The organism is Variovorax sp. N23 (genome assembly GCF_025486315.1).
Taxonomy (GTDB): Bacteria; Pseudomonadota; Gammaproteobacteria; order Burkholderiales; family Burkholderiaceae_C; genus Variovorax.
Genome location: NZ_JAOOPY010000016.1, coordinates 54,158 through 110,232, shown reverse-complemented (window position 1 = coordinate 110,232; position 56,075 = coordinate 54,158). Strand labels below are relative to the sequence as shown.

The window sequence follows — 56,075 nt, the reverse complement described above, 5'->3', positions numbered from 1 at the left end:
CAGCAGAAGAATAGAAAACACGAATTTAGGGGGTGGTCGGCCGCAGTCTTCACGGATGTACGAGTTCTTTGGCGTGAGAATCGCGGTTTTCGTCCCACTTTTCATGGCGCCGCCGAAGAATGATCGACCTCGACCGAATCGACCGAAAAATCCTGGATTCGCTGCAGCGCAACGGGCGCATCTCCAATGCCGACCTGGCCGAACAGATCGGCCTGTCGGCCTCGGCCTGCTCCGAGCGGGTGCGCCGCCTGGAGCGCGAGCGCGTCATCACCGGCTACCACGCCCGCGTGGCGCCGGCGGCCGTCGGCCGCACGCTGCTGGTCTTCGTGGAGATCAAGCTGTCTGCCAAGTCCGACGACCTGTTCGAGCAGACCCGGCGCGAACTGATCCACATGCCCGAACTGATGGAGTGCCACCTGGTGTCCGGCAGCTTCGACTACCTGCTCAAGTTCCGCATCAAGGGCATGGAGCAGTACCGCCAGTTGCTCGGCGGCATCCTCAAGCGGCTGCCGGTGTCGGCGCAGTCGAACAGCTATGTGGTGATGGAGGAACTGAAGGAGGACACGTACCTGGTGGTCGATCCCTGACGCATCAGGCGTCGGCTTTGCCTGTCCGGCGAGCCACGGCGGTCTTCGAAGGAGTGTGCGTGTTCGACAGATCTTTTCGCTCCGCGAGCCTTCCGGTGGCGTACTTGTGAAGGACGCTTGCGATGAGGGTCTGGTACGGGAGCCCCTCCTCCAAAGCCTTGACCTGAATATCTTGTAGATCGCCTGAGGAAAGACGGATGTTGACGCGGCGATCCTTGATCGCGGTGGCGCGGGCGGCGGCCTTGAATTTGGAGAGCTCGGCCTTCGTCGCGACAGACTTGAGCGCCCCCTTGTCGTAAGCCGTCAGCAGTTCGGTTTCGTAGGAATCGGTCTTAGGCATCGTCTTCACCTTGGTTCATGTAATCGCGCGTTGCCTTCCGGCTCGGGATGACGGTTTTGAGAAAGAAGTGATCTTCTTGCTCGATGAACGGCACCAAGTACGCATATCCATCGCAGGCCACGACCAGCACTTTCTGATTCGGATACTTGCCCGGGTTGGGGTGGGCAAGAACATCCAGTAGCCCACCAGCCTCGATCGCGACAACCATCTGCTCGAATGAGATTCCACGTTCGAGCACCAGACGCTCGTTCTTCTCTGGACCCCATCGAAACGTCTTCATGCGGCCAGTCTAGCTCGGTGTGTGCCGTTTGTCATCAGGTTCGGGGCGTGGGTGTTTCGCTACACCATGATCTGTGCCACAGATGATCATGCGGGCGTGATGCCGCCAGGCCATGAGTTGCGCAGAAGGCTATGCAAGGCCAAAAAAGGAAAAAGCCCGCTATCTTTTGGATAGCGGGCTTTTCTGACTGCGATTGGTGCCGGAGAGATGAATCGAACACCCGACCTTCTCATTACGAATGAGCTGCTCTACCGACTGAGCTACACCGGCGAAGCCTGCGATTATAGCGGGTCGTGGTAGCGCGTCACGCGCTCGACCTCATTTTTTGATCCGAGCATCACACTGACGCGTTCGTGCAACTTGCCCGGCTCGATGTCGAGGATGCGTTCGCGGCCGTTGGTGGCCATGCCGCCGGCCTGTTCGACCAGCCAGCTCATGGGGTTGGCCTCGTACATCAGGCGCAGCTTGCCGGGCTTGCCCGGCTCGCGCTTGTCCCAGGGGTACAGGAAGATGCCGCCGCGCATGAGGATGCGGTGCACGTCGGTCACCATGCTGGCGATCCAGCGCATGTTGAAGTCCTTGCCGCGCGGGCCTTCGCTGCCGGCCAGGCATTCGTCGATGTAGCGCTTCACCGGCGCATCCCAGTGCCGCATGTTGCTCATGTTGATCGCGAATTCCTTGGTGTCGGCCGGGATCTGGATGTTTTCCTTGGTCAGCACGAACGAACCCTGCTCGCGGTCGAGCGTGAACATCGCGACGCCATCGCCCACGGTCAGCACCAGCGTGGTCTGCGGGCCGTAGATGCAGTAGCCGGCGGCCACCTGCTTGGCGCCGGCCTGCAGGAAGTCGGCTTCCTGCACGCCGGGGTGGCCTTCGGGCTTCTTCAGCACGCTGAAGATTGTGCCGATGCTCACGTTGACGTCGATGTTGCTGGAGCCGTCGAGCGGGTCGAACAGCAGCAGGTATTCGCCCTGCGGGTAGCGGTTGGGCACCACGTAGATGCTGTCCATTTCTTCGCTGGCCATGGCGGCGAGGTGGCCGCCCCATTCGTTGGCCTCGATCAGCACTTCGTTGGCGATGATGTCCAGCTTCTTCTGGACTTCGCCCTGGACGTTCTCGCTCTCGGCGGAACCGAGCACGTCGCCGAGGTCGCCCTTGTTCACGGCCTGGCTGATGCGCTTGCAGGCGCGTGCCACCACTTCGAGCAGCAGCCGCAATTGGCCGGGGATGTGGCCATCGGCGCGCTGTTGCTCGACGAGGTAGCGGGTGAGTGAGATCTTCTGTTGTGACATGGGGGTCCTCTCGATCAGTCGGCCAGTGCGCGGTTCACCACTTCCTGGGTGTCCTTGCTGAGGTCGGGTTTGGCGGCCACGCGCGCGATGGCTTCGCGCGCGGCGCTGCGGTAGGGTTCGGCCAGTTTGCTCCAGCGGTCGAGCGAGCGGGCCAGGCGGGCGGCCACCTGCGGGTTGATGGCGTCGAGCTCGCACACGCGCTCGGACCAGAACACGTAGCCGGCCGCATCGGGGCGGTGGAAGGCGCCGGGGTTGGCGCTGCAGTAGCTGAAGATCACGCTGCGCGCGCGGTTCGGGTTCTTGAGCGAGAAGTCCGGGTGCTTCATGAGCTGCCTGACCAGCGGCAACACGTCGCCGCCGCGGTCCGGCGAGCCGGCCTGCAGCGAGAACCACTTGTCGATGACCAGCGCCTCGTCCTTGAAGATCGCGTGGAAGCGCGCCAGCGCCGGTGCCGCCAGCGAATGGCCCGAGGACACCAGGGCCGACAGTGCGTTGAAGCGGTCGGTCATGTTGCCGGCGTCCTTGAAGCGCTGCAGCGTCTTGCCCGGCCACACGGCGTCACCCGATGCGCGGGCCGCCAGGCACAGGTGCGTGAGCGCCATGCCTGCGAGGGCGCGGCGGCCGGCCGAGCGGGCGTCGGGCGTGTAGGCGCCGGTGTCCTGGTGGTCTTCGTACGCGGTTTCCCACTGGGCGAAGAGGGCGGTGGCCAGCTGCGCGCGCATGGCCTCGCGCACCGCATGGATGCGCTGCGGGTCGACCACCGGCAGTTGCTCGGCGATGTAGGTTTCCGACGGCAGCGTGAGCACCAGCTCCTTGAAGGCGGCGTCGAGTTTAGGGTCGCGCAGCACGGCCGCCATGGCATCGATGTAGGCGGCGTCGAGCACGGGGGCCTCCGGCGTGGCACTCTCGTCGATGGCCTTCAGGGCGCTGCGCAGGGCCAGCCGCTGGCCGGCTTCCCAGCGGTTGAAGGGGTCGAGGTCGTTCGCCAGCAGCGTGAGCAGTTGGGCGTCGCTGTAGTCGAAGTCGAGGATCACCGGCGCACTGAAGCCCCGCAGGATCGACGGTACCGGCTCGGCGTCGATGCCGACGAAAGTGAACTGCTGCGCCGATTCGGTCAGCACCAGGGTGCGCGTGCCGCGCGCCACGTCGGCTTCGCCGTCGAGCTGCAGCGCGAGTTCGCGGCCGCTGGCGTCGAGCAGGCCCAGGTTCACCGGAATGACGAAGGGCAGCTTGAGCGGCTGGCCCGGCGTGGGGGCGCAGGTCTGCTCGAAGCGCAGCGTGTAGGTGCGCGTGTCGGCGTCGTACTGGCCGCGCGCCGCCAGGCGCGGCGTGCCGGCCTGGCTGTACCAGCGCTTGAACTGCGGCAGCAGGCGCGACAGGTCGGAGTCGAGGTTGGCATCGGCGATGGCCTGCGCGAAGTCGTCGCAGGTCACGGCCTGGCCATCGTGGCGCTTGAAGTACAGCGAGATGCCGGCCTCGAAGCCCTTGCGGCCGACCAGCGTCTGCATCATGCGCACCACCTCCGCCCCCTTCTCGTAGATGGTGACGGTGTAGAAGTTGCTGATCTCGATGTAGCTGTCGGGCCGCACCGGGTGGGCCATCGGGCCCGCGTCTTCGGGGAACTGGGCGGTGCGCAGCACGCGCACGTCCTCGATGCGCTTGACCGCGCGCGCCGAGGCATCGGCGCACAGGTCCATGCTGAACTCCTGGTCGCGGAAGACGGTGAGGCCTTCCTTGAGCGAGAGCTGGAACCAGTCGCGGCAGGTCACGCGGTCGCCCGACCAGTTGTGGAAGTACTCGTGGCCGACCACGCTCTCGATGTTGCCGTAGTCGGCGTCGGTGGCGGTCGCCTGGTTGGCCAGAACGTACTTCGTGTTGAAGATGTTCAGGCCCTTGTTCTCCATCGCGCCCATGTTGAAGTCGCTGGTGGCGACGATCATGAAGCGGTCCAGGTCCAGCGGCAGGCCGAAGCGCGTCTCGTCCCACAGCACCGAGTTGATCAGCGAGTTCATCGCGTGCTCGGTCTTGTCGAGGTCGCCGGCGCGCACGTACACCTGCAGCAGGTGGTCGCGGCCGGCGCGCGTGCGGATGCGCTGCTCGCGCGCCACCAGCTTGCCCGCGACCAGCGCGAACAGGTAGCTCGGCTTGCGGAAGGGGTCGACCCATTTCGCGAAGTGGCGGCCCTCGGGCAGGTCGCCGCTGTCGACCAGGTTGCCGTTCGACAGCAGCACCGGGTAGGCGGCCTTGTCGGCACGCAGCGTCACGGTGTAGCTCGCCATCACGTCCGGACGGTCGAGGAAATACGTGATGCGGCGGAAGCCTTCGGCCTCGCACTGCGTGAAGAAGGTGTTCTCGCTCACGAACAGGCCCATGAGCTTGGTGTTCTTCGCCGGGCAGCAGGTGGTGAAGATCTCCAGCTCGAAGCTCTCGGGCAGGTTGTCGATCACCAGCTGGTCGGCTTCCATGCGGAACGAGGCGCCCTGGCCGTCGACCAGCACGCGCGCCAGGTTCAGTTCGTCGCCGTCCAGGCGCAGCGGGCCGCCGACGCTGTCCGGGTTGCGGCGCAGCCGCATGCGGTTGAGCACGCGGGTCTTGGCGGGGTCGAGGTCGAAGGTCAGGTCGACGGTGTCGATCCACCAGGCGGGGGCGACATAGTCTTCGCGGCGGATCGCCAGCGGCTGTCCTTGTCCATCACGCAGTTGCAGCATCGAGGGTCTCCAGAAAATTCGATTGGGCGAGTTCGTCGTAGTCGCGCACGGCGGCGATCACGTGCGGGCCGGCCAGTTCGGCGGCGCTGTGGGTGGTGCACACGGCCACGGCGCGCATGCCGCCGCGGCGGGCGGCTTCGATGCCGAAGGGGGCGTCCTCGAACACGATGCAGTGTTCGGGCGCGACGCCGATGCGGCGTGCCGCCTCGAGGAAGATGGCCGGTGTCGGCTTGCCGGCGAAGCCTTCGTCGCCGCCGACGATGGCCAGCGGCAGCGGGTCCATGCGGAGGCGCTCCATCACGAAGGCGATGTTGTGGCGGTCGCCGGCGGTGCCGACGGCAACCTTCAGGCCGCGCGCCGCCGCCGATCGTGCGAAGGCGCCGAAGCCCGCGACCTCGGCGAACACGGCGCCGAACAGCGCGCGGTAGATCGACTCCTTCTCGTGGGTGATCGCCGCGCTCTCGGCCTCGGTCACCTCGCGCGCCATCAGTTCGCAGGCGCACTCGAAGGCATTGCGGCCGGTGGTGCGGCGCATCAGGTCGGCCACGTCCAGCGTCATGCCCCGGCGCCGCGCGAACTCCACCCAGGCCTTGGCGTGCCAGGGCATGGAGTCGACCATGGTGCCGTCCATGTCGAAGATGAGCGCGTCGGTGCGGGCCATCAGACGCCTTGCTTCAAGGACGCTTCGATGAACACATCGAGATCGCCATCCAGCACCTTCTGCGTCGCCGACACTTCGACGTTGGTGCGCAGGTCCTTGATGCGGCTGTTGTCCAGCACGTAGCTGCGGATCTGGTGGCCCCAGCCCACGTCGGTCTTGCTGTCCTCGAGCTTCTGCTGCTCTTCCTGGCGCTTGCGCATCTCGAAGTCGTACAGGCGCGAGCGCAGGCGCTTCCACGCCACGTCGCGGTTGCTGTGCTGGCTGCGGCCGTCCTGGCACTGCACCACGATGCCGGTCGGGATGTGCGTCAGGCGCACGGCCGAGTCGGTCTTGTTGATGTGCTGGCCGCCCGCCCCCGAGGCGCGGAAGGTGTCGGTGCGCACGTCCGCGGGGTTGATGTCGATCTCGATCGAGTCGTCGATTTCCGGGTAGACGAAGATCGACGCGAAGCTGGTGTGGCGCCCGCCCGACGAGTCGAAGGGCGACTTGCGCACCAGGCGGTGCACGCCGGTCTCGGTGCGCAACAGGCCGAAGGCGTAGTCGCCCTCGACCTTGATGGTCGCGCCCTTGATGCCGGCGGTGTCGCCCGGCGTCTCGTCCTCGATCTGGGTCTTGAAGCCCTTGCGTTCGGCGTACTTCAGGTACTGGCGCAGCAGCATGCTGGCCCAGTCGCAGGCCTCGGTGCCGCCGGCGCCGGCCTGGATGTCGACGAAGGCGTTGAGCGGGTCGGCCGGGTTGTTGAACATCCGGCGGAACTCGAGCTGCTTGATGTCGGCTTCGAGCAGGGCGGCGTCATCGGCGATGGCCTGGAGGCCGTCCATGTCGCCGTCGGCCTTCGACATCTCGAAAAGCTCGGTGTTGTCCGACAGGCCGCTGGTAAGCCGGTCGAGCGTGACGACCACGTCGTCGAGCGACTTCTTCTCGCGGCCCAGTTCCTGGGCCTTCTTCGGATCGTTCCAGACGTTGGGGTCTTCGAGCGATGCGTTGACCGTCCTCAGACGTTCGGCTTTGGCATCGTAGTCAAAGATACCCCCGTAACTCGAGGGTGCGGGCGCTCAGGTCTGCCAGCAAAGCGCCGATTTGGTTGATGTGTTCTGCGTCCATGGGGAGATCCTTGAAAAGTACGGTGGCCCGGTGTAGTCCGGGAGGCAACCCGACATTTTCTCATGCCCGTCAAGACCTGCCGGGGCCGGGGCCGGGGCCGAGGGCGGGCGCGGCTCAGGCGTCGTCCGGCGGGGCGTGCAACGGGAGCGTGACGCGGAAGAGGGCGCCTTCGCCCGGCGCGCTCTCCAGCATGATCTCTCCGCCGTGCGCGCGGACGATCTCGCGTGTGATGTAGAGCCCGAGCCCCAGGCCGGCGGCGTGCTTGCGGCTGTCGTCGGTGCGCTCGAACTGCTCGAAGATGCGGCCATGGTCTTCCGGCGCGATGCCGATGCCCTGGTCGCGCACGGTCATCACGGCGTGGTCGCCCGACCGCGTCACTGCCACGGCGACCGGGCTGCCGCGGCCGTAGCGCAGGGCGTTGGTGATCAGGTTGGTCAGCACCTGCTCGATGCGGAATTCGTCCCAGACGCCATCGATGGTCTGCGACGCCTCGACATCGAGGGTCGAGCCCGCGGCCTCGGCCTGGTTGACCAGGCTCTCGACCACGCGCCGTGTCAGCGCCGCCAGGTCGACCGGCTTCGGCCGGATCGACAGCGAGCCGCTGCGCAGGCGCGACACGTCGAGCAGGTCGTCGATCAGCCGGACCATGTTCTGGATCTGGCGCTGGTCGCGTTCGATCATCGCCGGCAGCTTCTCCGCGGCGAAGAGGGCCAGGTTGCCCTTGCCGAGGTGCAGCTTGCGCACCTGCGTCTCCAGGTAGAGCGTGTTGAGCGGCGTGCGCAGCTCGTGCGACACCATCGACATGAAGTCGTCGCGCATGCGCACCGCGCGTTCCAGGTCGGACTGAACCACCTGCAGCTTCTCGACCAGCGCGGCCTGTTCGCGGTGCGCGGCGGCCAGCGCCTCCATCTCGTGCTTGAGCGCCTTGCGGTGGCGGTGCAGGTCGACGAAGACGTTGACCTTGCTGGCAACCACATGCGGGTCCAGCGGCTTCTGCAGGAAGTCGACCGCACCGCTCTCGTAACCCTTGAAGGCGTAGTTCATCTCGCGGCCGGCGGCGCTCACGAAGATGATGGGGATGTGCCGCGTGCGCTCGGTGCCGCGCATCAGTTCGGCCAGCTCGAAGCCGTTCATGCCCGGCATCTGCACGTCGAGAATGGCCAGTGCGAATTCGTGCTCCAGCATCAGCGCCAGGGCCTGCTCGGCGGAGGCGGCCTGGAACACCGGGCGCGCGGGCCCGCGGATGAGCGCCTGCAGGGCCAGCAGGTTCTCGGGAAGGTCATCGACGATCAGCAGTTTGCTTTCGACGTCAATCGGCATGGAGCGCATTCAAATCCATCAAGAGTGTCCGCAGTGCATGCAGCGGCAGCATGCGATCAGGGCGGTGAAGGGCGAGCGCCGCCAGGGGCATGGTATCCACCTCGGCCTCGGCCGGGTCCTGCACGGCGGTCAGGCCGCCGGCACGGTGGATCTGCAGCATGCCCTGCGCGCCGTCGACGTTGGCGCCCGTGAGCAGCAGCCCGGCCACGGCCGACCCGTAGGCGTCGGCCGCCGAGCTCATCAGGACGTCGATCGACGGACGCGACCACAGCACGGGCGGCTCGCAACTGAGCGAGAACTCGCGGCTGCGCTCGATCGACAGGTGGTAGCTCGGCGGCGCGAAATAGAGCGCACCGCCGGCCACCGGCGCCTTGTCCTGGGCCTCGTGCACCGGGATCGCCAGGCGGTGGGCGAAGACCTCGGGCAGCCGGCTCTCGCGCCGTTCGGGCAGGTGGATCACGGCGACCATCGGCAGGTGCCAGGGCGCCGGCAGGTCGGCCAGCAGCGTGGCGAGGGCGTTGACCCCGCCCGCCGAGGTGCCGATGACGGCGGCCTCGACCCGATGCAGCGGGCGCAGCGGGGTCGGCATCGTCGTCGTCACGAGACCTTGCGGTAGATGCGCTCGGCACGCGCGAGCGTGTCGAAGCGGGTGGCGAAGGCGGAGAAGTCGATGCTCTCCTTCGCGCCCAGGCCGAGAAAGCCGCGGTGGCACAGCGACTCGTGGAACAGCCTGAGCGCGCGGTCCTGCAGCGCACGGTTGAAGTAGATGAGCACGTTGCGGCACGACACCAGCTGCGTTTCGGCGAAGACGCTGTCGGTGGCCAGGCTGTGGTCGGCGAAGACCGCGTTGGCGCACAGCGCAGGGTCGAAGCGCGCGGCGTCGTAGGCGGCGGTGTAGTAGTCGGAGAAGGCCCGTCGCCCGCCGGCACGCTGGTAGTTCGCGGTGTAGCTGCGCACCGCGTCCATCGGGAAGATGCCCTGGCGTGCCTTGTCGAGTGATGCCGGGTTGATGTCGGTCGCGTAGATCTGTGTGCGCTCGAGCAGACCCTCCTCGCGCAGCAGGATGGCCAGCGACCAGGCTTCTTCGCCGGTGCTGCAGCCCGCCACCCAGACCTTGACCGACGGGTAGGTCTGCAGCACCGGCACCACCTGCTGGCGCAGTGTCAGGAAGTAGCCCGGGTCGCGGAACATCTCGCTCACCGGGATCGTCAGGAACTGCAGCAGTTGCGCGAACACGGTGGGGTCGTGCAGCACCTGCTCCTGGAGCGCCGAGACGTTCGGCAGCCGCAGTTGTTCCAGCGCATACAGCACGCGGCGCTTCTGCGAGGCGCCGGTGTAGTTGCGGAAGTCGTAGCTGTACTTCAGGAAGATCGCTTCCATCAGCAGCTTGAGCTCGATGTCGATGTCGCTCGGCGGCTCGATCGGGCGCAGCGGGTCGGGTGCGCCGGGGGTCACAGCCGCTCCATCTTGGGCATCCAGACGCGCAGCAGCGAGAACAGGCGGTCCAGGTCGACCGGCTTGGCGAGGTAGTCGCTGGCGCCGGCGGCGAGGCACTGTGCCTGGTCGTCCCGCGTGGCCTTGGCCGTGACGGTGATGACGGGCAGCTTCTCGAAGCGCGGGTCCTGGCGCAGCCGGCGCGTGGCCTCCAGGCCGTCCATCTCCGGCATCATCACGTCCATCAGCACGAGGTCGATGTCGGCCACGCGGTCGAGCTTCTCCAGCGCCTCGCGGCCGTTGCGGCCGATCTCGACGATGGCGCCGCGCTGCTCCAGCGCGCTGGTGAGCGCGAAGATGTTGCGCACGTCGTCGTCCACCAGCAGGATGCGGCGGCCCTCGAAGACGCGGTCGCGTCCGCGTGCGGCCTTGAGCATGTTGCGGCGTTCGGTCGACAGGTCGGCCTCGACCTTGTGCAGGAAGAGCGTCACCTCGTCGAGCAGGCGTTCGGGCGAGCGCGCCCCCTTGATGATGATCGAGCGCGAATAGCGCAGCAGCTCGGCCTCTTCGTCGCGCGTCAGGTTGCGGCCGGTGTAGACGATCACGGGCGGGAAGGAGCAGATCTCCTCGGTCGCCATGTGCTTGAGCAGATCGCTGCCCTGCATGTCGGGCAGGCGCAGGTCGGTCACCATGCAGTCGAAGACGCGGGCGCGCAGCAATTCGAGCGCTTCCTCGCCGGAGCCCACGGCGGTGATCGCCACGTCGTCGTCGCCGATCAGCTTGACCACCGCGTCGCGCTGCACGTCGTCGTCCTCGACCAGCAGCACGGTCTTGAGCTTCTGCGTGAGCTTGTCTTCCAGTTTCTGGAACACCTGCTTGAGCTGCTCGCGCGAGGCCGGCTTGAAGGCATAGCCGATCGCGCCCATGTGCATGGCGGTCTCGGTGTGGTCCATGGCCGAGACGATGTGCACGGGGATGTGCCGCGTCTGCGGCTGGTCCTTGAGCTTTTGCAGCACGTTCAGGCCCGGTGCGTCCGGCAGCCGCATGTCGAGCAGGATCGCGTCGGGCAGCAGCTGCGTGGCCAGGTCGAAGCCGTCGCCGGCGCCGTGCGCCACGATGCACTGGTAGCCCAGTTCATGGGCCAGGTCGTACAGGATGTGGGCGAACTGCGGCTCGTCCTCGATCACCAGCACGCGCCGCGACGCGTTGCGCGGCTGGGCGCGGTCGTCGGCGAACTGCGGGATCACCGGCGCCGGGATGGTCGGCGAGGCGGCCGGCATCGCCGCCACGGGCGGCGTGTAGAGGCGGGCGGGGGCCGGCGGTGCCATCGACGAGGGCGCGTCCATGCCCGACTGCAGCGGCGCCCGGGGGGGCATCGCCAGCGTGAAGGTGCTGCCCAGGCCGGGCGTGCTGTCGATCGTGAGTGTGCCGCCCAGCAGTTGGGTGAGGTCGCGCGAAATCGACAGGCCCAGGCCGGTGCCGCCATAGCGCCGGCTGGTGGTGCCGTCGGCCTGGCGGAAGGCCTCGAAGATCACCTCCTGCTGGTCGGGTGCGATGCCGATGCCCGAATCGCGCACCGCGAAGCGGGCGCCGCCGTCCGTGCCGGCCGAGATGGTGAGGCTGACCTGGCCGCGGTCGGTGAACTTGAGTGCATTCGACAGCAGGTTCTTCAGCACCTGCTCGAGCCTTTGGCGGTCGGTCACCAGCAGGGCCGGGGCATCGGGTTCGACGGACACCCTGAAGTCCAGCTGCTTCTGGCCGGCCAGCGGCGTGAAGGTCATCGCCAGGCTGTCGGCCAGGCGGGCGAGCGGTACTTCTTCGGCCACCAGCTCGAGCTTGCCCGCCTCGACCTTCGCGATGTCGAGGATGTCGTTGATGAGCACCAGCAGGTCGTTGCCCGACGAATAGATCGATTCGGCGAACTTCACCTGTTCGGCCGTGAGGTTGCCCTGCGGGTTGTCGCCCAGCAGCTTGGCCAGGATCAGCGCGCTGTTGAGCGGCGTGCGAAGCTCGTGCGACATGTTCGCCAGGAACTCCGACTTGTAGCGGCTGGCGCGTTGCAGCTCCTGGGCTCGGTCTTCCAGGTCGGCCTGCACGCGGCGCAGCGCCGCGTTGCGCAGGTCGAGCGCCTCGGTGCGCTCCGACAGCTGGCTGTTGGTCTGTTCCAGTTCGGCCTGCTGGTTCTCCAGCGTGGCCTGCGACGCGCGCAGCGCACGCGACTGTTCTTCCAGTTCCTCGTTGGCGGTGCGCAGCTCTTCCTGCTGCACCTGCAGCTCCTCGTTGAGCTGCTGTGTTTCGGCCAGCGCGTCCTGCAGCTGCTCGCGGTAGCGCACCGCGGCCACCGAGCTGCCGATGTTGCCGGCCAGCAGCTCGAACAATTCCCTCGCGCGCGCGTCCGGCGCGTGCAGCAGGCCCAGCTCGATCACGCCGTTGACCCGGCCGTCGTGCATCACCGGCAGCAGGGCGGCCGCGCGCGGCGCCATGTCGCCCAGGCCGGTGTTCACGCGCAGGTAGTCGGCCGTGACGGGTTCGATCACCATCACCCGCTTCTCGATCGCGGCCTGCGCGACCAGGCCCTGCGTCGGGGCGAGCACCTGGGGCGTCGCCTCCGCTTCGGCCGAGAAGCCGTAGCTGGCCACGCGGCGCAGCTGGCCCGAGCGCTCGCGCACGTACATGGCCCCGACGCTGCTGCCGACGTGGCTGGCGAAGAAGTCCAGCACCTTGCGGCCCATCTCCTGCGCGCTGAGTTCGCCCACCAGCTCGCCGGTCAGATCGGTCTGGGCACCGCGCAACCAGGCCTGCCGCTCCAGGATTTCGCCGTGGGTCACCTGCCGCTGCAGCACGGTGTCGTAGCCGGTGGAGAGCGCGACCAGTTGCCGGCGGCCGAAGAAGGCGAGCAGCCCGGTGAGCGCGAGCGTGAAGAAGAGGAACAGGCCGATCACCGTCATGGCGGTGTTGTTGGCCTCGGTGTTGCGTTGGTAGCGCAGGGTCTGCTCGACGTTGATGAAGTTGCCGTAGCCGGTGCGCATGTCGTCGGACAGGCGTTTGCCGCGCCCGGCGCTGATCACTTGCTGGTAGTCGCCGCCTGCGCGGCGCAGCGCGATCATCTCGGCCGCGAACTGGATCCAGGCCGTTTGCAGGGTCGTGATGCGGTCGATCCGGTCGGCCTGGGCCTGGTTGTCGGCCACCAGGGCGCGCAGGCCGGCCAGGCCGGCCATGAGGCGCGGCTGTGCGCTTTCATAGGGCTGCAGGAAGGTCTCGTCGCCGGTGATCAGGAAGCCGCGCATGCCGGTTTCGAGGTCGACGCTCAGACGCTGCAGCTCGCTGGCCTCGCGCGTCACCCGGTCGGTGTGCTCGACCCATGAGATGACCGACAGCAGGTAGAAGATCAGGCCGACGAAGACCACCGCGCCGATGAATCCCCCGATCAGCGGCAGCTTGACGTTGCGGCTCAGCACGCGCTGGAATTCTTTGGGGTCGATGGCGTTGACGGCGGTGTGGGGCATGGCTGCGCGCAGAGTGAGCAAAACCCGCCGAGTCTGCCCGTGATTCGGGTCTGCGTGTGTCGGAGAAGATCGCGAACGCAGCTGTCCGCGTCAGCGGAGAAAGTCTTCGATCTGTGCCGCCACCCGTTCGGGCTGGTCGTGGTGAAGCATGTGGCCGCAGTCGGGCAGTTGCAGCCGGCGCACGTCGCGCACCGCCTTGAGGCGCTCGTGGAACTCCGCCAGCGTGTAGCGCCCGGCCCAGCGCGCCAGGCTGTCGTCGCTCGCCTCGATCGACAGCACGGGCGCGGTGATGGCGGCATACAGGGCCAGCGCCTCGTCCACGCGGTAGATGTTCGCGTTGACCACCTTGTGCGCGGCGTCGCCGAGGATCGCCCAGCGGGTGCCGCCCTCGGCATGCTCGTAGTCGGCGGCCCAGTGTCGCGCCAGCCAGTCGGCCTTGTCCTGCGGCAGGCGCGGGTTGGTCTTCATCAGGCGGCGCGCCACGCCGTTCGGGTCCGGGTAGCCCTGCATCGCCATCTCGCCGCGGTGCAGCTTCTTGAGCTCGTCGATCCACTGCCCGTAGCGCGCGGGCGCCTCTTCGGGCTGGCGCGCAGGCATGCCGAAGCCCTCGAGGTTGATCAGCCGTCGCACGCGCTGCGGCCGCACGCCCGCGTACTGCATGGCGATGTTGCCGCCCATGCTGTGGCCGACCAGGTCGACCGGCGTGTCGAGCGCGACATGGTCGAGCAGCCAGTCGAGGTCGGCCAGGTAGTCGGGCAGCCAGTAGTTGTCGACCGTGCCGCCCTCGGTCAGGCCGAAGCCGCGCCAGTCGGGCGCGACCACGAAGCGCTCCTCGGCCATCGCGTCGACCACGAACTGCCACGAGGCCGACACGTCCATCCAGCCGTGCAGCAGGACGAGGGGCGGGCGCGCCGCCGAAGGCGTGCCCCAGGTGCGCAGGTGGTAGCGCAGGGTGCGCACGGGCACGTGGTCGCTGCGGGAGGGGCGTCGGGGAGCGTACATGGCGATCGATCATACGAAGCCGCGCCGCGGCGGCCGTCACCCATCGGACATGCGACGGGCATGCGACGGGCATGCGACGGGTGCGCTGCAGCATGGCGCGGCGCGCGGTAGAGTTTCGGCCTTCTCCTTCTCCGATCCGCGCGATCCACACCATGCAACGCATCCGACTCGGGCAGAGTGATCTGCACGTCACCCCGATCTGCCTCGGCACCATGACCTTCGGCGAGCAGGTCGATTCGCCCACCGCCCACGCCATCCTCGACCGCTCGCTGGCGCGCGGCGTGGACTTCCTGGATACCGCCGAGATGTACGCCGTGCCGGCACGCCGCGAAACCTACGGCGCCACCGAAACCATCCTCGGCGACTGGTTCGCCAAGCGCCCCGGCGCGCGCCAGAAGGTCACGCTGGCCACCAAGGTGGCCGGCCCGTCGCGCGGCATGGACTGGGTGCGCGAGGGCAAGGGCATGACCGCGGCGGACATCGTGGCGTCGTGTGACGCCAGCCTCAAGCGCCTGCAGACGGACGTGATCGACCTCTACCAGATCCACTGGCCCGAGCGCCATGTGCCGGCCTTCGGCAACCTGTACTACGACCCGGCGAAGGAGACCTCGGAAACCTCGATCCATGCGCAGCTCGAGGCGCTCGGCGGCCTGGTCAAGGCCGGCAAGGTGCGCCACATCGGCCTGTCGAACGAGACGCCCTACGGCGTGCACGAATTCGTCCGCCTCGCCGAGCAGCACGGGCTGCCGCGCGTGGCCTCGGTGCAGAACGTGTACTGCCTCATCAGCCGTGGGCTCGAGAACGGGCTGGACGAGACGATGCACCGGCTCGGCGTGTCCCTGCTGGCCTATTCGCCGCTGGCCTTCGGACTGCTCACCGGCAAGTACGACCAGAGCGGCATCGAGGGCCCCGACGCGCCGAAGGGCGCCCGCATCGCGAGCTACGAATCGGTGCGCAAGCAGCGCTGGGGCCGGCCCGATGCGCTGCGTGCGGCGCGCCGCTACAACCAGCTCGCGCGCGACCACGGCATGACGCCCGCGCGCATGGCGCTGGCCTTCTGCTACACCAAGTGGCAGGTGGCGAGCACCATCATCGGCGTGACCTCGGTGGCGCAGCTCGACGAGGACATCGACGCCTGGGGCACCCGGCTCTCGCCCGAGGTCCTGGCCGAGATCGACAAGATCCGCTGGGACATCCGCGACCCCGCGAACTGAGGGCAGGGCGTCATGGCGCGCAAGCCGCACGTCAGCGAAACGCCGGCGACGCAGTTGCTGCGCGCCCGCGGTATCGCCTTCACCGAGCATCCGTACCAGTACCTCGAGCACGGCGGTGCGCAGCACAGCGCGGCGGTGCTCGGCCTGGACCCGTTCACGGTGGTCAAGACGCTGGTCATGCAGGACCAGGACGCCAGGCCGCTGCTGGTGCTGATGCACGGCAACCGCACGGTGTCGACCAAGAACCTGGCGCGGCAGATCGGCGCCAAGTCGGTCGAGCCCTGCAAGCCCGAGGTGGCGAACCGGCACAGCGGCTACCTGGTCGGCGGCACCTCGCCCTTCGGCACGAAGCGCGACATGCCGGTGTACATCGAGTCGACCATCCTCGACCTGCCGAAGATCGCGATCAACGGCGGGCGCCGCGGCTACCTGGTCGGCATCGACCCGCAGGTGTGCGTGTCGCTGCTCGGCGCGCAGCCGGTGCAGTGCGCGCTGGCAGAATAGCCAGCCCCACGGAGACCCCCTTGAGCTTTCATCTTCCCTCGTTCATCGCGATCGTCCTGTCGTACCTGCTGGGCTCGCTGTCCTTCGCGGTGATCGTGAGCAAGTCGCTCGGCATGGCCGACCCGCGCAGTTACGGCAGCGGCAACCCCGGTGCCACCAACGTGCTGCGTTCGGGCAACAAGGGCGCGGCCCTGGCCACGCTGGTGCTCGATGCGCTCAAGGGCTGGCTGCCGGTCTTCGTCATTCGCCTGATCGGGCCTGACCTCGGCATGGGGATGGGCACCGCGGCCCTGGCCGGCCTGGCGGCGTTCATCGGTCACCTGTACCCGGTCTTCTTCGGCTTCAAGGGCGGCAAGGGCGTGGCCACCGCGGCGGGCGTGCTGGTCGGCATCGACTGGATGCTCGGGCTCGCCACCGGCATGAGCTGGGTGATCATCGCCTTCTTCTTCCGCTACTCGTCGCTGGCGTCGCTCGTCGCGGCGTTCTTCGCGCCGTCTTTCTATCTCATCGGTGGCGGCATCGCCTGGCCGCTGAACCGGACGGTGCTCGTCACCCTCGTCGCCATCAGCCTGCTGCTGATCTGGCGGCATCGCGAAAACATCCGCCGTCTGGCGGCCGGCACCGAGTCGAAGCTCGGGGCCAACAAGAAAAAGGAATGACCATGGCAGAGATTCAACGCTTCCACGTCGGCCCGCGCCTGAGCGAGATGGCCGTGCACAACGGCACCGTCTACCTCGCGGGGCAGGTGCCCGACGACACCACGGCGGACATCCGCGGCCAGACCGCGCAGGTGCTCGCGATGATCGACAAGCTGCTGGCCGAGGCCGGCAGCGACAAGACCTGCATCCTCATGACGCAGATCTTCCTGACCGACATCGCCGAGATCGGCGCGATGAACGAGGTGTGGGACGCCTGGGTGCCGGCCGGCCACACGCCGCCGCGCGCCACCGTGCAGGCGGCACTGGCCAACAAGGGCTACAAGATCGAAGTGGTGGTGACGGCGGCCCAGCGCTGAACGCTGTCCGACGCTGCGCTCAGAAGCGGCGTTCGAGCACCATCTGCTCGGCGTCGCGCCGCATCGAGAAACGGCCGATGAAGCTGTTGCCCAGCAGCACGAAGGGCATCGGCTGCTGCGAGACGATGGCGTCGATGTCGCGCACCTCGACGTCGCCCACGCGCACCGAATCGAGCCGCAACCGGTAGCCCATCGCCACGCCGTTGGCGGTGTTCATGCGCACCGGCGTGCCTTTCTGGTAGTCGAGCCCGATGCGCGTCGCGTCGGCCACCGACATGGCCACCGTGGTGGCGCCGGTGTCGAGCATGAAGCTCACGCCGCTGCGCCCATTGATGGCGCCGCTGGCCATGAAGTGGCCGCGGCTGTCGGCATTGAGCACGATGCGCGAACCGCTCGCGCCGCCGCTGGCACCCCCGCCCACACTCACGGGCGAATCCATCCGCAGCGTGATGCGCTGGCCGGCGGATTCGACCACCGCCTGGCCGTCCTGCAGCGACAGCAGGCGCACGTTCTGCAGCTTCTCGCCGATGGCCACCGTCTTCGGCGCGCCGCCGTTGACCACCAGGATCGCGCGGTTGCCGATCGTGCCGGTGAGCGTCACCGAATCGGCGTGCGCACCGGCAGCGGCGAGGCCCAGCCACAGGGCGAGCAGCGGGGCCTTCATGGCGGGCCGTTCAGTCGCGGAAGTTGTTGAAGGACAGCGGCATGTCCGGCAGGTCTTTCTTGATGAGCGCCATGGCCGCCTGCAGGTCGTCGCGCTTGGCGCCGGTGACCCGCACCGCATCGCCCTGGATGGCGGCCTGCACCTTCATCTTGCTGTCCTTGAGCAGGCGGGTGATCTTCTTGGCGTCCTCGGTCTCGATGCCGCTCTTGACCTTGATGACCTGCTTGACCTTGTCGCCGCCGATCTTCTGGACGGCGCCCTTGTCGAGAAAGCGCACGTCGACGCTGCGCTTGGTCAGCTTGGCGCGCAGGATGTCCTCGACCTGCACCAGCTGGAATTCGGCATCGCCGATCAGGGTGATCTCCTTCTCCTTCAACTCGACGGCGGCGGCCGTCCCCTTGAAGTCGAAGCGGGTCGCGATTTCCTTGGCGGTGTTTTCCACCGCGTTCTTGACCTCGGGAAGGTTGGGTTCGCAGACGGTATCGAAAGACGGCATGCAGGCTCCTCGGATGCGCAAGGTGAATGCGACAATTCTCCCATGATCGTGGAGTCCAACGTCGCGCTGCAGCCCTTCAACAGCTTCGGCATCGTCGCGCGCGCGCAGCACTTGGCGCGCATCGCGAGCGAGGCCGACCTGGCCGCGCTGCGGGCCGACGCGCAGTGGCGCGACGCGCCGAAGTTCGTGCTCGGCGGGGGCAGCAACATCGTGCTCACCGGCGACGTGAAGCCACTGGTGCTCAAGGTCGAGATCCAGGGCCTGCGCCTGGTCGAGGACGGCGCCCGCGCCTGGATCGTGGAAGCCGGTGCCGGCGAGAACTGGCACGACACCGTGCAGTGGACCGTCGAGAACGGATTCCCCGGCCTGGAGAACCTGGCGATGATCCCCGGCACCGTCGGTGGCGCACCGGTGCAGAACATCGGCGCCTACGGCATCGAGCTGCAGGACCGCTTCGAGTCGCTCGACGCGATCGACCTGGTCACCGGCCGCGCCTTCACGCTCGATGCCGCCCAGTGCGCCTTCGGCTACCGCGATTCGGTGTTCAAGCACGTGGCGACCGGCGACAACGATTTCGGCCTGGCCGGCCGGGCGCTGATCACCCGGGTGCGCTTTCGCCTGCCCAAGCCGTGGAAGGCCGTGGTCGGCTACCTCGACCTCGAACGCAGGATGGAAGAGACCGGCAACTTCACGCCGGACGCGAAGGACATCTTCGACTGGATCTGCGCCATCCGCCGCGCCAAGCTGCCCGACTGGCGGGTGCTGGGCAATGCCGGCAGCTTCTTCAAGAACCCGACGGTCACGCCCGAGCAGTGCGCCGACATCATCGCGCGCGACCCCAAGATCGTGCACTACCCGATGGCCGACGGCAGCATCAAGCTGGCGGCCGGCTGGCTGATCGACGCCTGCGGCTGGAAGGGCAAGTCGGTGGGCAACGCCGGTGTGTACGAGAAGCAGGCGCTGGTGCTGGTCAACCGCGGCGGCCGCGAGGACCCGGTCACCGGCGGCGAGGTCATGACGCTGGCCAAGGCGATCCAGACGAGCGTGTACGAGCGCTTCGGCATCCGGCTGGAGCCGGAGCCGGTGGTGGTGTGACGGCACTGTCGTCACTCACTTTCCGCAAGCGCATCACGGCGCTGCAGTGGGCGCGCCGGCTGGTCTGGTATGTGGCCGTTGTGGCCGTTGTGGCCGCGGCGGCAATGCAGAGCATCGGTGTGCTGGTGCTCGGTCTGGTGATCGCCGCGGTGCTGAGCAGCGCGCTCAAGGCCTGGCAGGAAAGTGCGCGTCGACAGTTCATCCGCGAGGCGCGACTGCCGCCCTTTCTGCTCGACAAGCTGCGCGACCTCTACCCGCAACTCCAGCCGCGCGACACGGAGCTGGTCGTGCGCGGCCTGCGGCAGTTCTTCATGGCGCACCTGCGCAGCAAGCGGCAGTTCGTCGGCATGCCGTCCAAGGTCGTCGACGCCGCCTGGCACGAGTTCATCCTGCACACCCAGGCCTACCAGCAGTGGTGCCGCTACGCCTTCGGCGGCATGCTGCACCACACGCCGGCCGAGGTCCTCGGGCACAGCGCCAAGCGCAACGACGGCCTGCGGCGCACCTGGTACTGGGCCTGCAAGGAAGAGAGCGTCGACCCGCGCCAGCCGAGCCGGCTGCCGCTGTTGTTCGCGCTGGACGCCAAGTTCGCCATCGCGGGTGGCTTCAGCTATGTGCCCGACTGCGGCGACATCGACCGCGCCGCGAGTTCGGGGGCGCACTGCGGCACCAGCTTCGGCGACACCGGCTCGGATTCTGGCTCGGGAGATTCAGGCGGCTTCGGTGGGAGCGAACCGAGCAGTGGCGACGGCGGATCGAGTGACAGCAGCAGCGGAAGCGATGGCGGATCGGGCTGCGGTGGTGGGGGCTGTGGCGGCGGCGGTGGTGGCGATTGATCTGGATCACGCTCTGGTCGCCGGTGTGGATGCCCAATGGCACCGAGGCAGATTTCGCCTCGCCAACAGGAGTCCAGGAATGACAAGAAACACGGGAACCGTCGACCGCGCATTGCGCATCGTCGTGGGGCTGGCCCTGATCGCCCTGGCCGTGACAGGCACGGTGGGGTATTGGGGCTACATCGGCGTGGTGCCGCTGTTGACGGGGCTGTTCAGCTTCTGCCCGCTGTACACCCTGCTGGGCATCAACACCTGCGGCGTTCCGCGCTAGACATCGCGAGACGGAAGGACAAAGGCCTGAGCGTCATTGACGCCCAGGCCTCTGTGATGGAGCGAGGGAGCGCGCAGCCGCTCAGTCTTCGCCGTCGTTCGTCAGGCGCGGCACCGATGCGCCGTCGCCCAGCGACAGCAGGCCGGTCTTGGTGTAGATCGCCAGCTTGTCGCGCGTGTCGATGATGTCCAGGTTGCGCATCGTCAGCTGGCCGATGCGGTCCAGTGGCGTGAAGGCGCCTTCGACCTTCTCCATGCTCAGGCGCTCGGGCTTGTAGGTGAGGTTGGCCGACTCGGTGTTGAGCAGCGAGTAGTCGTTGCCGCGGCGCAGCTCGACCGTCACTTCGCCGGTGATGGCGCGCGCCACCCAGCGCTGGGCCGTCTCGCGCAGCATGATGGCCTGCGGGTCGAACCAGCGGCCTTGGTACAGCAGGCGGCCGAGCTTGCGGCCGTTGTCGCGGTACTGCTCGATCGTGTCTTCGTTGTGGATGCCGGTGACCAGGCGTTCGTAGGCGATGAACAGCAGCGCCAGGCCCGGGGCTTCGTAGATGCCGCGGCTCTTGGCCTCGATGATGCGGTTCTCGATCTGGTCGCTCATGCCCAGGCCATGGCGGCCACCGATGCGGTTGGCTTCGAGGATCAGTTCGACCAGGTCGGGGTATTCCTTGCCGTTGAGCGCGACCGGGCGGCCTTCCTCGAAACGAACCCGCACCTCTTCGCGCTTGACTTCGACCTCGTCCTTCCAGAAGGCGACGCCCATGATCGGGTTGACGATCTTGATGCCGCTGTTCAGGTGTTCCAGGTCCTTCGCCTCGTGCGTGGCGCCGAGCATGTTGGAGTCGGTCGAGTAGGCCTTCTCGGCCGACATCTTGTAGCCGAAGCCGGCCGCCGTCATGAAGGCCGACATCTCGGCGCGGCCACCCAGTTCGTCGATGAAGAGCTGGTCGAGCCAGGGCTTGTAGATCTTCAGCGCCGGGTTGGTGAGCAGCCCGTAGCGGTAGAAGCGCTCGATGTCGTTGCCCTTGTAGGTGCTGCCGTCGCCCCAGATGTGGACGTCGTCTTCCTTCATGGCGCTGACCAGCATCGTGCCGGTGACGGCGCGGCCCAGGGGCGTGGTGTTGAAGTAGGTGACGCCCGCGGTGGTGACGTGGAAGGCGCCGGCCTGCAGGGCGGCGAGGCCTTCGGAGGCCAGTTGCGCGCGGCAGTCGATCAGGCGGGCCTTTTCGGCGCCGTACTGCATCGCCTTGCGCGGGATCTCTTCGTAGTCGGGCTCGTCGGGCTGGCCGAGGTTGGCGGTGTAGGCGTAGGGGATCGCGCCCTTCTGCTTCATCCAGTGCAGCGCGGCGCTGGTGTCGAGGCCGCCGGAGAAGGCGATGCCGACCTTCTGGCCGGCGGGAACGTGTTGGAGGATGGTCGACATGGCGTGGGCGTCCGGTTCAGCCGAAGTGGCAGATGTAGCTGTAGGGTTCGCCGCTCACGCGGATCTGGAAGCTCGAGTTGCCCGGCACGCTGAATTTTTCGCCGGCGCCCGAGGCCACCCATTCGGCGCTGCCCGACAGCAGGTACTCGCAACGGCCGGACGTGCCTTCCATGATTTCCGGCGCGCCGGTATTGAAGGTCAGGGTGGACGGCAGGATCACGCCGACCGACTTCTTGGTGCCGTCGGCGAGCGTGAGACCGTGGCTCACGCACTTGCCGTCGAAGTACACATTGGCCTTGGTCGCGACCGAGGCGCAGGGGAGGGATTCGTTGATCGTCATGTGAAGGGCAGGGCGCGGGCGCGCTCGGGCTGGGGAGGATGGAGGCGGGTCGCGCTCGGCAACTCGCTTCACGGGGAAAGCCCGCGATTTTAGGGCTTGCCGGCAGCCCTGCCCAGGGCGGCCGTCAGCGCCAGTGACCGTGTCCACCCCAGCCGCGCGAGTAGCCCAGGTTCAGCGACAGGCCGACGGGCGGGTAGGCATAGGCCGGCGCGTAGCCGTAGCCGTAGCCGTAAGCCGGGGCCACATAGACGGGGGCCGGCGCCACGTAGACCGGTGCCGGGTAGGCCGGCGCGGCATAGTAGGTCGGCGCGACCGGGCGCGCCGAGGACACCACCACGCCCTGCTCGGGCACCACGCCCTCCCACGGGGCGCGGCCATTGCCGTTGTCCGGCACCGGCTGGGCGGCCAGCTGCGACTGCGGCGCCACCGGCGTGGTGGTCACGCCGTAGGCGCCGACGTCGACCGCAATGGTGCGGCCGGGCTGGCTGTCGGTGTAGGTGCTGTACTGCCGGCCCTCGTATTCGTAGGTCACGTTGTAGCCCACGCGGCCGTTCGGCTCGGTCACCTGGGCGGTCGAAACCACCCGAGCCTGAACCTGTTGCTGGGCCATGGCGCTGCCGGTGCCCAGGGCGCCCAGCAGGGCGAGGCCGAGAGTGGCGGTGTACATCTTCTTGCGCATGTCGAACTCCTTGAATGGGGAAGCGGGGCTTCGTTTCAGCCCGGTTGGATGCGATTCGGCGCGCCGGGTTCAACCGGGGCTCAGACGCGGGCGGCCCAGTCCTCGGCGTCGAAGCCCGTCGTCACGTCCGGGCTACCGCTCCAGTCGACCACCGGGCGCTTGATCAGGCTGGGGTTGGCCAGCAGCACGGCGCGGGCGGAACCGGCGTCGACCACCGACGCGCGGGTCGCGTCGTCCAGCTTGCGCCAGGTGGTGCCGCGCCGGTTGACCAGCGCCTCCCAGCCGGGCGCCTTCAGCCAGCGGTCCAGTTCGGCCTCCGGCAGGCCTTGCTTCTTGAAATCATGGAAGCGGTAGGCCACGCCGTGTTCGTCGAGCCAGGCGCGGGCGCGCTTGACGGTGTCGCAGTTCGGGATGCCGTAAAGGGTTGTTGTCATCCCGGAATCATGCCGCCCCGGCCGGTCGGCGACAATGCCGGCCTCCATGAAAACCCTAGCCGACTGGCTCGCGCACGCCGAGCGACAGCATCCCAAGACCATCGAACTCGGCCTGGAGCGCTCGCGCACCGTGGCGCAGCGGCTGGGACTGGCCTTCGACTGCCCGGTGATCACGGTCGCCGGCACCAACGGCAAGGGCTCGACCTGCGCGATGCTGGAGTCGATCCTCGGGCACGCCGGCTACCGCACGGCCGTGTTCACGTCGCCCCACCTCGTGCACTTCGAGGAGCGCCTGCGGCTGAAGGGCGAGGCGATCGACGGTGCGCTGCTGGTGCCGCATTTCGAGGCCGTCGAGGCCGCACGCGCCGAGATTCCGCTGACCTACTTCGAGCTCACCACGCTGGCGATCCTGCGCTGCATGGCCGAGGCCAAGCCCGACGTGGCGATCCTCGAGGTCGGCCTGGGCGGGCGGCTCGACGCGGTCAACATCATCGACGCCGATTGCGCGGTGATCACCAGCATCGACCTCGATCACATGAACTTCCTCGGCCCCGACCGCGAGAGCATCGGCCGCGAGAAGGCCGGCATTTTGCGCACCGGCCGGCCGGCCATCGTGAGCGACCCGATGCCGCCGCAGAGTGTGATCGACCATGCCCGCGAGATCGGCGCCGACCTGTGGCGCTTCGGGCACGACTTCAATGTGTCGGGCGACAAGCAGCAGTGGGGCTGGAGCGGGCGAGGGCGGCGTTTCAGCGGCCTGGCCTACCCGGCGCTGCGCGGGGCGAACCAGTTGCTGAACGCGGCCGGCGTGCTGGCGGCACTCGAAGCCCTGCGGCAAACCCTGCCGATCACCGCCCAGGCGGTGCGCACCGGGCTCGCGATGGTCGAACTGCCGGGCCGCTTCCAGATCCTCCCCGGCCAGCCGACGCTGGTGCTCGACGTGGCGCACAACGGGCATGCCGTGGCGGCGCTGGCCGAGAACCTCGACGCGATGGGTTTCTACCCGACCACGCATGCCGTCTTCGGCGTGATGGCGGACAAGGACCTGGCCCCGATCCTGTCGCGCATTGGGCCGTTGATCGACCGTTGGTACTTCACCGATCTGCCGACGCCGCGCGCGGCGGCTGGCACCGCCGTCCAGGCGCAGTGGGCGGCGCAGAACACCCGCAAGGACGTGGCGTCCAGCGTGCATGCCGACCCGATGTCGGCGCTGCGCGCGGCCATCGAGGCGGCGGACCCCGCTGATAGAATCGTCGTCTTCGGATCGTTCTTCACGGTAGGTGGTGTGCTCGCGCACGGAACCCCCCGTCTGCAGGGCAAACACCTGCTGTCAGGCGCCTGATCGGCGGGTGTCCGGCTCTCGCAAAACACACCGCGCTGCACTCAATCAGGGAAACGAATTCATGGCGTTCTTCAAGTTCCGCTCGCGTGGCCAGCCGACCAATGAAAGCCGCAACACCCCGGTGTCGGCGGCGCCTGCGGAAAGCGTCGAAGCCATGCGTCGGCGTGCACGCCACCGGTTGCTCGGCGCGGCGGTGCTGGTGCTGGTCGGCGTGATCGGCTTCCCGCTGCTCTTCGACACCCAGCCGCGTCCCGTGGCGGTCGATATTCCCATCGAGATTCCCGACCGGAACAAGGTCGCACCGCTGCCGGCCCCGGTGGCCCAGGCGCCTGCCTCGACACCGGCCGCGCCGCCCGCCGAGGAGCGCCCGCGTGCGGCGGCCAACGCGCCGGCGACTGGCGTCATCACCGAGACGGCCGATGGCCGCGAACTGCCGTCTGACCGACCGGTCGCCTCGGCCCCGCCGGCCGAGACGCATCCCGCGCCGAAACCCGAACCCAAGCCGAAGCCGGAAGCCAAACCCGAGCCGAAGCCCGAACCCAAGCCTCAAACGGCCACCGCGGCCAAGCCGGCCGACGATGGTGCCCGTGCCCGCGCGCTGCTCGACGGCAAGAACGCGGCGGCCGCTACCGCAGCGGCCAAACCGGTGGCGGCTTCGGACGATGCTGGTCGCTTCGTCGTGCAGGTCGGCGCCTTCGCCGAAGCCGACAAGGCGCGCGAGGTGCGCCAGAAGCTGGAGAGGGCGGGTCTGAAGACCTACACGAACATCGCGAAGACGGCCGATGGCGACCGCACGCGGGTGCGCGTTGGCCCGTTCGCCTCGCGCGCCGAGGCGGACAAGGCTGCGGCCAAGGTCAAGGGCTTGTCTTTGCCCGCGGCCGTCCTCAGCTTGTAGGCATCGCGCACCAACGTGGCCCTGCTCGACTGGATCGCCGTGGCGCTGCTGGCGGTGTCGCTGGTGCTGGGGCTGGTGCGCGGGCTGGTGTTCGAAGTGATTTCGCTGGCCGGCTGGGTGGTGGCTTTTTTCAGCGCGCAGTGGTTCGCGGGCGATGTGGCGGCGTGGTTGCCCATCAGCGGCGACCCGGAGGCCTCGTGGCGCTATGCGCTGGCCTTCGTGCTGATCTTCGTCGCCGTGGCCTTCGGTGTCGGGCTGATCGCTGCGCTGACGCGCAAGCTGATCGCGGCCGTCGGGCTGCGGCCGGTCGACCGGATGCTCGGTGCGGTGTTCGGCCTGGCGCGTGGCGCGGTCGCGCTGCTGGCCGTGGCGGTGGTTGTGCATTTGCTGTCGTTGAGCGAGAGCGCCTGGTGGCGTGAATCGCACAGCGCGCTTGTTCTGGATGCGGCACTGCAGGGCCTCAAGCCTGCATTGCCAGAGAAGTTGGCCAGTTACCTGCCCTGAGAGGATCGTCCCATGTGTGGAATCGTCGGCGTTGTCAGCAACGCGCCCGTCAATCAACTGCTTTACGACGCCTTGCTGCTGCTGCAGCACCGCGGCCAGGACGCAGCCGGCATCGTCACGCTGCTGGAACGCAAGTTCTTCATGCACAAGGCCAAGGGCATGGTGCGCGACGTGTTCCGCACCCGCAACATGCGCGCGCTGCCGGGCGACGTGGGCCTGGGCCAGGTGCGCTACCCGACCGCCGGCAACGCCTACAGCGAGGAAGAGGCGCAGCCCTTCTACGTGAATGCGCCCTACGGCATCGTGCTGGTGCACAACGGCAACCTGACCAACGCGCATGCGCTGCGTTCGGAACTGTTCTCGACCGATCACCGCCACACCAACACCGAGAGCGACTCGGAAGTGCTGCTGAACGTGCTGGCGCACGAGATCGAGCGTTCGACGCGCGGCGGCATGCTCAACTCCACCACCGTGTTCGAGGCGGTGCGCGCCGTGCATCGCCGCCTGCGCGGCTCCTATGCGGTGGTGGCGCTCATTGCCGGCCACGGCCTGGTCGCCTTCCGCGACCCCTACGGCATCCGTCCGCTGGCCATGGGCCGCGGCGCCGACGGCACCGTGATGGTGGCGAGCGAATCGGTCGCGCTCGAAGGTTCGGGTCATGTGTTCGAGCGCAACATCGCGCCGGGCGAAGCGGTCTTCGTCGATCTGCAGGGCCAGGTGCACGCCGAGCAGTGCGCCGACGCGCCGACGCTCAACCCCTGCATGTTCGAGTTCGTCTACCTGGCGCGGCCCGATTCGGTGATGGACGGCATCTCGGTCTACCAGGCCCGCCTGAACCTGGGGGAGACGCTGGCCAAGCGCGTGGTGTCGACCGTGCCGCCGAGCGAGATCGACGTGATCATCCCGATCCCCGAGTCGAGCCGCCCGAGCGCCACCCAGTTGGCGCACCTGCTGGGCATTCCGTACCGCGAGGGTTTCGTGAAGAACCGCTACGTCGGCCGGACCTTCATCATGCCGGGGCAGGGCGTGCGCAAGAAGTCGGTGCGCCAGAAGCTCAACGTGATCGCCAGCGAGTTCAAGGGCCGCAACGTGCTGCTGGTCGACGACTCGATCGTGCGCGGCACGACGAGCAAGGAGATCGTGCAGATGGCGCGCGACGCCGGCGCGAAGAAGGTCTATCTCGCGAGCGCTGCACCGCCGGTGCGCTACCCGAACGTCTACGGCATCGACATGCCGACCAAGGGCGAACTGGTTGCGCACGACCGCACGGTGGAAGAGATTCGCGAACTGATCGGCTGCGACGCGCTGATCTACCAGGACGTCGAGGGCATGAAGCGCGCGGTGATGAAGGCGTCGCCGAGCACGCCCGGCGCACCGAAGCTCGATGGCTTCGACTCGTCGTGCTTCGACGGCATCTACGTCACCGGGGACATCGACACCGAAGCCATCAGCCGCATGAACGGCAGCCGCCCGCGCGTCGAGGAGACGGAGGAAGACTCGTCCCGTCTCGCGCTGCCCAACCTCGCCGAATGAACCTGGAGAGCCTGTGACCGAACGATCATTGCCGCCCGGCCTGCACCGCGACACGCTGGCCGTGCGCACCGCCAGCGAGCGCAGCCAGTACGGCGAGAACTCCGAAGCGCTCTACCTGACGAGCGGCTTCGTGCAGCCCGATGCCGAGACCTCGGCGCGCCGCTTCGCCGGCACCGAAGAAGGCTTCACCTATTCGCGCACGTCCAATCCGACGGTCGCGAGTTTCGAGCAGCGGCTGGCCGCGCTCGAGGGCACCGAAGCGGCGATCGCCGCGTCGAGCGGGATGGGCGCCATCCTCATGATGTGCATGGGCCTGCTCAAGGCCGGCGACCACGTGATCTGCTCGCGTTCGGTCTTCGGCTCCACGCTCAATCTGTTCGGCAAGGAGTTCGCGAAGTTCGGCATCGAGACGACCTTCGTGTCGCAGACCGACGTGGCCGAGTGGCGCGCCGCGCTGCGCCCGACCACCAAGCTGTTGTTCGCCGAAACGCCGACGAATCCGCTGACCGAGGTCTGCGACATCCGCGCGCTGGCCGACCTAGCGCACGACGCGGGTGCCTTGCTCGCGGTCGACAACTGCTTCTGCTCGCCGGCGCTGCAACGTCCGACGGAGTTGGGTGCCGACCTGGTGATCCATTCGGGCACCAAGTACCTCGACGGGCAGGGCCGCGTGATGGCCGGCGCCATCTGCGGCCCGTCGCGCCTGATCGTCGACGTGTTCGGCCCGGTGGTGCGCACCGCCGGCATGGTGCTCGCACCGTTCAACGCCTGGGTCGTGCTCAAGGGCATGGAAACACTGGGCATCCGCATGCAGGCGCAGTCGGCCAACGCGCTGGCCGTGGCGCAATGGCTCGAAGGCCACCCGAAGGTGTCGCGGGTGCATTACCCCGGCCTCGCGTCGCATCCCCAGCATGAACTGGCGATGCGCCAGCAGTCGGGGCAGGGCGGGGCGGTGGTGTCGTTCGACGTGCGCGGCGACGATCCGGCGACGGCGCGCAAGAACGCCTTCCATGTGATCGACAGCACCCGCGTCGTGAGCATCGCCACCAACCTCGGCGACACCAAGACCATCATTACGCACCCGGGCACCACCTCGCACGGGCGCCTGACCGAAGCGCAGCGCCAGGCGGCGGGTATCGGCCAGGGGCTGATCCGGCTGGCCGTGGGCCTGGACCACATCGACGACATCCAGGCCGACCTGCTGCGCGGCCTCGACACCCTTTCCTCATGACCCAGAAAATCAGAACGCGCATCGCGCCATCGCCCACCGGCTTCCTTCACCTGGGCACCGCCCGCACCGCACTGTATTCGTGGGCCTATGCGAAGCACCATGGCGGCCAGTTCGTGCTGCGCATCGAAGACACCGACGTCGCGCGCTCCACGCAGGACGCGGTCGACCAGATCCTCGCGTCGATGGCGTGGCTGGGCCTGGACTACGACGAAGGCCCGGTCTACCAGATGCAGCGGCTCGACCGCTACCAGGCCGTGGTCGCGCAGATGCTCGAAGCGGGCACGGCGTACCACTGCTACTGCACGCCCGAAGAACTCGAGGCCACGCGCGAGGCGCAGCGCGCCCGCGGCGAGAAGACGCTGTACGACCGCCGCTGGCGCCCGGAGCCCGGCAAGGTGCTGCCGCCGGTGCCCGAGGGCGTGCCGCCGGTGGTGCGCTTCTGCAACCCAGTGGAAGGCGACGTGACCTGGGACGACCTCGTCAAGGGCGAGATCACCATCAACAACCGCGAGATCGACGACCTGATCATCGTGCGCCCCGACGGTGTGCCGACCTACAACTTCGCCGTGGTGGTCGACGACTGGGACATGGCGATCACGCATGTGTTCCGCGGTGATGAACACATCAACAACACCCCGTGGCAGATCAACATCTTCCGCGCACTGGGCGCACCGTTGCCCGCCTTCGGCCACCTGCCGGTGATCCTGGGTGACGACGGCCAGAAGCTGTCGAAGCGCCGCGGTGCGGTGAGCGTCACGGCCTACGAAGAGAACGGCTACCTGCCCGAGGCGATGCTCAACTATCTGGCGCGCCTGGGCTGGAGCCACGGCGACGACGAACTGTTCACGCGCGAGCAGATGGTCGGATGGTTCGACGGTTCCCATCTGTCGAAGAGTCCGGCGCAATGGGATGCGGCGAAGCTGGCGTGGGTCAACGGCCAGTACATCAAGGCCAAGGCCGATGACGAACTCGCACCGCTGGTCGCAGCGCAACTGCAGAAGCGCGGCATCGTGGCCGATGCGCGACTGACCGCCATCTGTGCGCTCTTCAAGGACCGCTGCGAGACCACCGTCGCGCTGGCCAACTGGGCTGCAGCCTTCTACACCGACGTGACGCCGAGCGACGCGGATCGCGCGCAGCATGTGACCGATGCCGTGCGACCGGCCCTGGCCACGTTGGCCGACAAGCTCGCGACCGTGAGCGCCTGGGACAAGGCATCGATCGCCGCTGCCATCAAGGAAGTGCTCGCCGCGCACGGGATGAAGATGCCTGCCTTGGCGATGCCGGTGCGTGTGCTTGTGATGGGGACACCGCAGACGCCATCCCTGGATGCGGTGCTTGCGATCTTTTCTAAAGAAAAAGTGATCGAGCGTTTGAAGGGCTGATTTTTTCAGTCTATAATCTGAGGCTCGACACCCAAGGGGGTATAGCTCAGCTGGGAGAGCGCTTGCATGGCATGCAAGAGGTCATCGGTTCGATCCCGTTTACCTCCACCATTGGTTTGTCGAGTAGAAGAAACAAGTGCTGATCTCAGCACGGTTCCTCAGGTTTTGACCCTATCGTCTAGAGGCCTAGGACACCACCCTTTCACGGTGGCTACCGGGGTTCGAATCCCCGTAGGGTCGCCAGTTTCACGCAAGTGAAGCCGGCACGAGTTGTCAACACTCGGCTCCGCAAGGAGTGAACGTTGTCTACCAGGAGTGGTAGTTCAGTTGGTTAGAATACCGGCCTGTCACGCCGGGGGTCGCGGGTTCGAGTCCCGTCCACTCCGCCAATAAAATCAACGGGTTGCAGCAGAAATGCCGCAACCCGTTTTTCTTTGGGCGAGCCGTGGGAACACTCATTGGAACACTTGAACTTGACTCAAGAGTTTCTGGTGTGGGCTGCTTCTCCGCAGACGTGCGGCTGGGCAGCCGGGTCTTCAATCTGAGGCTCGGGCCGGCGGCGCTGGCGTTCGACGGTGCGTCTTTGCCGGAAGATCAGCATGGGCGAGATCATCGCGTTCATCGAGCGGCGGCGCGACCAGCGCGCCTGAGCGATTCGACCGCGCCGGCGCGGCGTGCCTCAAGTCAAGTCGCGCGATGCAGCGCGCGCACCAGGTCCGACTGGGTGATGATGCCGACGAGCCGTCGCTCCGCGTCGATGATCGGAATGTGGTGGTGCCCGCCTTCCGAGAAAAGCGGCACCAGCTCCGACACCATCCGCCCCTCGCTCGCCACGCGCACCTCGCGCGTCATGATCTGGCCGACGGCATCGGGCTTGTCGTCGTGCGACATACTGCTGCGGCGAACCAGGCTGCGCAGCCGTTCGCCGATGCCGTCATGCCGGCCGATGTCGGCATGCCGCATGAAGTCGGCCACCGTGACGATGCCGACGATCCGCTGCGCGCGGTCCACCACGGGCAGGGCCTTGACCTTGCGTTCCCGCATCATCGACCACGCGTCCTGCAGCGATGTGCCGAACTGCACCGAGAGCGGGGCCGGCGACATGATGTCGCGGCACCGCAGGGCGCCGAAGCGCCGCGCGTAGGCGGCCGCCTCGGCGTGCTGGAGCAAGGCCTCGAGATCGTCCCGGCTCACGTCGAGCACCTGGTTGTAGTGGGCGAGCGCGGCGTCGAGGTCGGCGGCACTGAAGCGTGACCCGTTGGGGGCGGGCGTCACCGCCGGCTGCCTCTGGGCATGCGGGTAGCGCCGGCCGGTGAGGCTGTTGTAGGCCATGCCCGTCATCACGAGCAGCAGCGAGTTCACCAGCATGGGCGACAGGGCGAACTGGAAACCCGTGGCACCCAGGGCCGTCAGCAGCGCCGTCGCACCGCCGGGCGGATGCAGGCAGCGCAACGCGAACATCAGTGCAATGGCTGCCGCCACGGCGGCTGCGCCGGCCCAGGCCGGGTCGCCGATGAGCATCGCGCAGGCGGCGCCCACGAGTGCCGACAAGGTGTTGCCGCCGACCACGGCCCAGGGCTGCGCGAGAGGGCTGGCCGGCACCGTGAACACCAGCACCGCGCTGGCACCCAGAGGCGCGACCAGCCAGGGCTGCGGCGCACCCGTACCGATCCACCAGCGGCTGATCAGCGCCGTGACGAGGATGCCCAGGCCGGCGCCGGCCACGGCGCGCCAGCGTTCCTTTGAATCGGCGAACACGCGCTCCGGCCGCAGTCCGCCCAGGAACTGGCGCAGCCGGGCCTTGGCGCGGTGAGGCGGTGGTGTCATGGGGATGTCGTCTCCTCGGTTCAAGCGCAGGGCGCGTGACCCGCCACGAGGTACGCGCGCCGATCGGTCGCGGCGAGTGAGGATGCCACAGCCCACGTGCCCCCGGATTGCGCTGCCGTCATTACCGATAGGAGCGCGAGACGCCGGCCGCGATGCTCGCGCAGGCCATGAACCTGGAGATTCACCCGAGCGATCGGACGTGCTTGGCGCCCCCTCATTGGCATGCGCATTAAAGTAGCACCTCTCGACTTCTGAAAATGCGAACTTATGTCCCAGACCTACAAGCAAATCCAAAAGCAGATCGAAGCGCTGCAGCGCCAAGCCGAGAAGCTCCGAAATCAAGAGGTAGAAGGTGTTGTGGGGCGCATCAAGGTTGCGATCACACACTACGGACTGACGGCTGAGCAGCTCGGATTCGGTACCGGATCGGCCAAAGGCAAGTTGAAGACGCCCCGCACCAATGTCGCGTCGAAGTCGACCGGATCGGCGAAATATTCCGACGGGCAAGGCAACGAGTGGCTCGGTCGCGGCCCTCGACCCCATTGGCTTCGCGAGGCGCTCGCCGCAGGCAAGAGTCTCGAGGACTTCGCCATCGCGTCCCCGTCATCGACGACCTCAGCGCGTGCGGCAAAGCCTGCAGCGAAACGGAAGGCGAAGACTTCTTACAAGGACCCGAACGGGAACACCTGGAGCGGCATGGGCCCCAAGCCACGCTGGCTCAAAGATGCCCTGTCGGCCGGCGCAACGCTGGATCAGTTCGTCGCCTAGTTCTCGGCGACTCACGGAGGGCCTGCTGGCCGCGAAGGCGCTTGGGCCTATGCGGTGGCGTCGGCGGATTCGAGCTCGGTCCACGCCGCCAATAGATCAACGGGTTGCAGCAGAAATGCCGCAACCCGTTTTTCTTTGTCCGCTCGCAGGTCGAGGGCGTGAAGCACGACCCGCCGCGACAGGATGCTGCGCGCTAAGATGATATTGAATTATCATTAGTGGGTGATTGTTCAACGCGTGTTCGTCGCCGGGTGCCGGCATGTCATAGGCCATGCCAGCTTCCTGCTCATGCAGGCAGGCCAGCGCCTTCTTGCTGCGCTGGCGCTGTGCGCGCTGCTGTGGCTGGCCGCCAGTTGGGCGCTCGGCACATGAGTCCGGCCTCTTCCTGCGCTGCCATCCACCTCCGTGATCTGACGATCGCCTATCGCGGACATCCTGCGGTCCATGCCGTCGAGGGCGCATTTGCACATGGCTCGCTGACCGCCATCGTCGGTCCGAACGGCGCGGGCAAGACGACGCTCCTGTCTGCGATCGCCGGGCGGTTGATACCCGCTTCGGGCAGGGTGGACATCGACGCCGCCTGTGCAGGCCGCATCGCCTGGCTGCCCCAGCAGTCGGAGATCGATCGCAGCTTTCCGATCCATGTGATGGACTTGGCGGGGCTGGGCCTCTGGTCCTGCTGCGGCAGTCTGCGCGGGCTGACTGCGGCGCAGCGCAACGAGATCCACGGCGCGTTGCACACGGTAGGACTGACCGGTTTCGAGCGGCGTGCCATCGGCGCGTTGTCGGTCGGCCAGTTTCAGCGCGTGCTCTTCGCCCGTGTGCTCCTGCAGGACGCGCCCGTGATCCTGCTGGACGAGCCGTTCAGCGGCGTCGACGCGCGAACCACCGCCGATCTGCTGGCCGTGATCCGGCGCTGGCACACCGAAGGGCGCACGGTGATCGCGGTGCTGCACGACATGGCGCAGGTGCGCCAGCACTTCGACCAGGCACTGCTGCTGGCGCGGCGCTGTGTGGCCTGGGGGCCGACAGGAGGCGTGCTGCAGCCCGAGCACCTGCTGCGTGCCCGGCAGCTGAGCGAGTCGTGGGACGAGGTCGCGTCGCCCGAGGTTTCCTCTGCGCAGGAGTCCGTCGCATGAGCCTGAATGATCTGCTCGTGCAGCCTTTCGCCGACTTCGGGTTCATGCGCCGCGCGCTCGTGGCCGCATTGGCCTTGGCGTTGGGCAGCGCGCCGATGGGCACGCTGCTGGTGCTGCGCCGCATGAGCCTGGTCGGCGACGCCACGGGCCATGCGTTGCTGCCCGGCGCCGCGCTGGGTTTTCTGATCGCGGGGCCATCCCTCACCGCCATGAGTCTGGGGAGTTTCAGTGCGGCGGTGCTGGTGGCGCTGGCCGCCGGGTGGGTTTCGCGCGCCACGGCGCAGCGCGAGGATGCGAGCTTTGCCGCCTTCTACCTCATCGCGCTGGCGTTGGGGGTGCTGCTGGTCTCGCTGCGTGGTGGTGCGGTGGATCTGATGCACCTGCTCTTTGGCACCATCCTCGCGGTGGACGATACGGCGCTGATTCTCATGTGTTCGGTGAGCAGCGTGACCCTGCTGGTGCTGGCCGCGATCTACCGGCCATTGGTCGCCGAATGCGTGGACCCCGGCTTCCTGCGCAGCGTCGGCGGGCCGGGGCGTGCCGTCCACGGTGCGATGCTGGTCCTGACGGTCGCTAACCTGGTGGCCGGCTTCCAGGCCATGGGGACGTTGATGTCGGTGGGCCTGATGATGCTGCCGGCCGTGGCGGCCCGCTTCTGGGCCGCCCAGGTATGGAGCCTCGCCGCCGTCGCGGCCGTGATCGCCGCATTCTCCGGGGCGGCCGGGCTGCTGCTGTCCTATCACGCGCAGTGGCCCTCGGGGCCGGCCATCGTGCTCGTGGCCGGTGGCATCTATCTCGTGTCTCTGGTTGCAGGGTCGCGCGAAGGATTGCTGTGGCAAAGGCTGCGGCGTGCGCACCGAACACCCGCCTGAGCGCGCTCCTTCAACTTCCCTCCAACGACACCAATGACCACCATGACCCTCCGACGCCGCTCGATCCTGGCCCTGCTCACCGTCCTGCCTTCGCTGGGCGCCGTATCGCGCGTGCAGGCACAGCCGACCCCGGCAACGCCACCGCTGCGCGTGGTGGCCAGCTTTTCGATCCTCGCCGACATGGCGCGTGAAGTCGGTGGGCCCGATGTCGAGGTACAGGCGCTGGTGGGCCCCAACGCCGATGCGCATGTCTTCCAGCCCACGCCAGCCGATGCCCGGCGCGTGGCGGGCGCCGACCTGGTGGTGGTCAATGGCCTGGGCTTCGAGGGCTGGATCGACCGGCTGGTGAAATCCGCCGGCTATCGCGGCGCCATGGTCGTGGCCAGCGCGGGCGTCACCCCGCGCCGCGGCGAGGCCGGCCATGGCCATGGCGAGGACCCCCACGCATGGCAGGACCTGCGCAATGCCATGCGCTACGTGGCCAACCTGCGCGACGCCTTTGCCCGTGCCCGGCCGGCACAGGCCGCCGATCTCGAGCGGCGTGCCCAGGCGTATACGGATCGGCTGCAGACGCTGGATGCCGAAGTGCGCGGCCGGTTCGATGCCATTGCGAAAGCTCGGCGCCGGATACTGACCTCGCACGACGCCTTTGGCTATTTCGGTGCGGCCTACGGCATCGAGCTGCTGTCACCGCAGGGCATCAACACCGAGGCCGAACCTTCTTCCGCAACGGTCGCCCGTCTGATTCGCCAGATTCGTGCGCGAGAGGTGAGTGCGGTCTTCATGGAAAACATCTCGAACCCGCGCCTGGTCGAGCAGATCGCATCGGAGGCCGGCGTCAAGGTGGGTGGCCACCTCTATTCCGATGCACTCTCGCCACCGGGGACCGAAGCCGACACCTATTTCAAGCTCTTCGCCTTCAATGCCCGGGCCATTGCCGCGGCGTTGGCTTCCGGCCGTTGACGCGCCTGCGACGGGCCGCGATGAATGCGCCGGTCGATGCGGATTCGTCCGTGGCCGTCAGGCCTCGATCACCTCCGCCGTGCGCGACCATTGCGGAAACGGGTCCTGCAGTTCGCGCCAGTGCGCCATCCCCTTGCGGGTTTCGGTGAAGTTCAGTTGGCAGGCATCGAGCATCTTGCGCACCGCTGTCTCGTCCAGGTGCCTGTCGCCGATGAACACGATCTCCTGGTGGCGGTCGCCCCAGGGCTCCTGCCAGCGTGCTTCGATCTCGTGGCGCAGCGCGACGTCTCGCGGCCACTGCGACTTCGGCGAGGCCGCCCACCACATGCCCACCGGCTCCACGTTCATCAGCTTGCCGGCGCCGGACAGGCTTCCCACCCACTCGGGCCGCGACGCCAGCCAGAAGTAGCCCTTGCTGCGGATCAGCCCGGTGACGGGGTTCTGCAGGAAGTCGTGCAGGCGCTGGGGATGGAACGGCGCACGAGCGCGGTAGACGAAGCTGTGCAGCCCGTAGGCCTCGCTCTCGGGCGTGTGCTTGCCTTCGAGTTCCTGAACCCAGCCCGGCATCCCATAGGCCTCCTCCAGATCGAAGAGCCCGGTGTCGAAGATGTTCGACAGCGGCACCTCGCCGCGGATGCTCTCGACCACCCGCGCCTTCGGGTTCAGCGCCTTGATTTTCCTCGGTGCGGGAGAGCTGGCCCTCACGGCCGACGATCGACGCGTCGATGTTGACCTCGCTCATGTCGTTGACGATGACGGCCACGCGCCGGCCCTCGCGGTTGCGCAGCACATGGTTGAGCAGCGTGGTCTTGCCGGCGCCGAGAAAGCCGGAGAGCACGGTGACGGGGAGCAGGGGCTGTTTCATGGGGGGGGGCCGTGGGTTGTCGGGATCGGCGGGGCAGAGCCGCCCCGGTTCTAATGATAATGAATTATCAATATCGTAGCATGTGACAATGGAAGTCTTGCCATTGCCAACCTCGCCGCGCCCCATGGAACGCTCCACGCGACAACGATCAGCCATCCGTGCCGTCATCGAAGCGGCCGGCCGGCCGCTGTCGCCCGCCGAGATCTGCGACGCCGCCCAGGCTGAAGTGCCGGGTCTGGGCATCGCCACGGTGTATCGCAACCTCAAGCAATTGCTGGAAGCAGAGGAGATCGCCTCTGTGGTGCTGCCGGGCGAAAGCGCGCGCTTCGAACCCGTGCACCATGGGCACCACCATCACTTCCAGTGCAATGACTGCAAGAGAGTCTTCGACGTGCACGAGTGCCCGGGAGACCTCGACCGGCTGGCGCCCAAGGGCTTCGAGGTGGCGCACCATGAACTGACGCTCTACGGGCGCTGTGGTGAATGTGCCGGCGCCACACGTCGACGCAGAACGCGGGCCGGATGACGCGCGCAGTTGCGCGGGGATGAAGGTCGCCGTCGTCGGTTCGGCGGCGCCTCGTGTCGCTGTTCTTTGGGGCTGTGTCCACGCGCCTTTACGCCGCCTTTACGGTGCGTGAGGGTTGCCAGCTACGATGCCGGGCTCTACTCGCACCAGACTTGTGCCGCCCCTCGCTCTCATGGACCATCCCACCCCACCTGCCACGCCTCCCGCCGGATCCTCGTCATTGTCAGAGCCGCCCCCCCGACGTCGGCGCCGATGGATCGGCACCCTGGTCGCGGTACTCGTCGTCGCTGTGTTGGCGGGTGGCAGCTGGTACCTCATCAAGCGTCCTCCGGTTGAAGGCGCCGGTGGGTTTGGTGGTCCGGGCGGCCCTGGTGCCTTCGGCGCCGGCATGGTCACGGTGGGTCACGCGGCGGCGCGACAGGCCGAGTTGCCGATCACGCTCGACGCACTGGGCACCGTGACGCCGCTGGCGACCATCACGCTCAAGGCGCAGGTCGGCGGCGTGCTGACCGACGTGCTCTTCACCGAAGGGCAGATGGTGAAGAAGGGCCAGCTTCTCGCACGCATCGATGCCCGCCCGTATGAGCAGGCGCTGATGCAGGCGCAAGGCACGCGGGTGCGCGACGAGGCGCAGCTCGAGGCGGCGCGCGTCACGCTGTCGCGCTACCGCACGCTGCTCGGGCAGGACTCGATCGCCCGGCAGGACGTCGACACGCAGGCCGCACTCGTCAAGCAGCTCGAAGGCACCGTCATCACCGACAAGGCCTCGGAAGCCGCGGCCCGCGTGAACCTCGACTTCACCCGCATCACGGCGCCCATCACCGGCCGCATCGGCCTGCGCGGGGTCGACCAGGGCAACACGGTGGCCGCCAATTCGACCACCGGCATCGCCGTCATCACGCAGATGAACCCCATCGACGTGCAGTTCTCGGTGCCGCAGGACCGTGTGCCGGAGATCCAGCAGCAGCTCGCCCAGGGCAAGCCGCTGGCGGTGGCCGCCTTCGACCGCACGCGCAGCACCACGCTCGACCTCGGCACCTTCTCCACGCTGGACAACGTGGTCGACACGACCACCGGCACGGTCAAGGCCAAGGCCCGCTTCGAGAACGTCGCCGCGACGCTCTTCCCCAGCCAGTTCGTCAATGTGCGCCTCACGCTGCGCATGCTCAACACCATCGTGGTGCCGGTGACGGCGGTGCGCACCGGCCCGAAGGGGCCGTACGTCTACGTGATCGGCGAAGACCGCACGGTGCAGATGCGCCAGGTCAAGCGCGGCGAATCGACGGTCGACGTGGTCGCGATCACCGACGGCCTGAAGGCCGGCGAGCTGGTCGTGACCGAAGGCGGCGACCGCTTGAGCGAAGGCTCGCGCGTGCAGCTGCAAGGCGAACGCCCGGCCGCTGCCCCGCGCGCCGGTGCGTCAGGCCCACGTCGCCCCGGGTCGGGTCCGCAGGGCGAGCGTCGCCGTCGCGAAGGCGGCGGGCCGCCCCCCTGAGCGGAGGCGCCACGCGTGAGCCCCTCCCGTCCCTTCATCGAGCGCCCGGTCGCCACCGGGCTGCTGATGCTCGCCATCGTGCTGGCCGGCCTGGTCGGCCTGCGCTTCCTGCCGCTGGCCGCCCTGCCGCAGGTCGACTACCCGACCATCCAGGTGCAGACGCTCTACCCGGGCGGCAGCCCTGAGGTGATGAGCCGTACCGTCACCGCGCCGCTGGAGCGCCAGTTCGGACAGATGTCCGGGCTCAACCGCATGAGCTCGACCAGCGCCGCCGGTGTGTCGATCGTCACGTTGCAATTCGACCTGACCGAGACGCTGGATGTGGCCGAGCAGCAGGTGCAGGCGGCCATCAACGCGGGCAGCTCCCTCCTGCCGGCCGACCTGCCGGCGCCGCCGGTCTACGCCAAGGTCAACCCGGCCGATTCGCCCATCCTCACGCTGGCGGTCAGCTCCGACACGATGCCGCTCACCGAGGTGCAGAACCTGGTGAACACGCGGCTCGCGCAGAAGATGAGTCAGGTCACCGGGGTCGGTCTGGTCACGCTCTCGGGTGGGCAGCGGCCGGCGGTGCGCATCCAGGCCGACACCAACGCGCTCGCCTCCGTCGGCATCGGCCTGGACACGCTGCGCAGCGCCATCACCGCGGCCAATGCCAACAGCGCCAAGGGCAGCTTCGACGGCCCGAAGCGCTCGTACACCATCAACGCGAACGACCAGCTGGTCACCGCGGCCGACTACAAGAACCTGATCGTCGCCTGGAAGAACGGCGCGCCGGTGCGCATGACCGATGTGGCGCGCGTGGTCGACGGCGCCGAGAACACGCAGCTCGGCGCGTGGGCGGCACTGAAGGGCGACGAGGCGAATTCCGAGGGAACCCTGCGTCCTGCGGTGATCCTCAACGTGCAGCGCCAGCCGGGCGCCAACGTGATCGCGACGGTCGATGCCATCCGCAAGCAGCTGCCCGAGCTGCAGGCCTCGCTGCCCGGTTCCGTGCGCGTGGAAATCCTGTCGGACCGCACCACCGGCATCCGCGCGTCGGTTCATCATGTGCAGCTCGAACTCATCCTGGCCGTCGTGCTGGTCGTGCTGGTGATCTTCTTCTTCCTGCACAACATCCGCGCCACGGTCATCGCCAGCATTGCGGTGCCGATCTCGCTCATCGGCAGCTGCGGGCTGATGTACCTGCTGGGTTATTCGCTCAACAACCTGAGCCTGATGGCGCTGACCATCGCGACCGGCTTCGTCGTCGACGATGCGATCGTGATGATCGAGAACATCGCGCGCTATCTGGAAGAGGGCGAGAAGCCCTTCGCCGCCGCGCTCAAGGGCGCGACGCAGATCGGCTTCACCATCATCTCGCTGACGGTCTCGCTCATCGCCGTGCTGATCCCGCTGCTCTTCATGAGCGACGTGGTGGGCCGGCTGTTCCGCGAGTTCGCGGTCACGCTGGCGATCACCATCCTGATCTCGGCGGTCGTCTCGCTCACGCTGGTGCCGATGATGTCGGCGCGCTGGCTCAAGCCCGAGGCGGCGCAGGGCGGCCGCTTCGGCCACGCCGTGCAGCGCTTCTTCGACCGCGTGATCGCGCGCTACGACGTCTGGCTGCAATGGGTGCTGCGCCACCAGCCGCTGACGCTGATCGTCGCCGTGGCCACGATGGCCCTCACGGTGCTCCTCTACATCGCCATCCCCAAGGGCCTGTTCCCGACGCAGGACACCGGTCAGCTCAAGGGCCGCATCGAGGCGTCGCAGGACGTGTCGTACCTGCGCATGGCCGAGATCCAGCAGGCGGCCGCCAACGCCATCCTGCGCGACCCCGAGGTGCGCAGCGTGAGTTCGGTGGTGGGCGTCGACGCGGCGAACAACACCACGCTCAACACCGGCAGCGTGCTGGTCAACCTGCGCGAAGGCCGTGGCGACCAGCAGGCCATCATGACGCGGCTGAGCGAGCGTGTCAGCCGCGACGTGGCCGGTGCCAAGCTCTACCTGCAGCCCACGCAGGACCTGACCATCGACGCCGAGACCGGCCCCACCGAGTTCCGCGTGTCGCTCGAAGGCGTCGACACGGCCGCCGTCAACGGCTGGGCCAAGAAGCTGGTCGAGCGCCTCGCGAAGGAGCCGCTGGTGCGCAACGCGACCACCGATGCCGGCGCGCAGGGCCTGGCCGCCTATGTCGACATCGACCGCAACACCGCGTCGCGCCTGTCGGTCACGGCCAGCTCGGTCGACGATGCGCTCTACAGCGCCTTCGGCCAGCGCATCGTCTCGACCATCTTCACCGAGACCAACCAGTACCGCGTGATCCTCGAAGCGCAGCGCGAAGGGCTCGCATCGATCCAGGGCCTGGGCACGCTGCAGCTGCGCACCGGCGCCGGCACGGCCACGCCGCTGTCGTCCTTCGCGACGGTGCGCGAGCAGCTCGCGCCGCTGCAGGTCACGCGCGTGGCGCAGTACCCGGCCGCCACCGTCGGCTTCGACACGGCGCCGGGCGTGGCGCTGGGCAAGTCGGTCTCGGCCATCCGCGCGGCGGCGCGGGAGATCGGCCTGCCATCGAGCATCACGATGAACTTCCTGGGTGCCGCGGGCGCCTACGAGAAGTCGCTGGCCAACCAGCTGTGGCTCATCCTCGCGGCAGTGATCTGCGTGTACATCGTGCTGGGCGTGCTGTACGAAAGCTACGTGCACCCGCTCACGATCCTGTCGACGCTGCCCTCGGCCGGTGTCGGCGCGCTGCTGGCGCTGATGGTCACCGGCAACGACCTGGGTGTGATCGGCATCATCGGCATCATCCTGCTGATCGGCATCGTGAAGAAGAACGCGATCATGATGATCGACTTCGCGATCGACGCCGAGCGGCGTCAGGGCAAGTCGCCGCAGGAGGCGATCCACCAGGCTGCGCTGCTGCGCTTCCGCCCGATCCTGATGACCACGCTGGCCGCGCTCTTCGCTGCGGTGCCGCTGATGCTGGGCTGGGGCGAGGGCGCTGAGCTGCGCCGGCCGCTGGGCCTGGCGATCTTCGGCGGGCTGGTGCTCAGCCAGATGCTCACGCTGTTCACCACGCCGGTGATCTACCTGGCCTTCGACCGCGTGGGGCGCCGCTTCTCGCGCCGCCGTGAAGGGGACGACCCCGAAGCCGTGGCCGAGGCGCCATGAACCTGTCGAAGCTCTTCGTCGAGCGTCCGATCGCGACCGTCCTGCTGACGATCGGCATCGCGCTGGCCGGCATCATGGCCTTCTTCGTGCTGCCGGTGTCGCCCCTGCCGCAGGTCGACTTCCCGACGATCTCGGTGTCGGCCAGCCTGCCTGGCGCGAGCCCGAGCACCATGGCGTCGAGCGTGGCCACGCCGCTGGAACGGCGGCTGGGCGTGATACCGGGGGTCAACGAGCTCACGTCGAACAGTTCCAACGGCTCCGCGCGGGTCACGCTGCAGTTCGACCTCAGCCGCAACATCGACTCGGCCGCACGCGAGGTGCAGGCGGCCATCAACGCGGCGCGCGCCGACCTGCCGTCGACGCTGCGCAGCAACCCGACCTACCGCAAGGTCAACCCGACGGCCGCGCCGGTGATCATCCTCACGCTCACCTCGAAGACGCGTACCCCGGGGCAGATCTACGACGCGGTGTCGAACATCGTGAGCCAGCGCCTGTCGCAGGTCGAAGGCGTGGGCGACGTGGAGATCGGCGGCGGCTCGCTGCCGGCGGTGCGCATCGAGCTGGAGCCGTTCTCGCTCAACCGCCTGGGCATCAGCACCGAAGACGTGCGCGCCGCCATCCAGGCCAACAATGCCAACCGCCCCAAGGGCACGATCGAGAGCGACGACCGGCGGCTGCAGGTCTACACGCCGGCGCCGGGCCTGCGCGCGGCGGACTACCGAGACCTCGTCATCGCCTGGCGCAACGGTGCCGCCGTGCGGCTGCGCGACGTGGCCGAAGTGATCGACAGCGTCGAGAACACGCGCACGGTGGGCCTGTTCAACGGCCAGCCGGCGGTGATCGTGCTGGTCACGCAGCAGCCGGGCGCCAACATCATCGAGACGGTGGACGGTGTGCGCCAGCTCATCCCCGAACTGCGCGCGCAGCTGCCGGCCGACATCGACGTGCAGGTCGCGTCCGACCGCACCAACTCCATCCGCTCGTCGCTGCACGAGGTCGAGCTGACGCTGGTGATGTCGGTGGTGCTCGTGGTGCTGGTGGTCGGTGTCTTCCTGCGCCGCGCGCGCGCCACCATCATCCCGGCGGTGGCGACCGTGGTGTCGCTGCTGGGCACCTTCGGCGTGATGCACCTGCTGGGCTTCTCGCTCAACAACCTGAGCCTGATGGCGCTGACCGTCGCCACCGGCTTCGTGGTCGACGACGCCATCGTGGTGCTCGAGAACACGCAGCGCCACATCGAGAACGGCATGGACCGCGTGTCGGCGGCGCTGCGCGGGGCGCGCGAGGTCGGCTTCACGGTGCTGTCGATCAGCCTGTCGCTGGTGGCGGTGTTCATCCCGCTGCTGTTCATGGGCGGGCAGGTGGGGCGGTTGTTTCGCGAGTTCGCGGTCACGCTGTCGGCCTCGGTCCTGATCTCGCTGGTGATTTCGCTCACCACCACGCCGATGATGTGCGCAATGTTGCTGCGCGCCGAGAGCTACTACGCGCGCAAGCGGCCGGGCCGCATCAGCGGGCCCTTCATGCGCTGGACCGAGCGCCTGTGGCAGTGGAGCCTGCGCGTGTACGGCCACAGCCTCGACTGGGCGCTGTCGGCCAAGCTGGTCGTGATGGCGGTCCTTGTGGCCGTGATCGCGCTCAACGTGTACCTCTTCATCGCCGTGCCCAAGGGCTATTTCCCGCAGCAGGACAACGGGCAGCTCAACGCCGGCCTGCGCGCCGACCAGAGCATCTCGTCGGTGGCGCTCACCGCCAAGCTGAAGGAGGCGGTCGACATCATCCATGCCGACCCGGCGGTCGACACGGTGGTGGGCTTCGCGGGCGGCTCTCGCGCGGGTGGCGGCTTCATGTTCGTCAACCTCAAGCCGCTGGCCGAGCGCAAGGTCAAGACCCAGGCGGTGATCGACCGGCTGCGCCCCAAGCTCAACCAGCTGACCGGGCTGCGCGTGTTCCTCGGTCCGGTGCAGGACCTGCGCATGGGCGGTCGGCAGAGCAACTCGGCCTACCAGTACACCCTCAAGAGCGACAGCCTGAGCGACCTGCGCACCTGGTCGAACAAGCTGGCCGAGCGGCTCAAGGAAATTCCGCAGCTGACCGACGTCGACGGCGAATCGTCGGACAACGGCGTCGAGACCTTCGTTGAGGTCGACCGCGATGCGGCGACGCGGCTGGGCGTGACGTCGAGCGCGGTCGACAACGCGCTCTACAACGCCTACGGTCAGCGCTCGGTGGCGACCATCTACAACGACCTCAACCAGTACTCGGTGATCATGGAGTGGGCGCCGCGCTTCCAGCCCGCGCCGACCGTGCTGAAGGACCTGTACGTGCCCTCGACGCTCACCACGACGACGACCGCGAGCGGCGCCACCGCGGTGAGTTCGGTACAGAACACCACCGACGCGGCCACCGGCACCTCGACCACCACCTCGGCCAACCCCGGTGCGCGCAACTCGTCGGCCGGCCAGGCCCTGGCGTCGAGCACGACCAACATGGTGCCACTGGCCGCCTTCGCGAAGCTGAGCGAGCGCGCGGTGCCCAGCTCCATCAGCCATGAGGACACCGAGCTCTCGAGCACCGTGTCGTTCAGCCTGGCCGACGGCGTGACCCTGGCCGAAGGCCAGCGCCTGGTCAAGCAGGCCGAGAACGACATCGCCATGCCGGTCAACGTGCGCGGCAGCTTCTCGGGCACGGCGCGCGCGGCGGAGCAGTCCAACGCGCAGCAGATGCTGCTGATCGTCGCGGCCATCGTCGTGATCTACATCGTGCTGGGCATCCTGTACGAAAGCCTGATCCACCCGATCACGGTGCTGACCACGCTGCCCTCGGCCGGCGTGGGCGCGGTGCTGGCGCTGCTGCTGTTCCGCATGGAGCTGTCGATCATCGCGTTGATCGGGCTCTTCCTGCTGATCGGCATCGTGAAGAAGAACGCCATCATGATCATCGACTTCGCGCTGGAGGCCGAGCGCTCGCGCGGGCTTTCGGCGACCGAGGCGGTGCGCGAGGCCTGCATGCTGCGCTTCCGCCCGATCCTGATGACCACGCTGGCGGCCATCCTCGGTGCGCTGCCGCTGGCCATCGGCTTCGGGCAAGGTGCCGAGTTGCGCCAGCCGCTGGGCGTGGCCATCGTCGGCGGGCTGATCGCCAGCCAGCTGCTCACGCTGCTGACGACGCCGGTGGTCTACGTGCTGATGGACAAGCTGCGCCGCCCCGCGCCGAACGAAAAACACCTTGCCAGAGTGATATGACCCACCCCCGAAGCGCCTGCGGCGCCTCCCCCTCAAGGGGGCGATACCAGCGGCCCGGCAAAGCCGGTTCCGCGGTATCCCCCGACTCCCACGACTCGAGCCGCTGACATGAAGAAACAAGCCATGCGTTCCCGATCGTCCTTCCTGCCCACCCTGATGGCGCTGGCCGCCGCCGGCTCGCTCACCGCCTGCGCGGTGGGGCCGGCGTACGAGCGCCCGGTCGTGGTGTCGCCCGGCGCCTGGAAGGAGGCGCCCGCCGCCGAGGGCTGGCTGCCGGCCGCGCCGGCCGATGCCTTCGAGCGCGGCCCGTGGTGGCAGCTCTTCGGTGACGCGGGGCTCAATGCCCTGGTCGAGCGCGTGCAGGTGTCCAACCAGAACATCGCGATCGCGGTGGCGAACTACGCGCAGGCCCAGGCGCTGGTGCGCGAGGCACGGGCGTCGCTGTTCCCGACGGTGTCGCTGTCGGGCAGCGCCCAGCGCAGTGGCACCCGCGGCGCCGGCGATGCGCGCGGCAGCGCCAGCGCGACACTGGGGGCGGACTGGGCGCCCGACCTGTGGGGAAAGCTGCGCGAGAACGTCAGCAGCGCGCAGGCCCAGGCACAGGCGAGCGAGGCCGACCTGGCCGCGGCGCGCCTGTCGGCGCAGGGCGAGCTCGCATCCAACTACTTCTCGCTGCGCGAGGCCGATGCCGAACTCGCGTTGCTGGCCGAGACGCTCGAAGGCTACGAGCGCGCCTACGCCATCACGCGCAACCGCTACGAGGCCGGCATCGCCGCGCAGAGCGACGTGCTGCAGGCGCAGACGCAGCTGGTCAACACGCGTGCCGACCGCGTCGCGCTGCAGCGCACGCGCGACACCTACGAGCATGCCATCGCGGTGCTGATCGGCGTTGCGCCGGCCGACTTCCAGCTGCCGGTCGAGACGGCGTGGACACCCGTCGTGCCCGCGGTGCCCCTGGGCGTGCCGTCGACGCTGCTGCAACGCCGGCCCGACATCGCAGCGGCCGAGCGGGCCGTGGCCAAGGCCAATGCGCAGATCGGCATCGCGCGCTCGGCGTATTACCCGAGCTTCAGCCTGAGCGCATCGCTCGGGCGTTCGGCCAGCCGCGTGTCGGACCTGTTCAGCGCCTCGAACACGCTGTGGTCGATCGGCCTCTCGGCGGCGCAGGTGCTGTTCGACGCGGGCGCCATCGGCGCGCAGGTGGATGCGGCCAAGGCCTCGTACGACGCTTCGGTGGCGAGTTATCGGCAGACCGTGCTGACCGCCTTCCAGGGCGTCGAAGACCAGCTCACCGCCACCGCCAGCCTGGCCGCGCAGGAGGCCTTGCGCCGCGAAGCCTCGGCCGCCGCGGACCGCACCGAGCAGCAGATCCTCAACCGCTACCGGGCGGGCCAGGTGAGCTACACCGAGGTGGTCACGGCACAGGCCTCGGCGCTGAGCGCGCGGCGCACGGTGCTGCAGCTGCAGGTCAATCGGCAGACGGCGGCCGTGGGGTTGATCCAGGGTCTGGGCGGCGGCTGGCAAGCGCCGCGCTGACAATGCATGCAGACGATCATTGCCCTCCTCGCCCAGCTCCGTGAACACCGCATGACCCGCATCGCCCTGATCCACGCACTCGCCCATTCCGTCGACCCGATCAACGCCGCCTTCGTGCGCGACTGGCCGCAGGCGCAGCGCATGAACCTGCTGGACGACAGCCTGTCCGCCGACCTCGCGCGGAACGCGCAGGGGCCGGGGCAGGGGCTGGACGCGGCGATGCACGAGCGCTTCCAGCGGCTGGCGCAATACGCGGTCGACACCGGCGCCCAGGGCATCCTCTTCACCTGCTCGGCCTTCGGGCCGTGCATCGAGGCGGTGGCGCGGCGCCATGCGGCGATGCCGGTGCTCAAGCCCAACGAGGCCATGATCGCCGAGGCGGCCGTCGGCCGCGGCGTGCTGGGGCTGATCTCGACCTTCGCGCCGACGCTGGCGTCCATGCCGCCGGAATTCCCCGAAGGCATCGTGCTCGAGACCGCCCTGGCTGCGGGCGCGCTCGATGCCTTGAACCGCGGCGACGGCCCCACGCACGACGCCCTGATCGCCGAACAGGCCGTGGCCCTGAAGGCGCGGGGCTGCGAGCGCATCGCGCTGGCGCAGTTCAGCATGGCGCGCGCACGCGCGGCCTGCGAGGCCGCGACCGGCCTGCCGGTGCTGACCACCGTCGACAGCGCCGTGCGGGCGCTGCGCGCGCGGCTGGCGTAGCGCCACAAGCACGCGCAGTCTGAACCTCACCTGACGCACGCGATCGCGATAATCCAGGCTCTTTCAAAGGAGCACGCGTGGATATCGTTTTGCTGGCCAAGGCCGCGGTCATGGGCATCGTCGAGGGGCTGACCGAGTTCCTGCCGATCTCGTCGACGGGCCACCTCATCCTCGCCGGTTCGCTGCTGGGCTTCGACGACGCGAAGGCCAAGGTGTTCGACATCGCGATCCAGACCGGCGCGATCTTCGCGGTGATCCTGGTCTACTGGCAGAAGATCCACTCGACCGTGGTCGCGCTGCCGCGCCAGGCCAAGGCCCGTCGGCTGGCGCTCAACGTGCTGATCGGCTTCCTGCCCGCCGTGGTGCTCGGCCTGCTGTTCGGCAAGGCGATCAAGGAACACCTGTTCACGCCGGTCGTGGTCGCCACCACCTTCATCATCGGCGGCTTCATCATCCTGTGGGCCGAAAAGCGGCCGCCCGGCTCCATCCGCATCGAGAACGTCGACGACATGACGCCGTGGGACGCGCTCAAGGTCGGCCTGGTGCAGTGCTTCGCGATGATCCCCGGCACCAGCCGCAGCGGCTCCACCATCATCGGCGGCATGCTGCTCGGCCTGAGCCGCAAGGCCGCCACCGACTTCTCCTTCTTCCTGGCCATCCCGACGCTGATCGGCGCCGGCGTGTACAGCCTCTACAAGGAGCGCGCGCTGCTGTCGGCGGCCGACATCCCGCTCTTCGCGGTCGGGCTGGTGTTCTCGTTCCTGAGCGCCTGGCTCTGCGTGCGCTGGCTGTTGAGGTACATCAGCACGCACACCTTCGTGCCCTTCGCCTACTACCGCATCGTGTTCGGCATCGTGGTGCTGGCGACGGCGTGGACGGGGATGGTGGTCTGGGCGGAGTGATCACCTGACGCCGGTCCGCTGCACTCACAGCAGGTTGCGCAGCGCCGCCTCCACCGCTGCCGCCGTCGCGATCGGCTTTTCCATCGGGAACAGGTGCGTGCCGTCGAGCATCGCCATGCGCCCACGCGTGACGCGCTCGGTCATCGCGAGGCCGACGCGGCGCAGCTCGACGGACTGGCGCCCGCCGATGAAGGCGACGCGGCAGTGCAGGGGGTTGGCGCGCAGCAGCGCGCCGAGGTTGTGCGGCAGCGTGTCGTAGATGGCGGTCTCCACGTCGCGGTCGAAGCTCAGCGTCAGGGCGCCCGGCGATTCGCGCATGCCGTAGTCCACGTAGTCGCGCAGCACCCGCTGGTCCCAGCGCGCGAAGGCGCGCTTGGCGCGGAAATGCTCGAAGGCCGCCTCGCGGTCGTCCCAGACGGTGCGCCGCTTGCGGCTCACGGCGCCGGGCGACATCGATTTCAGCAGGGGCGTGCGCTTGACCAGGCCGAGCGTGTTGGCGCGCCAGCCGCCCACGAGGGGCGAGTCGATCATCACGACGCCGCGCGCGAGCATCGGGTGGCGTGCGGCGCACATCAGGCTGAGAAAGCCGCCGAGCGAATGGCCCACCAGAAAGGCCGGCTGGCCGGCCTGCTTCACCAGGCCCCGCGTGAAGTCCGCGAGCTGCTCGACCAGGTGGGGCCAGTTGTTGGTGACGGGGTATTTGGGGTCGTGCCCCAGCTTCTCGATGGCGTGCACGTCGAGCCCGCGGTCGCGCAGGCTGTCGAGCATGACGCGATAGGTGCTCGCCGGAAAGCTGTTCCCGTGCGAGAAGACGACTGGCGGCAGGGTCACCCGGGTCCCAGCCCCTAGATCAGCTTCTCGTCCGGCGTCGAGATCTTGCGCAGCGGGCTGTGGCGCGCGGCCGGCATCATCAGCGGGTGGGCGCTTTCGCTGCCGTCCCAGACCGGGTCCTCGATGCTGTCGAACACCTCGCGCAGTTTCTGGCCCCAGCTGTTGTGCATCATCTGGTAGTACGGGTTGTTGGCGTCCAGGCAGACGATCTTGTCGGTCTCCAGCCGGTTCGCCTCGTACACCACCAGGTCCAGCGGCAGGCCGACCGAGAGGTTCGACTTCATCGTGGAATCCATCGACACCAGCGCGCACTTGGCAGCTTCGTCCAGCGGCGTGTCGGGCGTGAGCACGCGGTCGAGCACCGGCTTGCCGTACTTCGATTCGCCGACCTGGAAATAAGGCGTCTCGTTGGTCGCCTCGATGAAGTTGCCGGCCGAATAGACCAGGAACAGGCGCATGCCTTCGCCCTGGACCTGGCCGCCGAAGATGAAGGACACGTTGAAGTCCAGGCCGGCGTGCTTGAGCGCTTCGGCGTCGCGGTCGTACACATGGCGCACCGCCGCGCCGAGCACGCGCGCGGCATCGAACATGCTCCTGGCGTTCCAGATGGTGATGGGCGGGCCCGGTTCGCCGTCTTCCTGCATCTCGCGCAGTTCCTCGATCTGGAGGATTTCGCGCACCGACTGCGAGATGCTCAGGTTGCCGGCCGACAGCAGCACCATGACGCGGTCGCCGGGCTGCTCGTAGACGATCATCTTGCGGAAGGTGCTGATGTGGTCCACGCCCGCGTTCGTGCGCGAGTCGGACAGGAACACCAGGCCGGCGTTGAGTTTGATGCCTACGCAGTAAGTCATGGGGTCGTCTCGCACGAATCGGGCCGACTCAGCCTCGACCGCTTTCGCGCGCGTTGAGTTTTTGAAGTGTGTACAGCGCTTCGAGCGCCTCCCTGGGGCTCATCGCATCGAGCTCGAGCGCGGCCACGGCCGATTCTACGGCGCTGACCGTCGGCGCCTGCGAGGCGGGCGGCGGGGCGAACAGATCGACCTGGGCGCGCGTCTGGGTCTGCTGCGCCTCCAGCGCCTCCAGGGCCTGGCGCGCGTGGTTGACCACCGCCGCCGGCATGCCGGCCAGCCGTGCCACCTGGATGCCGTAGCTCTTGCTCGCCGGGCCGGGCTGCATCTCGTGCAGGAAGACGATGTCGCGGCCTGATTCGGTGGCGCTCACGTGCATGTTGACCGCGCCGTGGTGTGTGGCGGGGAATTCGGTCAGCTCGAAGTAGTGCGTGGCGAACAGCGTGAAGGCCCTGGTGCGGTCGTGCAGCTGCGCGGCGATGCCGGCGGCCAGCGCCAGGCCGTCGAAGGTGCTGGTGCCGCGGCCGATCTCGTCCATCAGCACCAGCGACTGCGCCGTGGCGCTGTGCAGGATCTGCGCCGCCTCGGTCATCTCGAGCATGAAGGTCGATTGCGCGTTGGCCAGGTCGTCGGCGGCGCCGATGCGGGTGTGGATGGCATCGATCGGCCCGAGCCGGCAGGCCGTGGCGGGCACGTGCGAGCCGATGGAGGCCAGCAGCACGATGATCGCGATCTGCCGCATGTAGGTCGACTTGCCGCCCATGTTCGGCCCGGTGATGACCTGCATGCGCTGCTGGGGCCCAAGCGCCGTGTCGTTGGCGATGAAGCCGCCCGACGACTTCTCGGCCAGACGGGCTTCCACCACCGGGTGGCGGCCCTGCACGATCTCGATGCAGGGGTGGGCGACGAAGCTCGGCGCCTTCCAGTGCAGCGTGTGCGAGCGCTCGGCCAGCGTGCACAGCGCATCGAGCGTGGCGATGCCGGCCGCCAGGCGCGTGAGGGCGTTCACATGCGGCTGCAGCGCGTCCAGCAGTTGTTCGTACAGCCACTTCTCGCGGGCCAGCGCGCGGTCCTGCGCGCTCAGCGCCTTGTCCTCGAAGGCCTTGAGTTCGGGCGTGATGAAGCGCTCGGCGTTCTTCAGCGTCTGGCGGCGGCGGTAGTTGTCGGGCACCTTGGCGAGCGCGCTCTGCGTGACCTCGATGTAGAAGCCGTGCACCCGGTTGAACTGCACGCGCAGGTTGGAGATGCCGGTGCGCTCGCGCTCCTGCACTTCGAGCTTGAGCAGGAAGTCGTCGCAGTTGTCGCTGATGGCGCGCAGCTCGTCGAGCTCGGCGTCGTGCCCGGTGGCGATCACGCCGCCGTCGCGCACCAGCGCGGCCGGGTCGGGCTTCATCGCGCTCACCAGCAGCTCGATGCAGCCGGGCGGCGGTGCGAGCGTCTGCGCAATCTGCTGGAGCAGCGCAGCGCCCCCGGGCAGCAGCGGCGACAGCTGTTCGGCCTTGGCCAGCCCCAGCCGCAGTGCGACCAGCTCGCGCGGGCGCACCTGGCGCAGCGCGATGCGCGCGGCGATGCGCTCGACGTCGCTGGTGTTCTTCAACGCGTCGCGCAGGGCGCGCCACGGCGCCACCGCCGCGCCGGGCGCATGGGACTGCAGCGTGCCGATGGCATCGAGCCGTGCCTGCGCCTCGCTGCGCTCGCGCCGCGGCGACAGCAGCCAGCGCTTGAGCAGGCGGCTGCCCATGCCGGTCATGCAGGTGTCGAGCAGCGAGAAGAGGGTGGGCGCGTCTTCGCCGCGCAGCGTCTGCACGAGTTCGAGGTTGCGCCGCGTGGCGGGCGGCAGCTCGATCAGGTCGCCGTCGCGCTCGACCGTCAGGCGCTGCACATGCGACAGCGTGCGCCCCTGCGTGTGTTCGGCGTAGCCCAGCAGGGCCGAGGCGGCGGCGTGCGCGTTGGGCAGCCCTTCGGCATTCCAGGCGGCGAGGCTGGCGCTGCCCAGCTGTTCGCACAGCTTGCGCTCGCCCAGCGCGCCGTCGAACTGCCAGGCCGGCCGCACCGACAGCGTGAAGGGCTGCGCCGCGCGCGCCGCCTTCAGGCGGTTCTCGAAGGCCGGCGTGACCTCGGCGCTGTAGAGCAGTTCGCTCGGCGCGATGCGGGCGATCCAGGCTTCGAGTGTGTCGGCCGGGCACTCGGCCAGCCGCAGCTCGGCGCCGGTCACGCTCAGCCACGCCAGGCCGATCGCGTGGCGGCCGCTGGCCTGCACGGCGAGCAGCAGCGATTCGCTCTTGTCGTTGAGCAGCTCCGCGTCGGTCAGCGTGCCGGGCGTGACCACCCGCATCACCTTGCGCTCGACCGGCCCCTTGCTGGCGCCGACCTCGCCGACCTGTTCGCAGATCGCCACCGATTCGCCCAGCTTGATGAGCCGGCCGAGGTATGCATCCACCGCGTGGAAAGGCACGCCCGCCATTACCACCGGCTGCCCGGCCGACTGGCCGCGCTGCGTCAGCGTGATGTCGAGCAGCCGCGCGGCCTTCTCGGCGTCGCCGTAGAACAGCTCGTAGAAGTCGCCCATCCGGTAGAACAGCAGGGTGTCCGGGTGGTCGGCCTTCAGGCGCAGGTACTGCGCCATCATGGGCGTGTGGCCCGCAAAGTCCTCGGGTTTTTTCTCGGGCGTCTCGGACTTTCCCTTGTCGGTCAGCATCTTTTCCTGTTTCTCCATCGATCCGCGGCGCTGCGAACGGGCTGCGTCGCAGGCCGGCATGTGGACCGATTATCCGGGCTGCAACCGAGGGGCGGGACGCAGGGGAGGACGGAGGCGGAGGCTGGCTACGCTTCGCCGCGCCGGCGCCGCGCCACCCTCACCGCGTCGACCCAGAAATCGACGTTGAAGCGCTGCCCGGTGTCGGCGATGCGTGCCGCCTTGATCGCGTGCAGCGGCACGACGTGCTGCTCCCCGGGCAGGTCGCCGTAGCCGGCGAGGTAGCGCTTGCGCAGGTCGATCTTCTCGACCTTCATCGTGCATTCGGCCTTGCGGCCGTTCGGATCGCGGTAGCGCAGGTGGATGCGTGGGTGTTCGTCGACCACCGCGTGCTCGCCCTTGCCCTGGATGAACCATTCGGGCAGCGTGTCGGGGGCGTCGTCGTCGCGGCCCGGGCTCAGGCCGCCGCGCACGGTCGGAATCTCCAGCGGGATGTGGCCGGAGCGCACGCGCGCGGCTTCGATGCGCTGGCGCGCCTCGCGCCGGTCCGCGATGCGGTGCCATGCCATCCAGCAGAGAGCGATCAGCAGCAGCAGACCCACGGCCCACGCTGCCGTTTTCCCCTGCAGTTCGTCGAGACTGAAACCCATGCCATCTCCTGGTGCGCAGGGACGCCGGACAGCGCCGCTCGATGTCGCCCGGGGTGGATGCTAGGCCCTGGGTACTCGGCGAACCATCCGCAAAACGGCGTATGCCATGGTGCCGAGCACGCGCCGGCTCAGCGCGGCAGCGACAGCGCGAAGGGCAGGCTGAGCACCCCGAGGATGGTCGAGAGCGTGACCAGCCCCGCGACGTAGGGGCCGTTGTAGCCCATGCGCGCCGCCAGCACGTAGGCGCTCGATGCGGTCGGCACCGCCGCGAAGGCCATCAGCACCGCCGACTGCGCCGGGTCGAGCCGAAGCGCACGCGCCAGGCCCCAGCCGATCAGCGGCAGGATCAGGTGGCGGATGGACAGCAGCGACACGGCCAGCACCTTGCCCTGCGCGAGGGTCGCGAACTGCATGCCCGCGCCCGCGGCCATCAGGCCCAGCGCCAGCGAGGCCGCGCCGATGCGATTGAGCGAGGGCTCCATCCACCCGGGCACCGTGATGCCGAGCAGGTTGACCACCAGGCCCGAGGCGGTCGCGATGATCAGCGGGTTGCGCAGCAACTGGCGCACGAAGCCGGTCTGCGCATGCCGCGCCATGGGCCATACCGCCGCCACGTTCATCAGCGGCACGCACACGCCGATGAGCACCGCGATCAGCAACAGGCCCTGCGGCCCGGCCAGCCGGTCGGCCATGGCCAGGCAGATGAAGGAATTGAAGCGGAAGGCGATCTGCGCGCTGCCCGCGTGTTCGCGCCGGTCGATGTGCCGGCCGAGCCCCGGCAGGTGGGGCAGGGCGTAGGCCAGCACGATGCCGGCGACGCCCACGCCCAGGCCCGCAGCCAGGAGGTTCGACGTGGCGCCGAAGTCGATCGGGCTGCGCACGATCGAGTGGAACAGCAGGACCGGAAAGAGAAAGTAGTAGACCAGCGACTCGACCTGGTCCCACACGCGGCGGTCCAGCGCGGTGTAGCGGCACAGGAGCCAGCCGCAGGCGATGAGGGAGAAGTCGGGGAAGAGGAGTTGCGCGTAGTTCACTGCTTCGAGGATAAACCGGGGGTTCCGTGGGTAATCCTGGGAACGGCCGGCGGGATGAACCCGCTAGCATCAGGGTTTCGTGTTTTTCGACTTACCAGGAGTTTGCAGATGCAACGTCGTCAATGGAGCGCTCTCGTGGGCGCCGCTGCGCTGGTCGCTGTCGCCGGCCCGGCGCTGGCCCAGGGCTATCCGAACAAGCCGATCGAACTGAGCGTGCCTTTCGCACCCGGCGGCACCACCGACATCATCGCGCGCGTCGTGGCCGATCCGCTGGGCAAGGTGCTGGGGCAGCCCGTGGTGGTGGTGAACCGCGCCGGCGGCGGCGGCATCGTGGGCGCGGCCGAAACCGCGCGTGCCCCGGCCGACGGCTACAAGCTGGGCATCGCTACCGTGTCGAGCACGGCGGCCAACCCGGCCATCAACCCCAAGACGCCGTACGACCCGATCAACGACTTCACGCCGATCATCAACATCGCCGCGACGCCGAACATCATCGCGGTCAACCCGAACTTCCCGGCCAAGAATTACGCCGAGTTCGTGGCCGAACTCAAGAAGAACCCCGGCAAGTACTCGTACGCGTCGTCGGGCACCGGCGGCATCGGCCACCTGCTGATGGAGCTGTACAAGAGCCTGACGAACACCTTCGTCACGCACATCCCGTACCGCGGTGCCGGCCCGGCGCTCAACGACACGGTGGCCGGCCAGGTGCCGATCATCTTCGACAACCTGCCCTCGGCGCTGCCCTTCATCAAGGCCGGCCGGTTGATCCCGATCGTGGTGAGCGCGCCCAACCGCGTGGCTGCACTGCCGAACGTGCCGACCTTCAAGGAAGTCGGCCTGGAGCCGGTGAACCGCATGGCCTACTACGGCATCCTCGGCCCCAAGGGTCTGCCGAAGGACGTCGTCGACAAGATCAGCGAAGGCACGCGCAAGGCGCTGGCCGATCCGGCCGTGAAGAAGCGCATCGAGGACACCGACTCGATCATCGTGGCCAACACGCCCGAGCAGTTCGCCGCGCAGATCAAGGCCGAGTACGAGATCTACAAGCAGGTCGTGGCCAAGCAGAAGCTCAAGCTCGAATAAGCGGCGCTGCTGCTTCGCCCATCCAGCCGCCTTCGGGCGGCTTTTTTGTTTGTTATCTTGTGGGGCCATGTCAGAACCCATTTCGCCCGCTGCCCCGGCCACACCTGAGATCGACGATTTCGTCGATGCCCTGTGGCTGGAGGACGGGCTGTCCAAGAACACGCTCGCGGCGTACCGGCGCGACCTGGCGCTCTTCGCGCAGTGGCTCCAGGCCGAGCGTCACACCGCGCTCGACCGCGCGGCCGAGCACGACGTGCAGGCCTACATGGGGGCGCGCCTGGCGCATGGCGGGCGCGAAGGCAAGACCGGCAAGGCCACGTCGGCCAACCGGCGGCTGACCGTCTTCAAGCGTTACTACCGCTGGGCGCTGCGCGAGAACCGCATCGCGGCCGACCCGACGCTGCGCCTGGCACCGGCGCGGCAGGCGCCGCGCGCCATCAAGCTGCTGTCGGAGAAGCAGGTCGACGACCTGCTGAACGCGCCGGACGTGACCACGCCGCTGGGCCTGCGCGACCGGGCCATGCTCGAGCTGATGTACGCGAGCGGGCTGCGCGTGAGCGAGCTGGTCTCGCTCAAGGTCTTCGAGCTGAGCCTGAACGACGGCGTGCTGCGCGTGATGGGCAAGGGCAGCAAGGAGCGGCTGGTGCCCTTCGGCGGCGAGGCGCGCCGCTGGATCGAGCGCTACATGGACGAATCGCGGCCCGAGATCCTCGGCGGCCAGCAGACCCCCGACCTGTTCGTGACCGCACGCGGCGCGGGCATGACGCGCGTGATGTTCTGGATCATCGTGAAGAAGCAGGCCGAGGCCGCGGGCATCCGCGTGCCGCTGTCGCCGCACACGCTGCGC

51 protein-coding genes, 4 tRNA genes and 1 pseudogene (1 of these 56 cut by a window edge) are annotated in these 56,075 nt (G+C 68.2%); 31 read left to right on the top strand and 25 right to left on the bottom strand.

Annotated elements, in window-relative coordinates; genetic code table 11:
• Positions 1-119 precede the first annotated feature (119 nt).
• Positions 120-587, top strand: a complete 468-nt coding sequence (locus N8A90_RS21085) for a winged helix-turn-helix transcriptional regulator (RefSeq protein ID WP_262077066.1) — start codon at positions 120-122, stop codon at positions 585-587.
• 4 nt (positions 588-591) lie between these two features.
• Here the strand turns inward: N8A90_RS21085 and N8A90_RS21080 are convergent, their stop codons facing one another.
• The 12 genes from N8A90_RS21080 to N8A90_RS21025 all read right to left on the bottom strand — a co-directional run bounded on the left by N8A90_RS21080 (position 592) and on the right by N8A90_RS21025 (position 14,234).
• Positions 592-927, bottom strand: coding sequence for a hypothetical protein (locus N8A90_RS21080; RefSeq protein ID WP_262077064.1), 336 nt, complete (start codon positions 925-927; stop codon positions 592-594).
• Complete coding sequence (locus N8A90_RS21075; RefSeq protein ID WP_262077062.1) at positions 920-1,207, bottom strand: hypothetical protein; 288 nt, start codon at positions 1,205-1,207, stop codon at positions 920-922. The genes N8A90_RS21080 and N8A90_RS21075 overlap by 8 nt, the downstream gene beginning before the upstream one ends.
• Before the next feature lie 194 nt (positions 1,208-1,401).
• Positions 1,402-1,477 (bottom strand) — tRNA-Thr (locus N8A90_RS21070).
• Between the two features lie 11 nt (positions 1,478-1,488).
• Complete coding sequence (locus tag N8A90_RS21065; RefSeq protein ID WP_262077061.1) at positions 1,489-2,499, bottom strand: class 1 fructose-bisphosphatase; 1,011 nt, start codon at positions 2,497-2,499, stop codon at positions 1,489-1,491.
• A 14-nt stretch (positions 2,500-2,513) separates the two neighbouring features.
• Positions 2,514-5,207: an aminopeptidase N gene (gene pepN, locus N8A90_RS21060; protein WP_262077060.1), complete on the bottom strand. Its 2,694-nt coding sequence runs from the start codon at positions 5,205-5,207 to the stop codon at positions 2,514-2,516.
• Positions 5,191-5,868, bottom strand: coding sequence for an HAD family hydrolase (locus N8A90_RS21055; protein WP_262077057.1), 678 nt, complete (start codon positions 5,866-5,868; stop codon positions 5,191-5,193). Before N8A90_RS21055 ends, pepN begins: the two co-directional genes overlap by 17 nt.
• Positions 5,868-6,972, bottom strand: a protein-coding gene (gene prfB, locus N8A90_RS21050; RefSeq protein WP_262077055.1) for a peptide chain release factor 2 whose coding sequence is annotated in 2 segments (ribosomal slippage) — positions 5,868-6,890 and positions 6,892-6,972 — 1,104 coding nt in all. Because the reading frame shifts where the segments join, the coding sequence is not laid out codon by codon here. Before prfB ends, N8A90_RS21055 begins: the two co-directional genes overlap by 1 nt.
• Before the next feature lie 114 nt (positions 6,973-7,086).
• Complete coding sequence (locus N8A90_RS21045; RefSeq protein ID WP_262077053.1) at positions 7,087-8,292, bottom strand: hybrid sensor histidine kinase/response regulator; 1,206 nt, start codon at positions 8,290-8,292, stop codon at positions 7,087-7,089.
• Complete coding sequence (locus N8A90_RS21040; protein WP_410087726.1) at positions 8,282-8,881, bottom strand: chemotaxis protein CheB; 600 nt, start codon at positions 8,879-8,881, stop codon at positions 8,282-8,284. Before N8A90_RS21040 ends, N8A90_RS21045 begins: the two co-directional genes overlap by 11 nt.
• 8 nt (positions 8,882-8,889) lie before the next feature.
• Positions 8,890-9,672: a CheR family methyltransferase gene (locus N8A90_RS21035; RefSeq protein WP_262077111.1), complete on the bottom strand. Its 783-nt coding sequence runs from the start codon at positions 9,670-9,672 to the stop codon at positions 8,890-8,892.
• A gap of 71 nt (positions 9,673-9,743) precedes the next feature.
• Positions 9,744-13,232 carry a response regulator gene (locus N8A90_RS21030; RefSeq protein WP_262077049.1) on the bottom strand — a complete coding sequence of 1,163 codons (3,489 nt, stop codon included), beginning with the start codon at positions 13,230-13,232 and terminating at the stop codon, positions 9,744-9,746.
• A gap of 90 nt (positions 13,233-13,322) precedes the next feature.
• Positions 13,323-14,234 carry an alpha/beta fold hydrolase gene (locus tag N8A90_RS21025; protein ID WP_262077047.1) on the bottom strand — a complete coding sequence of 304 codons (912 nt, stop codon included), beginning with the start codon at positions 14,232-14,234 and terminating at the stop codon, positions 13,323-13,325.
• Positions 14,235-14,386: 152 nt separating this feature from the next.
• Here N8A90_RS21025 and N8A90_RS21020 point away from each other — a divergent pair, with 152 nt between their 5' ends.
• The 4 genes from N8A90_RS21020 to N8A90_RS21005 are packed head-to-tail and all read left to right on the top strand — an operon-like array spanning position 14,387 to position 16,967.
• Complete coding sequence (locus N8A90_RS21020) at positions 14,387-15,448, top strand: aldo/keto reductase (protein ID WP_262077045.1); 1,062 nt, start codon at positions 14,387-14,389, stop codon at positions 15,446-15,448.
• A 12-nt stretch (positions 15,449-15,460) separates the two neighbouring features.
• Entirely contained in the window at positions 15,461-15,952 is a 492-nt protein-coding gene (locus tag N8A90_RS21015; RefSeq protein WP_262077043.1) for an aminoacyl-tRNA deacylase, read from the top strand.
• 20 nt (positions 15,953-15,972) lie between these two features.
• The gene (plsY, locus tag N8A90_RS21010) at positions 15,973-16,611 is read left to right on the top strand and encodes a glycerol-3-phosphate 1-O-acyltransferase PlsY (protein WP_262077042.1); all 639 of its coding nucleotides are present in this window, start codon (positions 15,973-15,975) and stop codon (positions 16,609-16,611) included.
• A 2-nt stretch (positions 16,612-16,613) separates the two neighbouring features.
• Positions 16,614-16,967 (top strand): RidA family protein, encoded by a 354-nt coding sequence (locus tag N8A90_RS21005; RefSeq protein ID WP_316044029.1) that lies wholly within the window; start codon positions 16,614-16,616, stop codon positions 16,965-16,967.
• 19 nt (positions 16,968-16,986) lie between these two features.
• On the opposite strand, the gene N8A90_RS21000 is transcribed toward N8A90_RS21005, so the two are convergent.
• Together N8A90_RS21000 and N8A90_RS20995 are read right to left on the bottom strand one after the other, a co-directional pair.
• A complete protein-coding gene (locus tag N8A90_RS21000) occupies positions 16,987-17,631 on the bottom strand; it encodes a TIGR02281 family clan AA aspartic protease (RefSeq protein WP_262077039.1) in 645 nt (214 codons plus the stop codon).
• Between the two features lie 10 nt (positions 17,632-17,641).
• Positions 17,642-18,127, bottom strand: a complete 486-nt coding sequence (locus N8A90_RS20995) for a YajQ family cyclic di-GMP-binding protein (protein WP_262077037.1) — start codon at positions 18,125-18,127, stop codon at positions 17,642-17,644.
• 42 nt (positions 18,128-18,169) lie between these two features.
• Between N8A90_RS20995 and murB the strand changes: the two genes are divergently transcribed.
• From murB to N8A90_RS20980, 3 genes are all read left to right on the top strand, one after another.
• Positions 18,170-19,222: a UDP-N-acetylmuramate dehydrogenase gene (gene murB / locus N8A90_RS20990; RefSeq protein WP_262077035.1), complete on the top strand. Its 1,053-nt coding sequence runs from the start codon at positions 18,170-18,172 to the stop codon at positions 19,220-19,222.
• Between the two features lie 5 nt (positions 19,223-19,227).
• Positions 19,228-20,058, top strand: coding sequence for a glycine-rich domain-containing protein (locus N8A90_RS20985; protein ID WP_410087725.1), 831 nt, complete (start codon positions 19,228-19,230; stop codon positions 20,056-20,058).
• Positions 20,059-20,137: 79 nt separating this feature from the next.
• Positions 20,138-20,329: a DUF2892 domain-containing protein gene (locus tag N8A90_RS20980; protein ID WP_262077031.1), complete on the top strand. Its 192-nt coding sequence runs from the start codon at positions 20,138-20,140 to the stop codon at positions 20,327-20,329.
• A gap of 81 nt (positions 20,330-20,410) precedes the next feature.
• On the opposite strand, the gene argG is transcribed toward N8A90_RS20980, so the two are convergent.
• From argG to N8A90_RS20960, 4 genes are all read right to left on the bottom strand, one after another.
• Positions 20,411-21,748 (bottom strand): argininosuccinate synthase, encoded by a 1,338-nt coding sequence (gene argG / locus N8A90_RS20975; protein WP_262077028.1) that lies wholly within the window; start codon positions 21,746-21,748, stop codon positions 20,411-20,413.
• Between the two features lie 16 nt (positions 21,749-21,764).
• Entirely contained in the window at positions 21,765-22,088 is a 324-nt protein-coding gene (locus N8A90_RS20970) for a pyrimidine/purine nucleoside phosphorylase (RefSeq protein ID WP_262077027.1), read from the bottom strand.
• 124 nt (positions 22,089-22,212) lie between these two features.
• Positions 22,213-22,767, bottom strand: a complete 555-nt coding sequence (locus tag N8A90_RS20965) for a hypothetical protein (protein WP_262077026.1) — start codon at positions 22,765-22,767, stop codon at positions 22,213-22,215.
• Positions 22,768-22,847: 80 nt separating this feature from the next.
• Positions 22,848-23,201, bottom strand: a complete 354-nt coding sequence (locus N8A90_RS20960; protein ID WP_262077024.1) for an ArsC family reductase — start codon at positions 23,199-23,201, stop codon at positions 22,848-22,850.
• Between the two features lie 34 nt (positions 23,202-23,235).
• On the opposite strand from N8A90_RS20960, the gene folC reads away from it, so the two are divergent.
• The 9 genes from folC (at position 23,236) to N8A90_RS20915 (ending at position 30,480) form a co-directional block, all read left to right on the top strand.
• On the top strand, positions 23,236-24,543 hold the full coding sequence (gene folC / locus N8A90_RS20955) for a bifunctional tetrahydrofolate synthase/dihydrofolate synthase (protein ID WP_262077023.1): 1,308 nt from the start codon (positions 23,236-23,238) through the stop codon (positions 24,541-24,543).
• 61 nt (positions 24,544-24,604) lie between these two features.
• Positions 24,605-25,438, top strand: coding sequence for an SPOR domain-containing protein (locus N8A90_RS20950; protein ID WP_262077021.1), 834 nt, complete (start codon positions 24,605-24,607; stop codon positions 25,436-25,438).
• Between the two features lie 15 nt (positions 25,439-25,453).
• Positions 25,454-25,942, top strand: coding sequence for a CvpA family protein (locus N8A90_RS20945; RefSeq protein WP_262077019.1), 489 nt, complete (start codon positions 25,454-25,456; stop codon positions 25,940-25,942).
• A gap of 12 nt (positions 25,943-25,954) precedes the next feature.
• Entirely contained in the window at positions 25,955-27,475 is a 1,521-nt protein-coding gene (gene purF, locus N8A90_RS20940; protein WP_262077017.1) for an amidophosphoribosyltransferase, read from the top strand.
• A gap of 13 nt (positions 27,476-27,488) precedes the next feature.
• Positions 27,489-28,706 carry an O-succinylhomoserine sulfhydrylase gene (locus N8A90_RS20935; protein WP_262077015.1) on the top strand — a complete coding sequence of 406 codons (1,218 nt, stop codon included), beginning with the start codon at positions 27,489-27,491 and terminating at the stop codon, positions 28,704-28,706.
• Positions 28,703-30,091 (top strand): glutamate--tRNA ligase, encoded by a 1,389-nt coding sequence (gene gltX, locus N8A90_RS20930; RefSeq protein ID WP_262077013.1) that lies wholly within the window; start codon positions 28,703-28,705, stop codon positions 30,089-30,091. The genes N8A90_RS20935 and gltX overlap by 4 nt, the downstream gene beginning before the upstream one ends.
• A gap of 35 nt (positions 30,092-30,126) precedes the next feature.
• A tRNA-Ala gene (locus tag N8A90_RS20925) sits at positions 30,127-30,202 on the top strand.
• 56 nt (positions 30,203-30,258) lie between these two features.
• Positions 30,259-30,334: transfer RNA gene (locus N8A90_RS20920), tRNA-Glu, on the top strand.
• A 69-nt stretch (positions 30,335-30,403) separates the two neighbouring features.
• Positions 30,404-30,480: transfer RNA gene (locus N8A90_RS20915), tRNA-Asp, on the top strand.
• Positions 30,481-30,775: 295 nt separating this feature from the next.
• Here the strand turns inward: N8A90_RS20915 and N8A90_RS20910 are convergent.
• Positions 30,776-31,918, bottom strand: coding sequence for an HPP family protein (locus tag N8A90_RS20910; protein WP_262077012.1), 1,143 nt, complete (start codon positions 31,916-31,918; stop codon positions 30,776-30,778).
• A gap of 267 nt (positions 31,919-32,185) precedes the next feature.
• On the opposite strand from N8A90_RS20910, the gene N8A90_RS20905 reads away from it, so the two are divergent.
• From N8A90_RS20905 to N8A90_RS20885, 5 genes are all read left to right on the top strand, one after another.
• On the top strand, positions 32,186-32,686 hold the full coding sequence (locus N8A90_RS20905) for an H-NS family nucleoid-associated regulatory protein (protein WP_262077011.1): 501 nt from the start codon (positions 32,186-32,188) through the stop codon (positions 32,684-32,686).
• A gap of 222 nt (positions 32,687-32,908) precedes the next feature.
• Positions 32,909-33,058, top strand: a complete 150-nt coding sequence (locus N8A90_RS20900; RefSeq protein ID WP_262077010.1) for a hypothetical protein — start codon at positions 32,909-32,911, stop codon at positions 33,056-33,058.
• Positions 33,055-33,825, top strand: a complete 771-nt coding sequence (locus tag N8A90_RS20895) for a metal ABC transporter ATP-binding protein (protein ID WP_262077009.1) — start codon at positions 33,055-33,057, stop codon at positions 33,823-33,825. Before N8A90_RS20900 ends, N8A90_RS20895 begins: the two co-directional genes overlap by 4 nt.
• The gene (locus N8A90_RS20890; RefSeq protein ID WP_262077007.1) at positions 33,822-34,697 is read left to right on the top strand and encodes a metal ABC transporter permease; all 876 of its coding nucleotides are present in this window, start codon (positions 33,822-33,824) and stop codon (positions 34,695-34,697) included. Before N8A90_RS20895 ends, N8A90_RS20890 begins: the two co-directional genes overlap by 4 nt.
• A gap of 33 nt (positions 34,698-34,730) precedes the next feature.
• Positions 34,731-35,660, top strand: a complete 930-nt coding sequence (locus N8A90_RS20885) for a metal ABC transporter substrate-binding protein (RefSeq protein ID WP_262077004.1) — start codon at positions 34,731-34,733, stop codon at positions 35,658-35,660.
• A 57-nt stretch (positions 35,661-35,717) separates the two neighbouring features.
• Here the strand turns inward: N8A90_RS20885 and N8A90_RS20880 are convergent.
• Positions 35,718-36,525: pseudogene (locus N8A90_RS20880) on the bottom strand (GTP-binding protein).
• Between the two features lie 124 nt (positions 36,526-36,649).
• Between N8A90_RS20880 and N8A90_RS20875 the strand changes: the two are divergent.
• The 7 genes from N8A90_RS20875 to N8A90_RS20845 all read left to right on the top strand — a co-directional run bounded on the left by N8A90_RS20875 (position 36,650) and on the right by N8A90_RS20845 (position 48,084).
• Positions 36,650-37,051 (top strand): Fur family transcriptional regulator, encoded by a 402-nt coding sequence (locus N8A90_RS20875; protein WP_262077002.1) that lies wholly within the window; start codon positions 36,650-36,652, stop codon positions 37,049-37,051.
• 388 nt (positions 37,052-37,439) lie between these two features.
• Positions 37,440-38,546, top strand: coding sequence for an efflux RND transporter periplasmic adaptor subunit (locus N8A90_RS20870; RefSeq protein ID WP_316044027.1), 1,107 nt, complete (start codon positions 37,440-37,442; stop codon positions 38,544-38,546).
• Positions 38,547-38,561: 15 nt separating this feature from the next.
• Positions 38,562-41,699 (top strand): efflux RND transporter permease subunit, encoded by a 3,138-nt coding sequence (locus N8A90_RS20865; protein ID WP_262076998.1) that lies wholly within the window; start codon positions 38,562-38,564, stop codon positions 41,697-41,699.
• Positions 41,696-44,941 (top strand): efflux RND transporter permease subunit, encoded by a 3,246-nt coding sequence (locus tag N8A90_RS20860; RefSeq protein ID WP_262076996.1) that lies wholly within the window; start codon positions 41,696-41,698, stop codon positions 44,939-44,941. Before N8A90_RS20865 ends, N8A90_RS20860 begins: the two co-directional genes overlap by 4 nt.
• A gap of 108 nt (positions 44,942-45,049) precedes the next feature.
• Entirely contained in the window at positions 45,050-46,477 is a 1,428-nt protein-coding gene (locus N8A90_RS20855) for an efflux transporter outer membrane subunit (protein ID WP_410087720.1), read from the top strand.
• 51 nt (positions 46,478-46,528) lie between these two features.
• A complete protein-coding gene (locus tag N8A90_RS20850) occupies positions 46,529-47,182 on the top strand; it encodes an aspartate/glutamate racemase family protein (RefSeq protein ID WP_262076994.1) in 654 nt (217 codons plus the stop codon).
• A 77-nt stretch (positions 47,183-47,259) separates the two neighbouring features.
• Positions 47,260-48,084 carry an undecaprenyl-diphosphate phosphatase gene (locus tag N8A90_RS20845; protein WP_262076992.1) on the top strand — a complete coding sequence of 275 codons (825 nt, stop codon included), beginning with the start codon at positions 47,260-47,262 and terminating at the stop codon, positions 48,082-48,084.
• 24 nt (positions 48,085-48,108) lie between these two features.
• On the opposite strand, the gene N8A90_RS20840 is transcribed toward N8A90_RS20845, so the two are convergent.
• From N8A90_RS20840 to N8A90_RS20820, 5 genes are all read right to left on the bottom strand, one after another.
• A complete protein-coding gene (locus tag N8A90_RS20840; RefSeq protein ID WP_262076990.1) occupies positions 48,109-48,915 on the bottom strand; it encodes an alpha/beta hydrolase in 807 nt (268 codons plus the stop codon).
• A 14-nt stretch (positions 48,916-48,929) separates the two neighbouring features.
• Positions 48,930-49,769: a proteasome-type protease gene (locus N8A90_RS20835; protein WP_262076988.1), complete on the bottom strand. Its 840-nt coding sequence runs from the start codon at positions 49,767-49,769 to the stop codon at positions 48,930-48,932.
• Positions 49,770-49,797: 28 nt separating this feature from the next.
• Positions 49,798-52,464 carry a DNA mismatch repair protein MutS gene (mutS, locus tag N8A90_RS20830; RefSeq protein WP_262076986.1) on the bottom strand — a complete coding sequence of 889 codons (2,667 nt, stop codon included), beginning with the start codon at positions 52,462-52,464 and terminating at the stop codon, positions 49,798-49,800.
• Between the two features lie 125 nt (positions 52,465-52,589).
• Positions 52,590-53,111 (bottom strand): hypothetical protein, encoded by a 522-nt coding sequence (locus N8A90_RS20825; RefSeq protein ID WP_262076984.1) that lies wholly within the window; start codon positions 53,109-53,111, stop codon positions 52,590-52,592.
• A gap of 128 nt (positions 53,112-53,239) precedes the next feature.
• Positions 53,240-54,157, bottom strand: coding sequence for an AEC family transporter (locus N8A90_RS20820; RefSeq protein WP_262077109.1), 918 nt, complete (start codon positions 54,155-54,157; stop codon positions 53,240-53,242).
• A gap of 96 nt (positions 54,158-54,253) precedes the next feature.
• On the opposite strand from N8A90_RS20820, the gene N8A90_RS20815 reads away from it, so the two are divergent.
• Positions 54,254-55,228 carry a tripartite tricarboxylate transporter substrate binding protein BugE gene (locus N8A90_RS20815; protein WP_262076981.1) on the top strand — a complete coding sequence of 325 codons (975 nt, stop codon included), beginning with the start codon at positions 54,254-54,256 and terminating at the stop codon, positions 55,226-55,228.
• A gap of 67 nt (positions 55,229-55,295) precedes the next feature.
• Positions 55,296-56,075, top strand: partial view of a site-specific tyrosine recombinase XerD gene (xerD, locus tag N8A90_RS20810; RefSeq protein ID WP_262076980.1) — the 5' portion only. The gene runs 156 nt beyond the window's last position; only the first 780 of its 936 coding nucleotides appear in the window; it begins with the start codon at positions 55,296-55,298; its stop codon lies off the right edge, out of view.

Coding starts and splice junctions, on each gene's coding strand:
- pepN (WP_262077060.1), bottom strand. CDS start 5,207: ATGCTGCAACTGCGTGATGGACAAGGACAGCCGCTGGCGATCCGCCGC.
- N8A90_RS20825 (WP_262076984.1), bottom strand. CDS start 53,111: ATGGGTTTCAGTCTCGACGAACTGCAGGGGAAAACGGCAGCGTGGGCC.
- N8A90_RS20885 (WP_262077004.1), top strand. CDS start 34,731: ATGACCACCATGACCCTCCGACGCCGCTCGATCCTGGCCCTGCTCACC.
- N8A90_RS21015 (WP_262077043.1), top strand. CDS start 15,461: ATGGCGCGCAAGCCGCACGTCAGCGAAACGCCGGCGACGCAGTTGCTG.
- N8A90_RS20890 (WP_262077007.1), top strand. CDS start 33,822: ATGAGCCTGAATGATCTGCTCGTGCAGCCTTTCGCCGACTTCGGGTTC.
- N8A90_RS20875 (WP_262077002.1), top strand. CDS start 36,650: ATGGAACGCTCCACGCGACAACGATCAGCCATCCGTGCCGTCATCGAA.
- N8A90_RS20965 (WP_262077026.1), bottom strand. CDS start 22,767: ATGCGCAAGAAGATGTACACCGCCACTCTCGGCCTCGCCCTGCTGGGC.
- N8A90_RS20815 (WP_262076981.1), top strand. CDS start 54,254: ATGCAACGTCGTCAATGGAGCGCTCTCGTGGGCGCCGCTGCGCTGGTC.
- N8A90_RS21025 (WP_262077047.1), bottom strand. CDS start 14,234: ATGTACGCTCCCCGACGCCCCTCCCGCAGCGACCACGTGCCCGTGCGC.
- N8A90_RS21065 (WP_262077061.1), bottom strand. CDS start 2,499: ATGTCACAACAGAAGATCTCACTCACCCGCTACCTCGTCGAGCAACAG.
- N8A90_RS20950 (WP_262077021.1), top strand. CDS start 24,605: ATGGCGTTCTTCAAGTTCCGCTCGCGTGGCCAGCCGACCAATGAAAGC.
- purF (WP_262077017.1), top strand. CDS start 25,955: ATGTGTGGAATCGTCGGCGTTGTCAGCAACGCGCCCGTCAATCAACTG.
- N8A90_RS21080 (WP_262077064.1), bottom strand. CDS start 927: ATGCCTAAGACCGATTCCTACGAAACCGAACTGCTGACGGCTTACGAC.
- N8A90_RS21035 (WP_262077111.1), bottom strand. CDS start 9,672: ATGGAAGCGATCTTCCTGAAGTACAGCTACGACTTCCGCAACTACACC.
- N8A90_RS20910 (WP_262077012.1), bottom strand. CDS start 31,918: ATGACACCACCGCCTCACCGCGCCAAGGCCCGGCTGCGCCAGTTCCTG.
- N8A90_RS20980 (WP_262077031.1), top strand. CDS start 20,138: ATGACAAGAAACACGGGAACCGTCGACCGCGCATTGCGCATCGTCGTG.
- N8A90_RS21005 (WP_316044029.1), top strand. CDS start 16,614: ATGGCAGAGATTCAACGCTTCCACGTCGGCCCGCGCCTGAGCGAGATG.
- N8A90_RS20970 (WP_262077027.1), bottom strand. CDS start 22,088: ATGACGATCAACGAATCCCTCCCCTGCGCCTCGGTCGCGACCAAGGCC.
- N8A90_RS20895 (WP_262077009.1), top strand. CDS start 33,055: ATGAGTCCGGCCTCTTCCTGCGCTGCCATCCACCTCCGTGATCTGACG.
- N8A90_RS21085 (WP_262077066.1), top strand. CDS start 120: ATGATCGACCTCGACCGAATCGACCGAAAAATCCTGGATTCGCTGCAG.
- N8A90_RS20995 (WP_262077037.1), bottom strand. CDS start 18,127: ATGCCGTCTTTCGATACCGTCTGCGAACCCAACCTTCCCGAGGTCAAG.
- N8A90_RS20870 (WP_316044027.1), top strand. CDS start 37,440: ATGGTCACGGTGGGTCACGCGGCGGCGCGACAGGCCGAGTTGCCGATC.
- N8A90_RS20860 (WP_262076996.1), top strand. CDS start 41,696: ATGAACCTGTCGAAGCTCTTCGTCGAGCGTCCGATCGCGACCGTCCTG.
- N8A90_RS20855 (WP_410087720.1), top strand. CDS start 45,050: ATGAAGAAACAAGCCATGCGTTCCCGATCGTCCTTCCTGCCCACCCTG.
- murB (WP_262077035.1), top strand. CDS start 18,170: ATGATCGTGGAGTCCAACGTCGCGCTGCAGCCCTTCAACAGCTTCGGC.
- N8A90_RS20835 (WP_262076988.1), bottom strand. CDS start 49,769: ATGACTTACTGCGTAGGCATCAAACTCAACGCCGGCCTGGTGTTCCTG.
- N8A90_RS20960 (WP_262077024.1), bottom strand. CDS start 23,201: ATGACAACAACCCTTTACGGCATCCCGAACTGCGACACCGTCAAGCGC.
- N8A90_RS21045 (WP_262077053.1), bottom strand. CDS start 8,292: ATGCCGATTGACGTCGAAAGCAAACTGCTGATCGTCGATGACCTTCCC.
- N8A90_RS20850 (WP_262076994.1), top strand. CDS start 46,529: ATGACCCGCATCGCCCTGATCCACGCACTCGCCCATTCCGTCGACCCG.
- N8A90_RS21040 (WP_410087726.1), bottom strand. CDS start 8,881: ATGCCGACCCCGCTGCGCCCGCTGCATCGGGTCGAGGCCGCCGTCATC.
- N8A90_RS21020 (WP_262077045.1), top strand. CDS start 14,387: ATGCAACGCATCCGACTCGGGCAGAGTGATCTGCACGTCACCCCGATC.
- N8A90_RS21055 (WP_262077057.1), bottom strand. CDS start 5,868: ATGGCCCGCACCGACGCGCTCATCTTCGACATGGACGGCACCATGGTC.
- mutS (WP_262076986.1), bottom strand. CDS start 52,464: ATGCTGACCGACAAGGGAAAGTCCGAGACGCCCGAGAAAAAACCCGAG.
- gltX (WP_262077013.1), top strand. CDS start 28,703: ATGACCCAGAAAATCAGAACGCGCATCGCGCCATCGCCCACCGGCTTC.
- folC (WP_262077023.1), top strand. CDS start 23,236: ATGCCGGCCTCCATGAAAACCCTAGCCGACTGGCTCGCGCACGCCGAG.
- N8A90_RS21030 (WP_262077049.1), bottom strand. CDS start 13,232: ATGCCCCACACCGCCGTCAACGCCATCGACCCCAAAGAATTCCAGCGC.
- argG (WP_262077028.1), bottom strand. CDS start 21,748: ATGTCGACCATCCTCCAACACGTTCCCGCCGGCCAGAAGGTCGGCATC.
- N8A90_RS20905 (WP_262077011.1), top strand. CDS start 32,186: ATGTCCCAGACCTACAAGCAAATCCAAAAGCAGATCGAAGCGCTGCAG.
- N8A90_RS21075 (WP_262077062.1), bottom strand. CDS start 1,207: ATGAAGACGTTTCGATGGGGTCCAGAGAAGAACGAGCGTCTGGTGCTC.
- N8A90_RS21000 (WP_262077039.1), bottom strand. CDS start 17,631: ATGAAGGCCCCGCTGCTCGCCCTGTGGCTGGGCCTCGCCGCTGCCGGT.